The organism is Streptomyces sp. NBC_00878, from assembly GCF_026341515.1.
Classification (GTDB): domain Bacteria; phylum Actinomycetota; class Actinomycetes; order Streptomycetales; family Streptomycetaceae; genus Streptomyces.
On sequence record NZ_JAPEOK010000001.1, the window covers coordinates 6,583,585 to 6,641,255 of the forward strand.

Annotated in this window: 36 protein-coding genes, 3 rRNA genes and 2 pseudogenes (1 of these 41 running past the window's edge); 29 read left to right on the forward strand and 12 right to left on the reverse strand. The window is 69.4% G+C overall.

Translation table 11 applies throughout. The features are described from left to right. The first annotated feature begins 609 nt into the window (after positions 1–609). From OHA11_RS28640 to OHA11_RS28650, 3 genes are all read left to right on the forward strand, one after another. On the forward strand, positions 610–873 hold the full coding sequence (locus OHA11_RS28640) for a WhiB family transcriptional regulator (protein WP_053723761.1): 264 nt from the start codon (positions 610–612) through the stop codon (positions 871–873). Between the two features lie 226 nt (positions 874–1,099). Further along, a complete protein-coding gene (locus tag OHA11_RS28645; protein ID WP_266501232.1) occupies positions 1,100–4,789 on the forward strand; it encodes a glycosyltransferase family 2 protein in 3,690 nt (1,229 codons plus the stop codon). Then, positions 4,786–6,315, forward strand: a complete 1,530-nt coding sequence (locus OHA11_RS28650; protein WP_266501234.1) for a DUF5719 family protein — start codon at positions 4,786–4,788, stop codon at positions 6,313–6,315. Before OHA11_RS28645 ends, OHA11_RS28650 begins: the two co-directional genes overlap by 4 nt. Before the next feature lie 133 nt (positions 6,316–6,448). Here OHA11_RS28650 and OHA11_RS28655 read toward each other — a convergent pair whose 3' ends face one another. Further along, the gene (locus OHA11_RS28655; protein WP_266507525.1) at positions 6,449–6,901 is read right to left on the reverse strand and encodes a metallopeptidase family protein; all 453 of its coding nucleotides are present in this window, start codon (positions 6,899–6,901) and stop codon (positions 6,449–6,451) included. Positions 6,902–7,311: 410 nt separating this feature from the next. Here OHA11_RS28655 and OHA11_RS28660 point away from each other — a divergent pair, with 410 nt between their 5' ends. The 8 genes and pseudogenes from OHA11_RS28660 (at position 7,312) to OHA11_RS28695 (ending at position 14,576) form a co-directional block, all read left to right on the forward strand. Next, positions 7,312–7,689 carry a DUF3499 domain-containing protein gene (locus OHA11_RS28660; RefSeq protein ID WP_266501235.1) on the forward strand — a complete coding sequence of 126 codons (378 nt, stop codon included), beginning with the start codon at positions 7,312–7,314 and terminating at the stop codon, positions 7,687–7,689. 130 nt (positions 7,690–7,819) lie between these two features. Further along, positions 7,820–8,345, forward strand: a pseudogene (locus OHA11_RS28665) (L-lactate permease); the annotation flags it as partial. A gap of 376 nt (positions 8,346–8,721) precedes the next feature. Next, positions 8,722–9,081, forward strand: a pseudogene (locus tag OHA11_RS28670) (L-lactate permease); the annotation flags it as partial. Positions 9,082–9,187: 106 nt separating this feature from the next. After that, positions 9,188–10,552 (forward strand): phosphomannomutase/phosphoglucomutase, encoded by a 1,365-nt coding sequence (locus tag OHA11_RS28675; protein WP_266501238.1) that lies wholly within the window; start codon positions 9,188–9,190, stop codon positions 10,550–10,552. 205 nt (positions 10,553–10,757) lie between these two features. After that, on the forward strand, positions 10,758–10,928 hold the full coding sequence (locus OHA11_RS28680) for a Trm112 family protein (protein ID WP_266501241.1): 171 nt from the start codon (positions 10,758–10,760) through the stop codon (positions 10,926–10,928). 79 nt (positions 10,929–11,007) lie between these two features. Then, positions 11,008–12,135: an SIS domain-containing protein gene (locus OHA11_RS28685; RefSeq protein WP_266501243.1), complete on the forward strand. Its 1,128-nt coding sequence runs from the start codon at positions 11,008–11,010 to the stop codon at positions 12,133–12,135. Between the two features lie 64 nt (positions 12,136–12,199). Further along, a complete protein-coding gene (manA, locus tag OHA11_RS28690) occupies positions 12,200–13,351 on the forward strand; it encodes a mannose-6-phosphate isomerase, class I (RefSeq protein ID WP_266501246.1) in 1,152 nt (383 codons plus the stop codon). 244 nt (positions 13,352–13,595) lie between these two features. Beyond that, positions 13,596–14,576 (forward strand): cation diffusion facilitator family transporter, encoded by a 981-nt coding sequence (locus OHA11_RS28695; protein ID WP_266501249.1) that lies wholly within the window; start codon positions 13,596–13,598, stop codon positions 14,574–14,576. A gap of 150 nt (positions 14,577–14,726) precedes the next feature. On the opposite strand, the gene lepB is transcribed toward OHA11_RS28695, so the two are convergent. Next, on the reverse strand, positions 14,727–15,395 hold the full coding sequence (gene lepB / locus OHA11_RS28700; protein ID WP_266501251.1) for a signal peptidase I: 669 nt from the start codon (positions 15,393–15,395) through the stop codon (positions 14,727–14,729). 156 nt (positions 15,396–15,551) lie between these two features. Next, positions 15,552–17,858, reverse strand: a complete 2,307-nt coding sequence (locus OHA11_RS28705) for a fructose-specific PTS transporter subunit EIIC (RefSeq protein WP_266501254.1) — start codon at positions 17,856–17,858, stop codon at positions 15,552–15,554. Between the two features lie 415 nt (positions 17,859–18,273). Between OHA11_RS28705 and ahcY the strand changes: the two genes are divergently transcribed. Both ahcY and OHA11_RS28715 read left to right on the forward strand, forming a co-directional pair. Then, complete coding sequence (ahcY, locus tag OHA11_RS28710; protein WP_266501257.1) at positions 18,274–19,731, forward strand: adenosylhomocysteinase; 1,458 nt, start codon at positions 18,274–18,276, stop codon at positions 19,729–19,731. Between the two features lie 81 nt (positions 19,732–19,812). Further along, positions 19,813–20,427, forward strand: a complete 615-nt coding sequence (locus OHA11_RS28715) for a hypothetical protein (RefSeq protein WP_266501259.1) — start codon at positions 19,813–19,815, stop codon at positions 20,425–20,427. Between the two features lie 8 nt (positions 20,428–20,435). Here OHA11_RS28715 and OHA11_RS28720 read toward each other — a convergent pair whose 3' ends face one another. Beyond that, positions 20,436–21,491 (reverse strand): RDD family protein, encoded by a 1,056-nt coding sequence (locus OHA11_RS28720; protein WP_266501261.1) that lies wholly within the window; start codon positions 21,489–21,491, stop codon positions 20,436–20,438. Between the two features lie 117 nt (positions 21,492–21,608). Between OHA11_RS28720 and OHA11_RS28725 the strand changes: the two genes are divergently transcribed. The 4 genes from OHA11_RS28725 to rrf all read left to right on the forward strand — a co-directional run bounded on the left by OHA11_RS28725 (position 21,609) and on the right by rrf (position 28,402). After that, entirely contained in the window at positions 21,609–22,616 is a 1,008-nt protein-coding gene (locus OHA11_RS28725; RefSeq protein ID WP_266501263.1) for a stage II sporulation protein M, read from the forward strand. A gap of 615 nt (positions 22,617–23,231) precedes the next feature. Next, positions 23,232–24,759, forward strand: a 16S ribosomal RNA gene (locus OHA11_RS28730). Between the two features lie 315 nt (positions 24,760–25,074). Next, positions 25,075–28,197, forward strand: a 23S ribosomal RNA gene (locus OHA11_RS28735). 88 nt (positions 28,198–28,285) lie between these two features. After that, positions 28,286–28,402 (forward strand): 5S ribosomal RNA (gene rrf, locus OHA11_RS28740). The 16S, 23S and 5S rRNA genes sit together here, the layout of an rRNA operon. Before the next feature lie 107 nt (positions 28,403–28,509). On the opposite strand, the gene OHA11_RS28745 is transcribed toward rrf, so the two are convergent. The 5 genes from OHA11_RS28745 to OHA11_RS28765 are packed head-to-tail and all read right to left on the reverse strand — an operon-like array spanning position 28,510 to position 34,210. Further along, positions 28,510–29,820, reverse strand: coding sequence for a DUF58 domain-containing protein (locus OHA11_RS28745; RefSeq protein WP_266501267.1), 1,311 nt, complete (start codon positions 29,818–29,820; stop codon positions 28,510–28,512). Continuing rightward, on the reverse strand, positions 29,820–30,809 hold the full coding sequence (locus tag OHA11_RS28750) for a MoxR family ATPase (RefSeq protein WP_266507526.1): 990 nt from the start codon (positions 30,807–30,809) through the stop codon (positions 29,820–29,822). The genes OHA11_RS28745 and OHA11_RS28750 overlap by 1 nt, the downstream gene beginning before the upstream one ends. Then, positions 30,809–32,041, reverse strand: coding sequence for a DUF4350 domain-containing protein (locus OHA11_RS28755; RefSeq protein ID WP_266501269.1), 1,233 nt, complete (start codon positions 32,039–32,041; stop codon positions 30,809–30,811). The genes OHA11_RS28750 and OHA11_RS28755 overlap by 1 nt, the downstream gene beginning before the upstream one ends. Beyond that, entirely contained in the window at positions 32,038–32,787 is a 750-nt protein-coding gene (locus OHA11_RS28760; RefSeq protein ID WP_266501271.1) for a DUF4129 domain-containing protein, read from the reverse strand. The genes OHA11_RS28755 and OHA11_RS28760 overlap by 4 nt, the downstream gene beginning before the upstream one ends. 4 nt (positions 32,788–32,791) lie before the next feature. Continuing rightward, the gene (locus tag OHA11_RS28765; protein WP_266501272.1) at positions 32,792–34,210 is read right to left on the reverse strand and encodes a hypothetical protein; all 1,419 of its coding nucleotides are present in this window, start codon (positions 34,208–34,210) and stop codon (positions 32,792–32,794) included. A 140-nt stretch (positions 34,211–34,350) separates the two neighbouring features. Here OHA11_RS28765 and mtnA point away from each other — a divergent pair, with 140 nt between their 5' ends. The 7 genes from mtnA to OHA11_RS28800 all read left to right on the forward strand — a co-directional run bounded on the left by mtnA (position 34,351) and on the right by OHA11_RS28800 (position 43,327). Next, the gene (gene mtnA / locus OHA11_RS28770) at positions 34,351–35,496 is read left to right on the forward strand and encodes an S-methyl-5-thioribose-1-phosphate isomerase (protein WP_266501274.1); all 1,146 of its coding nucleotides are present in this window, start codon (positions 34,351–34,353) and stop codon (positions 35,494–35,496) included. An 8-nt stretch (positions 35,497–35,504) separates the two neighbouring features. After that, a complete protein-coding gene (mtrA, locus tag OHA11_RS28775) occupies positions 35,505–36,194 on the forward strand; it encodes a two-component system response regulator MtrA (RefSeq protein WP_323186684.1) in 690 nt (229 codons plus the stop codon). Between the two features lies 1 nt (position 36,195). Continuing rightward, positions 36,196–38,271: an MtrAB system histidine kinase MtrB gene (gene mtrB, locus OHA11_RS28780; RefSeq protein ID WP_266501277.1), complete on the forward strand. Its 2,076-nt coding sequence runs from the start codon at positions 36,196–36,198 to the stop codon at positions 38,269–38,271. Further along, the gene (locus OHA11_RS28785; RefSeq protein ID WP_266501282.1) at positions 38,261–40,108 is read left to right on the forward strand and encodes an LpqB family beta-propeller domain-containing protein; all 1,848 of its coding nucleotides are present in this window, start codon (positions 38,261–38,263) and stop codon (positions 40,106–40,108) included. The genes mtrB and OHA11_RS28785 overlap by 11 nt, the downstream gene beginning before the upstream one ends. 319 nt (positions 40,109–40,427) lie before the next feature. Then, positions 40,428–41,363: a ComF family protein gene (locus OHA11_RS28790; RefSeq protein WP_266501284.1), complete on the forward strand. Its 936-nt coding sequence runs from the start codon at positions 40,428–40,430 to the stop codon at positions 41,361–41,363. Positions 41,364–41,648: 285 nt separating this feature from the next. Continuing rightward, positions 41,649–42,374 (forward strand): ribosome-associated translation inhibitor RaiA, encoded by a 726-nt coding sequence (gene raiA / locus OHA11_RS28795; protein WP_266501286.1) that lies wholly within the window; start codon positions 41,649–41,651, stop codon positions 42,372–42,374. Between the two features lie 206 nt (positions 42,375–42,580). Continuing rightward, on the forward strand, positions 42,581–43,327 hold the full coding sequence (locus OHA11_RS28800; RefSeq protein ID WP_055617175.1) for a response regulator transcription factor: 747 nt from the start codon (positions 42,581–42,583) through the stop codon (positions 43,325–43,327). Positions 43,328–43,359: 32 nt separating this feature from the next. On the opposite strand, the gene OHA11_RS28805 is transcribed toward OHA11_RS28800, so the two are convergent. Continuing rightward, positions 43,360–44,562, reverse strand: coding sequence for a winged helix-turn-helix domain-containing protein (locus tag OHA11_RS28805; RefSeq protein ID WP_266501289.1), 1,203 nt, complete (start codon positions 44,560–44,562; stop codon positions 43,360–43,362). A 136-nt stretch (positions 44,563–44,698) separates the two neighbouring features. Beyond that, the gene (locus OHA11_RS28810; protein ID WP_266501291.1) at positions 44,699–45,277 is read right to left on the reverse strand and encodes a GNAT family N-acetyltransferase; all 579 of its coding nucleotides are present in this window, start codon (positions 45,275–45,277) and stop codon (positions 44,699–44,701) included. Between the two features lie 245 nt (positions 45,278–45,522). Between OHA11_RS28810 and secA the strand changes: the two genes are divergently transcribed. Continuing rightward, positions 45,523–48,336, forward strand: a complete 2,814-nt coding sequence (gene secA / locus OHA11_RS28815; protein ID WP_266501293.1) for a preprotein translocase subunit SecA — start codon at positions 45,523–45,525, stop codon at positions 48,334–48,336. Between the two features lie 231 nt (positions 48,337–48,567). Here secA and OHA11_RS28820 read toward each other — a convergent pair whose 3' ends face one another. After that, on the reverse strand, positions 48,568–49,371 hold the full coding sequence (locus tag OHA11_RS28820) for an Rv3235 family protein (protein ID WP_266501295.1): 804 nt from the start codon (positions 49,369–49,371) through the stop codon (positions 48,568–48,570). Between the two features lie 323 nt (positions 49,372–49,694). On the opposite strand from OHA11_RS28820, the gene OHA11_RS28825 reads away from it, so the two are divergent. The 4 genes from OHA11_RS28825 to OHA11_RS28840 form a co-directional block, all read left to right on the forward strand. Further along, a complete protein-coding gene (locus OHA11_RS28825; protein ID WP_266501298.1) occupies positions 49,695–50,210 on the forward strand; it encodes a hypothetical protein in 516 nt (171 codons plus the stop codon). A 385-nt stretch (positions 50,211–50,595) separates the two neighbouring features. Then, positions 50,596–51,261, forward strand: coding sequence for an HAD family hydrolase (locus OHA11_RS28830; RefSeq protein ID WP_266501300.1), 666 nt, complete (start codon positions 50,596–50,598; stop codon positions 51,259–51,261). Positions 51,262–51,862: 601 nt separating this feature from the next. After that, positions 51,863–56,800, forward strand: coding sequence for an NAD-glutamate dehydrogenase (locus tag OHA11_RS28835; protein WP_266501301.1), 4,938 nt, complete (start codon positions 51,863–51,865; stop codon positions 56,798–56,800). A 296-nt stretch (positions 56,801–57,096) separates the two neighbouring features. Next, positions 57,097–57,671, forward strand: partial view of a bifunctional glycosyltransferase family 2 protein/CDP-glycerol:glycerophosphate glycerophosphotransferase gene (locus OHA11_RS28840; protein WP_266501303.1) — the start only. The gene runs 2,359 nt beyond the window's last position; 575 of the gene's 2,934 nt are visible here — the first part of the coding sequence; it begins with the start codon at positions 57,097–57,099; its stop codon lies beyond the right edge, outside the window.

Here is a 57,671-nt window from a genome sequence, read left to right on the forward strand (position 1 = left end):
GTCTGGCGGCAGCCGGAGCGCGGTGGGCTCAACAGCTGCGACAGCAACAGCTACAGCGAGCGTGGGCAGCACCGAGGGACCCGGTGGTGCGGGTCGAGGTGAGTGCCGAGTTCGCGAGCATGCCCACTAGGACAGCGGTTCACACTCACACTGTCAACTTGGTGTCCGGTATGTGGGCGATGTTTCACCTCATCCGGTTCATCTCTGTGGCGAAAGGTTTGTGCGGGAGCTCGGGAGGACACATGGCGCACAACCGGGCGCACGAACCTCGTCGCGATCCCGTGATCCATAGGGCATCCGTGTGATCCACATGTGATCCGGTTCGCTTCGTCGTTTACGCAGGAACGAGATCGAACCTCCGTGCGTCCTTCTTCGTACAGGTCCTGTGCGGAGGCGGTGCCCCCGGTTGGGTTCCCTATTCGGCTGTCAGGGTTTATGCCGATTTGAACACTTTCCGCATAGCCTTGGTTCCGCAGAGTGAATAAGGAGCCCAATAGCAGATCTCGGCTTGACTGGCCCGGATCGGCACACTTGTAATTTCACTCGTGTCGTTCAGCCGAAATCGGTAGCGGCAGCATCACGGGGACGCGAGACGGACGAGGGGCGCACATGACCGAGCTGTTTCAGGAACTGCTGGTCGACGAGGCCGAAGAGGAGCTCGGCTGGCAGGAGCGGGCGCTCTGCGCGCAGACCGACCCCGAGTCCTTTTTCCCCGAGAAGGGCGGATCGACCCGTGAGGCCAAGAAAGTGTGCCTCGCCTGCGAGGTCCGCTCCGAGTGCCTCGAATACGCCCTCGCCAACGACGAGCGCTTCGGTATCTGGGGCGGTCTGTCCGAGCGTGAGCGACGCCGCCTGAAGAAGGCCGCCGTCTGATCGTGGCTTGATCGCGACCCGATCACCATCCGAGCGCCGTCCGACCGAACGGCGCACACCCCTACGTTCCGATACGTAACGAACGGCCCGTCGCAGGTGGGTTATCCACAGGCGGCGGGCCGCTCTCCTGCCCAGCCGTTAGTGTGGGCCTCCGTCCGAGACGCCCCGTTGTCCTCTGGGGACACAGGCGTCCACCGCAGTCCATCGAACCGGGGCCCGTACCTCGATGTCCGCGCACAGCCATTCGGCAGGTCAGTACGACACTGCCACTGCAGCGTTTGACCCAGCCCGCCCGCCCGAGTTTCCACGGCACGTGGTCACCGCCGTGCTCGTCTCGCACGACGGCGCCCGCTGGCTGCCCGACGCCCTCGCCGGGCTGCTCGGCCAGGAACGCCCCGTGCAGAACGCCGTGGCGGCCGACACCGGCAGCGCGGACGACTCCGCCCGGCTGGTCACCGACTCCCTCGGCGCCGACCGGGTGCTGCACCTCGCCCGGCGCACCGGCTTCGGCCAGGCCGTCGAGGAGGCCGTTCGTACGGCCGACGTGCTGACCCCGGACGACCTGCCGTACCTCAAGCGCCCCAGCGGCTGGGACCCGGTCACCCGCACCTGGCGCGACGACGCGTACGACATGCCGGAGCTGCCCCACGGCGAGCCCGTGCAGTGGCTGTGGCTCCTGCACGACGACTGCGCCCCGGAGCCGGACGCCCTGGCCCAGCTGCTGCGCGTCGTGGAGAACGAGGGGGAGCTCGGCAAGGACGTGGCGATCGTCGGCCCCAAGCTCCGCGGCTGGTACGACCGCAGACAGCTCCTGGAAGTCGGCGTCACCATCGCGCACAGCGGCCGCCGCTGGACCGGCCTCGACCGGCGCGAACAGGACCAGGGCCAGCACGACCACGTCAGGCCCGTGCTCGCCGTGTCCACCGCCGGCATGCTGATCCGCCGCGACGTCTTCGAGGAGCTCGGCGGCTTCGACCGGCGGCTGCCCCTGATGCGCGACGACATCGACCTGTGCTGGCGCGCCCAGACCGCGGGCCACCGTGTCCTCGTCGCCCCGGAAGCGGTCGTGCGGCACGCCGAGGCGTCCTCCCGCGAGCGGCGCACCGTCGACTGCGTGGGCCGTACCTCCGCCTCCCCGCACAAGGTCGACAAGGCCGGCGCCGTCTACACCCTGCTCGTCAACACCCGTGGAGCGGTGCTCCCCTGGGTCCTCGTACGGCTCGTCCTGGGCACCCTGCTGCGTACGGTCGCGTACCTCGTCGGCAAGGTCCCCGGACAGGCGGTCGACGAGATCCGCGGCCTCCTGGGGACCCTGCTGCGCCCCGAGCGCATCCTCGCGGGCCGGCGCAGGCGCGGCCGCTCCCAGGTCGACAAGGGCGAGCTGCGCCCGCTGTTCCCGCCGCCCGGCGCGACCGTACGGGCCACGATCGAACAGGCCGCGGGCAACCTCACGGGCCGCTCCGACCCCGAGCTGAACGCGGCGGGGCGGCACGGCAGTGCCGTGGAGTCCGGGCCCGGCGGTGACGACGCCGACTTCCTGGAGGTCGAGCAGTTCGCCCGCCTCAAGCGCGTCGCCCGCAAGCCGGGACCTATGCTCTTCGTGGCGCTCCTCCTCATCTCGCTCGTCGCCTGCCGTGAGCTCTTCGGCGGCGGCGCGCTCTCGGGCGGCGCCCTGCTGCCCGCCCCGGCCGACTCCTCCGAGCTGTGGTCGCGTTACCTGGACGCCTGGCATCCGATCGGCGCCGGCGGTACGCAGTCCGCGCCGCCGTATCTCGCGCTCGTCGCGATGCTCGCGAGCGTGCTGCTGGGCTCCACCGGGCTCGCCGTCACCGTGCTGCTGGTCGGCTCGGTGCCGCTGGCCGGCTTCACCGCCTACTTCGCCTCCCGGCCGCTCGTCCAGTCGCGCCTGCTGCGCGCCTGGGCGTCCGTGGCGTACGCCTTCCTGCCCGCCACCACCGGCGCGCTCGCGGGCGGCCGCATCGGCACGGCCGTACTCGCCGTGCTGCTGCCCCTCATCGCGCGCGCGGGCGTCGCGGCCAGCGGCCTCGGCTCGGAAACGGCCCGCGGCAGCTGGCGCGCCACCTGGACGTACGCACTGCTGCTGACCCTCGCCACCGCGTTCACGCCGATCGTGTGGCCCATCGCGCTCGTGCTGGGCCTCGCCCTGCTGGTCGTGCGCCGCGGCGAGATCACCGCCTATGGCCTGCGCTTCGTGGCACAGCTCGGCACCCCGCTGCTCGTCCTCGCCCCCTGGTCGCTCACGCTGCTGCCGTTCGGCTTCTTCCAGGAGGCCGGGATGGAGTACGGATCGGGGGCGGCCTCCGCGCTCGACCTGCTGGGCGGCAGCCCGGGCGGCCCCGGGACCGTCAGCGGCCTGATGCTCATCGGCATCGTGTGCGCGGCGGTGGCCGCGCTGGTGCGTACAGAGCGTCAGTTGGGAATCTGGACCGCCTGGGCGGCCGGACTTGCGGCGCTCGTTTTCGCCGTCCTGTCCAACGGCTCCGCCTGGGCCGGACCGGCCACCCTCGTCTACGGCCTCGCCTTCCTCGCCGCCGCCGCGCTCGGTGCCGACGGCGCGCGCTCGCGCGTGGCCGAGCAGAGCTTCGGCTGGCGCCAGCCGCTCGCCGTGCTCATCGCGTTCGCCGCGGCCGCCGGGCCCCTGCTCGTCGCCGCCGGGTGGATGATCCGCGGCGCGGACGGACCCCTGGAGCGGCGCGATCCCGTCCAGGTGCCCGCCTTCGTCGCCGAGGAGAGCGGTACCCGTGACCAGGCGCGCACCCTCGTCCTGAACAGCTCCTCGGCGGCCGAGGTCGGCTACATGCTCGTCCGGGGCTCCGGCGCCCGTCTCGGCGACGCCGAACTGGCGGCGGCGGACGGCGAGAACAGGACGCTCGACAAGGTCGTCGCGAACCTCGTGGCCGGCTCCGGCGCCGACCAGGCCGACCAGCTCGGCGGCTTCGCCGTGCGGTACGTCCTCGTGCGCGGCGGCGCGCCCCGCGAGGTCAGCCGCGTCCTGGACGCCACGCCCGGCCTGAGCCGGCTGAGCCAGCAGGACGGCAGCGCCCTGTGGCGCGTCGACCGGCAGGTCGCGCGCGCGGCCATCGTCCCCGGGTCCGGCGACCCGCAGCCCATCGCCGCCGGTCCCGTCGAACTGCACACCAAGATCCCCGCCGGTGCCGACGGCCGCGTCCTGCGCCTCGCCGACACCGCCGACGCGGGCTGGACGGCCACCCTCGACGGGAAGCCGCTCACCAGGACCACGGTCGACGGCTGGGCCCAGGGCTTCGAACTGCCCGCCACCGCGGGCCGGCTGGACGTCACGTTCGAGGCCCCGATCAGCCACACGGGGTGGCTGTGGGCCCAGGGCGCGCTCGCCCTCGTCCTCGTGGTGCTCGCCCTGCCCGGCCGCCGCCGTGACGTCGACGACGACCTCCCCGAGCAGCCCGTCGTCCCCGCCCAGGACGTCTCCGGCGAGGGCCGCAGGGCCCGCAGGCTGCGCGCCCAGGCGGAGGCCGAACAGACGGACCAGCCCGACCAGTTCACCCCCGACGCCCCGCCGTCCGTGCCTCCTCCTTCGGAGGAGGCTCCTGTTCCCGCCCAGGTCCCGCAGCAGCAGGCCTACGGCGACTGGGACACGACGACGTACGCGGGCGCCGAGTACGGCACCTACGGCGGCGAGCAGCAGTACCAGGGCGCCCCGCAGTACCCGGCGGGCACCTACGACCAGCAGCAGTACCCGGCGGACCCGTACCAGACGGGCCAGTACGACCCGTACGCGTCGTACGGCACGGGGAACGCGGCGTACGACCCGACGCAGACGTACGCCCAGGGCTACGACCCGGCGTACGACCCGGACTCGCACCAGCAGCCGCCCCACGGCACCGACAGTGAGCGCCCCGACGGGAGCCAGCAGTGAACCGCACCACCGTGTCCCTGATCGCGGGCGTGGCCGCGCTCGCCGCCGTCACCGGATTCGCCTCGATGTCCGAGCCGGACACCTCCGGCACGGCCACGGCGAAGGCGGCCGCCCTGCTGCCCGTGGAGCGCACCAGCCTGCTGTGCCCGGCTCCCAGCACCTCGGACCTCGCGGAGACCGCGTACACGTCCTTCACGCCCGTCGCCAAGGGCACCGGTGACGGCGGCACGGCCGAACTCCTGGCGGCGGGCAAGGAGTCGGCCGACGGCAAGACCGACGACAAGAAGGACGACGACAAGGGCAGCAGCAAGGGCGACGAGAAGGACGGCAAGGAGAAGCCCGTGCTGACGCCGAAGGAGCCGGGCAAGCCGGTCACCGGCGAGGCCTCCGGCGCCGAGTCGCCCGCGCTCGTCGGTACCGCCGAGGGCAGGTTCGCGCCCGGCTGGACCGTCCAGCAGACCACGCAGATCCCGGCGGGCACCGGCCGCGGCCTGCTCGGCACCAACTGCACGGCCCCGGACACGGAGTTCTGGTTCCCCGGCGCCAGCACCGCCAAGGAGCGCACGGACTACGCACACCTGACCAACCCGGACGCCGCCGCCGCGGTCGCCGACATCGAGCTGTACGGCAAGGACGGCGCCCTCAAGTCGACGGTGGGGGAGGGCATCCAGATCCCGCCGCACTCCAGCGAGGCGGTGCTGCTGTCCACGCTCATAGACCAGCCGCAGACCGACCTCACCGTGCATGTGACGGTCCGCAGTGGCCGGGTCGCCGCCGCCGTCCAGGCCGTCGACGACAAACTCGGCGGCGACTGGCTGGCCTCCTCCACCGACCCCGCGGGCAGCCTCGTCCTGCCGGGCATCCCGAAGGACGCGACGTCCGTGCGCCTGGTCGCCTTCGCGCCCGGTGACGCCGACGCCGACCTGAAGGTGCGGCTCGCCTCTCCGAACGGGACGATCACCCCCGCCGGAAGCGAGACGCTGCACATCAAGGCCGGCATGACCGCCGCCATCGACCTCGGTGACGTCACGCGCGGCGAGGCGGGATCACTGATCCTGACCCCGACCGGGCGGCCCACCCCGGTCGTCGCGGCCCTCCGGGTCGTACGCGGCAAGGGCGACAAGCAAGAGACGGCGTTCATCCCGGCGACCGGCCCGGTGAACACGCGCGCGACGGCCGCCGACAACCGCTCCAAGGGCTCCACGCTCTCCCTGGTGGCCCCCGACAGCGCCGCGAAGGTCAAGGTCACGGCGTCCGCGGGCAGCGGCGGCGGCACGGCCGCGGAGAAGACGTACACCATCAAGGGCGGCACCACGCAGAACGTCGAGCTGCCCGTCCCCAGCGGCCTCAAGGGCACGTACGCCCTCACGGTGGAGCCGCTGTCCGGCGGCCCCGTCCACGCGGCGCGCATGCTCGAAGAGGCGAGCGGCGGCGTACCGATGTTCACGGTGCAGACGCTGCCGGACGACCGGGGAACGGTGGAGGTACCGGACGCGGAACAGGACCTCTCGGTGCTGCAGAAGTAGGCACCGCGGAGGGCCGGGCACCGCCGAGGGCGGGCTGGGCATCGCGGGACCAGGTACTGCGGGAGCGGGACGCCACGCGCGCGTGTGGGTTTTCCGGCCGCAACGCGCGCGTGCGGGCCGGTGCCGGAGGGGGTCAGTCCTCCCCGTAGCGGGGATCCACCGTCTCCGGAGTCAGGCCCAGGAGCTCGGCGACCTGTTCCACCACGACCTCGTGCACGAGCGCGGCCCGCTCGTCGCGCCCCTTGGTGCGGATCTCGACCGGGCGCCGGTAGACGACGACACGGGCGGGCCGGCCCTCACGCGCCGCGATCGTGCCCCCCAGGGGCACCGTCTCGTCGGCCCAGCCCTCGTCGCGCGCCGGGTCGAGCCGGGGCACCTCCAGCACCAGGAACTCGATGTCGGAGAGCTGCGGCCACCGCCGCTCCAGCCGCTCCACGGAGTCCTGCACCAGGTCCGCGAACACCTCGGCCCGGCTCGTCGAGAGCGGCACCTGCGGCGGCGCCACGGGGCCGCGCATCCCCCGCCCGTGTCGATCACGACGACGGGGCCTGGGCTCGGCGGCACGGGGCGGTACGGGGTTGTCCATCACTGACGAAGAGTAGTCCCCAGACCCTCTCCTCGCCTGCACGTCTCCACTGACGGTCACCCCCTCGGAGGCGCGCAGTGAGGACGTCCCGCGGCTCCCGTCGCGTGGCGCGACCAGCGCCCGCGACCCGCGGCGACTCACGCACCGGGCATGCCAGTTGATGACTATTCCAGCCAAGGTTGGGCTCGTTTTCATATACCTCTAGGACCACATAAATAACGGCAATTGACAGCTTTCGCACCAACTGCGGACCACCCCCGGGCCTGCCCGAAATCTCGCCAACACCCTTACCCGCAGGTCAACAAGGCGCGCCCGGAACCACCTGTGTCAGGGGTCACAGCACGACACGGTGGAGTGACCCGGGAGGGAGTCATCGCGGCCCGCTCAAGAGTGCGGTACCGTCCAACATCGTGAGCCCTGTACGTCGCTGTTCGCGCACCGCCTGCGGCCGTCCCGCTGTCGCGACGCTGACGTACGTCTACGCCGACTCGACCGCGGTCCTCGGCCCGCTCGCCACCTACGCCGAACCCCACTGTTACGACCTGTGCGCCGAGCACTCCGAGCGCCTCACCGCCCCGCGTGGCTGGGAGGTCGTCCGGCTCGCCGACGCCTCCGCTCCCTCCCGCCCCAGCGGTGACGACCTGGAGGCGCTGGCCAACGCGGTGCGCGAGGCGGCCCGTCCGCAGGAGCGCGCCGCACAGGCGGGTGGCGGCAACGCCCGCGGCGCGGACCCGATGGAGGTCGCACGCCGCGGCCACCTGCGGGTCCTGCGCTCGCCGGATTCCTGAACCGGCTCGCCAACCGGCTCCCTGGGCGAGGCTCCCCAACTTCCTTCCCCCGAGGGCGACTTCACCCCGTGCGCATTTCGGTGCACGTTCCACTCGGTGCATGTTCCACTCAATGGCGTGTACGACCATTGACGACCCGCGCATCCAGGCACTCGTCGTCGCGTTCTGCTTCGGCGCGCTCCTGGAGGCGCTCGCGGGCTTCGGCGCTCCCGTGGCGATCTGCTCGGTCATGCTGGTCGCGCTCGGCTTCGACCCCGTGCGCGCCGCGATGGTCGCGCTGGTCGCCAACACCGCGCCGGTCGCCTTCGGGGCGATGGGCACACCTGTCGTGACACTGGCTCAAGTCACGGGCCTGCCACTGGATTCCGTCGCCTCCGTAGTGGGCCGTCAGACCCCGCTGCTCGCCCTGGTGGTGCCCCTCCTGCTCGTTTTCCTGGTGGATGGCCGACGCGGTCTGCGCGAGACCTGGATCCCGGCCCTGGCGTGCGGATTCGCCTTCGCCGTCGCCCAGTTCGCCGCCTCCAACTACGTCTCCGCCCAACTCGCCGACATCGGCGCCGCCCTGGCCGGTGCGGGCGCCCTGGTGGCGGTGCCGCACGCCCGCAGGCCCGCCGCCGAGCCCGTACGGGCCGCGGGTCCTCACGGGCATACGCAGTGTAGGAGACCGGAATGTCGAGGGCCCGCGTCCCGAGGTCACCCGAACAATGGTGGCCACGGCTTGCCGACGCGGGCCACCGGTACCTCGACTGGCCCTTCGTCAACTGCCCTTTCTGTGGCGAACGGGCTTGCCGCTCGGGTCATCGGTGGCTCCGATGGGTCCCGGCTGCGTCCAACTGCCATGGACAGTAGGGGTGATTGACTGCACCCCGCGCCTAACGTGGTCAACGCCCCGTATAACCGGGTCCACCGGACGATGCCGGAGTTGTGCCTTCAGGTGACTCGCACGCTGGGAGTGAGAACGTACCTCGTCGCTCAACGGCGGTGTGCTGGTTGAGCCGCCGTTAGCCCTATCGGGCGACCGGCGTGGCTGGCGGGCTTGCCTCCCTGCCGCCGGTGCTCGGCTGGTTCGGCGTGGCGGTCTCCGGATCGGACACCTCGGCCAACGCGCTCTTCGGCGCCCTTCAGGTGACCGCGGCCCGCGAGTCGGGCCTCTCCCCGGAACTCCTCGCTGCCGCCAACACCTCGGGAGGCGTCCTGGGCAAGATGATCTCGCCGCAGAACCTCACCATCGCCTGCGCGGCGGTCGGCCTCGCGGGCCGCGAGGGTGACCTGCCGCGCAAGGTGCTCCCATGGAGCCTCGGACTCCTGCTGGTCATGTGCCTGATCGTCGTCGGACAGAGCTCACCCGTCCTGGAATGGATGCTTCCGAAGGACCTTGTGAAGTCCGTGTGAGGTCCGTGCGCGATGTCCGTATGTGCCCGTCCAGGTCCCGCACAGCCGAGTGTCACTCCGTACGGGTACTTTGGGGGCACCGTTGAGGACTCCAGGAGGGTTGGCCGTGACCGCTGATCTGTCACAGCTCGTTAAGGCGTACGACGTACGCGGGGTGGTCCCGGACCAGTGGGACGAGACGCTGGCCGAGCTGTTCGGCGCGGCCTTCGCACAGGTGACGGGCGCGGACGCGATCGTGACCGGGCACGACATGCGCCCCTCGTCACCGGGCCTGTCGCGGGCCTTCGCGCGCGGGGCGGCGGCGCGCGGCGTCGACGTGACCGAGATCGGGCTGTGCTCGACGGACCAGCTGTACTACGCGTCGGGGGCGTTCGGCCTCGCGGGCGCGATGTTCACGGCCTCGCACAACCCGGCGCAGTACAACGGCATCAAGATGTGCCGCGCGGGCGCCGCCCCGGTCGGCCAGGACACCGGCCTCGCGGAGATCCGCGAACTGGTCGAGTCCTGGATGGACTCCGGAGCCCCGACCTCGGACGCGACACCGGGCACGATCACGCAGCGGGACACGCTGGAGGACTACGCGGCGCACCTGCGCGGCCTCGTGGACCTGACCGCCATCCGCCCCCTGAAGGTCGTGGTCGACGCGGGCAACGGCATGGGCGGGCACACCGTCCCGACCGTCTTCGCCGGCCTGCCCCTGACGCTCGTCCCCATGTACTTCGAGCTGGACGGCACCTTCCCGAATCACGAGGCGAACCCACTGGACCCGGCGAACATCGTCGACCTCCAGAAGCGCGTCCGCGAGGAGGCCGCCGACCTCGGCATCGCCTTCGACGGCGACGCCGACCGCTGCTTCGTCGTGGACGAGCGCGGCGAGCCGGTCTCCCCGTCCGCGATCACGGCCCTGGTCGCCGCCCGCGAACTGGCCAGGCACGGCGGCAAGGGCACCGTCATCCACAACCTGATCACGTCCTGGTCGGTCCCGGAGGTCGTCCGGGAGAACGGCGGCACGCCGGTACGCACGCGCGTGGGCCACTCCTTCATCAAGGCCGAGATGGCCACGTCCGGCGCGATCTTCGGCGGCGAGCACTCCGCGCACTACTACTTCAAGGACTTCTGGAACGCGGACACGGGCATGCTCGCCGCCCTCCACGTCCTCGCCGCCCTCGGGGGCCAGGAGGGCACGCTCTCCGCCCTCGTCGCCCAGTACGACCGCTACGCCGGCTCCGGCGAGATCAACTCCACGGTCGACGACCAGGCGGGCCGCCTGGCCGCGATCAAGACGGCGTACGAGGGCCGCGAGGGCATCACCCTCGACGAACTCGACGGCCTCACCGTCACCGCCACCGACTGGTGGTTCAACGTCCGCCCGTCCAACACGGAGCCGCTCCTCCGCCTGAACGCGGAAGCACGGGACGAGACGACGGTGGCGAAGGTACGGGACGAGGTACTGGCGATCATCAGGGGCTGACCATCAGCCTGTCCGGCGTTTGAGGACGAGGCCGTTCAGGCCGACAGCGGGGGTCTGGGGGGCGGCAGCCACCAGGGACGGGAAGGGGAGGGGCGGCGGTGGGGTGAACTCTTCCCCACACCCACCCCTCCCCACAGCGGTACCCTGACCAGGCCACATCACCCGCACAACCCCGCCCCCGAACCCGCCCCCGAAGGGACCCGACATGCCGCTCGAAGCCGGCCTCCTGGAGATCCTCGCCTGCCCGGCCTGCCACGCCCCCCTCAAGGAGCAGGACACCGAACTGACCTGCACCGGCCAGGACTGCGGCCTCGCCTACCCCGTCCGGGACGACATCCCGGTCCTCCTCGTGGACGAGGCCCGCCGCCCGGCATAAGGCCCACCGAACGGCCCGCCGCCAAGGCGACCGCAAGGACGAGCCCCAAGGACGAACCGGCGACCGGAGGCTGCCGCCCATGCTCGACGAATCGCTGCTCGACGCCCCCGAGGCCCTGTCGGCGGCCGACCGCCGCGGCCTGCTCCGCGGCGCGGCCGAAGCGGGCGCCCGAGTCCGCACGGCGGCCCGGCACGCAGCCGAGGCGGGCATCCCCGAGCTCAAACCGGACGGCCGCCCGCGAGCCGTCCTGATCGCGGGCCCCGGCGCCGCCGCGATCAGCGCCGCGGACCTGCTCGGCACCCTGGCCGGGGCGGGCTGCCCCGTCATCCGACTGGCCCCCACCGGCGTGGCCCCGGCCGCGGGCGCACTCCGCTGGGAGCTGCCCGGCTGGGCGGGCCCCGTCGACCTGCTCCTGATCGCCACCCCGGACGGCAGCGAGCCCGGCCTCTCGCTCCTGGTCGAGCAGGCCTACCGCCGCGGCTGCACGGTCGCCGCCGTGGCCCCGGCCCGCTCCCCGCTGACGGAGTCGGTGGACGGCGCCCACGGCCTCTTCGTACAGATGGCGACCGCCCCGTACGAGCCGGGGGCGCCCTCCGCCGCGTCAGCCCCCGGCGTGCTGTGGGCGCTGCTCACGCCGCTGCTCGCGCTCCTCGACCGCACCGGTCTGGTCACCGCGCCGCCCGAGGCCCTCCAGAAGGTCGCCGACCGGCTCGACCAGATCGCGGAGCGCTGCGGCCCGGCCGTCGCGACGTACAACAACCCCGCCAAGACCCTCGCGGCCGAGCTGGCCGAGGCGCTGCCGGTGATCTGGACCGAGGGCACGTCCGCGGGCCCGGCCGGCCGCCGTTTCGTCGGTGCGCTGGCCGAGCTGGCGGGCCGCCCCGCGCTCGCCGCCGAACTGCCCGAGGCGCTCGACGCGCACAGCGTCCTGCTCTCGGGCGCGCTGGCCGCCGGCGCGGACCCGGACGACTTCTTCCGTGACCGCGTCGAGGAGGCACAGGTCATGCACGCGCGCGTGGTCCTCCTCCGCGACCGCCCGACCAGCGGCCTCAGCGCCGCCCCCGCCGCCCGTGAACTGGCCCTCAGCCACGACACACCGATCAGCGAACTCGAACCGGAGGACGGCGGCGACCTGGAGACCCTCGCCGAGCTGATCGCCATCACGGATTTCGCCGCCGTTTACCTGGCGCTCGCCTCCGGGGCCTGACCTTTAGCCACGCCTGGTGACCAGCGCTCGCTGAGCAGCGTACGTACGGAGAAGAAGACAGAGCATGGACCGCCTCGACAACACGATCCGCCCCTACGCCTGGGGTTCCACCACGGCCATCCCGCGCCTCCTCGGCGTCGAGCCGACCGGCGAGCCGCAGGCCGAGATGTGGATGGGCGCCCACCCGGGCGCGCCGTCGCGCACGCCTCGCGGCCCGCTCACCGAGGTGATCGACGAGGCGCCCGAGCAGGAACTCGGCCGGGCGGCCGTCGCCAAGTTCGGCCCACGCCTCCCGTTCCTCCTCAAGCTCCTCGCCGCGGGCGCCCCCCTCTCCCTCCAGGTGCACCCCGACCTCGCCCAGGCCAAGGAGGGGTACGAGGACGAGGAGCGCCGAGGCGTCCCGATCGACGCCCCGTACCGCAACTACAAGGACGCCAACCACAAGCCCGAACTGATCTGCGCGCTCACGGAGTTCGACGGCCTGTGCGGATTCCGGGCCCCGACGGAGGCCGCCGACCTGCTCGCGGCCCTTGAGGTCGACTCCCTCAAGCCGTACGTCGACCTGCTGCACGCGCACCCCGAAGAGGCCGCGCTGCGCGAGGTGTTGACGGCCGTGCTGTCCGCGGACCGCGAACAGATGGCCGCCACGGTCACCGAGGCCGCCGCGGCCTGCGTCCGGCTCGGCGGTGCCCACGCCCCGTACGCCGATCTCGCCCACCACTACCCGGGCGACCCGGGCGTCATCGCCGCCATCCTGCTCAACCACGTCCGACTGCAGCCCGGCGAGGCCCTGTTCCTCGGCGCCGGCGTGCCGCACGCGTATCTGAACGGCCTCGGCGTCGAGATCATGGCCAACTCCGACAACGTCCTGCGCTGCGGCCTCACCCCCAAGCACGTCGACGTCCCCGAACTCCTGCGGATCGTCCGCTTCGAGGCGAGCGACCCGGGCGTACTGCGCCCCGAGGCGTCCCCCGACGGCGAGGAGGTCTACGAGACCCCCATCGACGAGTTCCGCCTCTCCCGTTACGTCCTCGTGGCAGGTGCCCCGGCCCACGACCTCACCCTCGGCACCCCGCAGATCCTGCTGTGCACCGCGGGTTCCGTACAGGTGGGCGACCACCCGCTCGCCCCCGGCGGGTCCGTCTTCGTACCGGCGGGCGAAAAGGCGGAACTGTCCGGGGAAGGAATGGTTTTCCGGGCCACTGTCGTCGCCTGAGCCCCGGTCCGGCACGGGAGCGACGGCGAGGTTGGAGGCGGGCGCGGCAGCTCTCCCCGTGGCTCGAAACGGTCACTGTGGAGACTGGGCGTACCGATGTCGGCGGGGGCTGCAACAATGGCCCACCGCAAAGGGCAGGCAAAGCCCGGGCGGCAGCCGGGACGGCAGAAGGCCGGTCGAGACGACTGGCCGAGACGGCCGGTCGACAGGTCGACAGTGGCAGACGAAGGGACATCGGGAACACATGAGCGCGTCAGGCGGCACCAAGGCGATCGTGGCGGCACTCGCCGCCAACCTCGCGATCGCGGTAGCGAAGTTCGTGGCGTTCCTCTTCAGCGGTTCGTCGTCGATGCTCGCCGAGTCCGTGCACTCGCTCGCCGACTCCGGTAACCAGGGCCTGCTGCTCCTCGGCGGCAAGAAGGCCCAGCGTGAGGCGACCCCGCAGCATCCCTTCGGCTATGGCCGCGAGCGGTACATCTACGCCTTCCTCGTCTCGATCGTCCTCTTCTCGGTCGGCGGCATGTTCGCGATCTACGAGGGCTACGAGAAGATCAAGCACCCGCACGAGATCACCCACTGGTACTGGCCGGTGGGCGTCCTCGTCTTCGCGATCATCGCCGAGACCTTCTCCTTCCGGACGGCCATCAAGGAGTCCAACACGCTGCGCGGCAAGCAGTCCTGGACGGAGTTCGTACGCCACGCCAAGGCCCCCGAGCTGCCGGTCGTGCTCCTTGAGGACCTCGGCGCGCTCGTCGGTCTGGTCCTTGCGCTCATCGGTGTGGGCCTGGCCCTGGGCACGGGCGACGGCGTCTGGGACGGCATCGGCACCCTCTGCATCGGCATCCTGCTCATCGTCATCGCGATCGTCCTGGCCGCCGAGACCAAGTCGCTGCTCCTGGGCGAGGCCGCCGGCGTCGAGGACGTCAAGAAGATCGAGGCCGCGCTCGTCGACGGCGACACCGTCCCCGGCATCATCCACATGCGCACGCTCCACCTCGGCCCCGAGGAACTGCTGGTCGCAGCCAAGATCGCCGTCAAGCACGACGAAACGGCCACCGAGGTCGCCGCCGCGATCAACGCCGCCGAGGCCCGCATCCGCGAGGCCGTCCCGATCGCCCGCGTCATCTACCTCGAACCCGACATCTACAGCGAGACCGAGGCCGCGAAGGGCCCGGACCGAGAGGCCACCCCGGGCGGCCCGGCCGCACCCACCGCCGACCACTGACTTCCCGTACGAGGAGCCGACCACTGACTTCCCGTACGAGGAAGGGGGCGCCCCCTTCCTCGTACGAGACCGGGGCCCGCCGAGCGATTCGGCGGGCCTTTCCGCGTACAGGCGCCTGTACGTCTGTGCCGCACGTCCGTGCCGCGCCGCCTATGTGTGCACGGGCCAGGGTGGCGGAGGAGGCACCGACCGCCGTCGTACGACCCGGGCCGCGATCCCGCAGCCGAGCCCGACCAGCGCGAGCACCAGCCCGAGCACCGCGCCCAGGAGCGCGAACAGCGCGCCGCCCAGGCCGTCCACCACCCGCCCCCGCACGGCCCCGGCCGACACCGCGCCCGCCGTGTCTCCGCTCCCGTAGAACCGGGAGTCGATCGAGTTCCCCCGGTGGTCGCCGAGCAGGAACAACTGCCCGTCGGGCACCTTCAGGTCGTACGGCCGCCCGATCCCGTCGGCGACACCGTCCCGTACGTACGACTCCTTGAGCGGCCGCCCGTTGAGCGTCACCCGCTCGTCCGTGCCACTGCCCTCGCAGCACGCCACCCGGTCACCGCCGACGCCCACGACCCGCTTGAGTACAGGCGCGTCGAGGTCGGGGAGGGGCGAGTCGACGAGGACGACATCGCCCCGGCGGACCTGGTCCCCGTCCATCAACTCCACGACCAGCCGGTCCCCGGTGGTGTACGTGGGAGACATACTCGTACTCGCCACGGTGACCCACGTATAGGCCGATCGCACATACAGCACCGAGCCGATCAGCAACACGAGCCCCAACGGTCCCAACACCCAGGCCGTGAGCGCCAGTCTGCGTCCCTCCCGCATCCCTGCCCCCTCCCTCCCCTTGCGGCACTTCCGCGAGTGCGGAGAGTAAGGCGTCCCGATGAACGGGAGGGGCTTCGGATCTGAGGGACCTCGAACGGGAGGGGCCTCGCGACCTCCGAGAGGTGCGAGGCCCCGGACGCATCCGCGCGGCTTCGGCTACCGGATCTCGCGCAGCACGTCGAGAACCGCCGCCTCGTCGGGAGCCGCCGTCAGCCGTTCCCGGAACCCGGCGTCCATCAACTTCCGGGACAGCAGCGCCAGGATCCGCAGATGCTCATCCCCTGCGGCGGCCTGCGGCACGGCGATCATGAACACGAGCCGGGCCTTCGTACCGTCGAGCGAACCCCACTCGACGCCCTCCGCGGACCGCGCGAACCCGACGACGGGCGCCGTCACCGCGTCGGTCTTGGCGTGCGGGATCGCGATCTCCTCACCCAGCCCCGTCGTGCCCTGCTCCTCGCGCCGCAGCGCCGCCGCCACCAACTCCTCGACGTCCGTGACCTTCCCGGTGCCGCCCAGCAGCCCGGCCATCTCCCGGATCGCGGCCTCCTTGTCACCGGAGCCGAGCCGAACCTTGACGGTCCGCGCGGTGAGATAGCCGGACAGGACTTCGCCGTCCGAGGTACCGGCGGCTGCGTCCGGGGACGTGTCGGCGGACACGTCGGCGGATGTGTCGGTTGATGCCTCGGGGGAGGCATCGGGGGAGGCATCGGCGGGGCTCTTCGAGCCCGGACCGTCGCCGTCTCCCGTTCCGCTGCCGTCGCCGCTGTTGCTGCCGGTGTCGACGGTGTCGACGGTTGTGGAACCTGTCGATCCGGGAGCCGATGCAGTCCGCTGGGCGGGAGCGTGCGCGGTGGCCGTCCCGCCGCCAACGCCGAGGCCGTCACTCCCGACACCCGCACCCACATCCGAACCCACACCCACACCCGCGAGGGCGAGTTCCGGCTGCGGCGACAACCCGTCGACCATCGACTGCCCCCTCCGCCTGCGCTCAGCCATATCGACGAGCGCGACCGTCGTCACGGCGGTCACCACGGTCCCGATCACCACGGCCACGAAGAACATCGGTACGCCGCTCACGGCACCCAGCACCGCCACGATCGGCCCGCCGTGCGGTACCGCGTCCTCGACCCCGGCCAGACCCGCGACCGCTCCGGCCACCGCGCCGCCCAGCATGTTGGCGGGGATGACCTGCGCCGGCCGTGCGGCGGCGAACGGAATGGCGCCCTCGGATATCCCGAACAACCCCATGAACAGCGAGGCAAGACCCGTCTCGCGCTCCTGTTCCGTGTAGAGCCGCTTCCGGATCAGAGTGGCGAGGCCCTGCCCGAGCGGCATCACCGGAATCGCGGCCGCGCACATGCCCATGACCTCCTGGTTGCCGGTCGCGATGAGCCCCGCACCGAACAGGAACGCCGTCTTGTTGACCGGCCCGCCCATGTCGAACGCGATCATCAGCCCCAGGATCGCGCCGAGCAGCACGGCACTGGTCCCGGTCATCCCGCTGAGCCAGTCCGTCAGATGCTCGAAGACCCAGGAGATGGGCCGGCCGATCACGTAGATGAAGAACAGCCCGAGCGCCGTCGTCGCCACGATCGGGATCACGATGATCGGCATGATCGGCCGGACGAACTTCGGAACCTCGACCTTCTTGATCCACAGCACCAGATAGCCGGCGAGGAACCCGGTCACGATCGCCCCGATGAAGCCGGCGCCCGCCTCGGAGTCGTACAGCGAACCGGTGTTGGCGATCCACCCGCCGACCATGCCGGGCACCAGCGCGGGCCGGTCCCCGATCGCGTACGCGATATAGCCGGACAGGATCGGCACCATCAGCTGGAAGCCGATGACGCCGATGTTGTTGACGTCCATCCAGAAGGAGTCCTTCGGGATGACCAGCCCGCCGGACGGATCGGTGTGCCCGCCGAGCGTCAGCGAGATCGCGATCAGCAGCCCGCCGACCACGACGAACGGAATCATGTAACTGACGCCGTTCATCAGCGCCTTGTACCCGACGCTCCGCTCCCGGCCGCCACCGCCACTGCCACCGCCGCTTCGGTTCGTGGATACGGATGCACTGGTTCCGCCCCCATCTCCTCCGTGCACGGGCGCGGTCCGTACCTGCTCGATCAGCCGCTCGGGGTGGTGGATTCCCGCGGCGACGCCGACCGTCAGGACTCGCTTTCCGGCGAACCGGCTCAGGTCCACGTCCTTGTCGGCGGCGATGATGATGCCGTCAGCGGACTTGACATCGTTGTCAGAGAGTATGTTTTCGGCCCCGATCGAGCCCTGGGTCTCCACCTTGATGTCGACACCGAGCCGCTCCGCCGCCTGCGAGAGCTTCTCCGCCGCCATGTACGTGTGGGCTATGCCGGTCGGGCAGGCGGTCACCGCGAGCAGCTTCAACTGCTGCCGCTCGCCACTGCCGCCGCCCGTGGGGGGAAGGCCGGCCGGACTGGTCACGTCGATCTCCTAACGCTTTGTTGTGAGGGATCGCGATCCGCGAGCTCGCGCACATGGTCCCGATCCCCGGCATCCTGCAACAGCCCCCTGCGCAGGGCCAAAAGTTCAAACGTCCCGTTCTGCCCAAGCTTGTTACCCCCTGCTCCCCACCCTGCGGACCCTCGGACTCCGCTTCTTTCTGTCCGGAGGCGGGCTGGGGCCCGCTGCGCCGATCGGTGTAGATTCGTAACCGAGCCAGACGTCGCTGCTGATGGCGGTCGGGCGGTCCCGTACGGGCCGGCCGAGGGAGAGAGGGCCTCCGACGGACTGCGCTGCGCAAGGCACCGGGCATTCGTGTGCCCCGTGGGCGCACATCGTGCCCGCCGCCGCGCAGAGCCAGCCCATCCACCTCGCCCCAACCCGAGGAGCAGCTCGAATGACCACTGTCGACAACCGACAGGACTTCAAGGTCGCCGATCTTTCCCTGGCCGAGTTCGGCCGCAAGGAGATCACTCTCGCCGAGCACGAGATGCCCGGCCTGATGTCGATCCGCAAGGAGTTCGCCGCCACCCAGCCGCTGGCCGGTGCCCGCATCATGGGCTCGCTGCACATGACCGTGCAGACCGCCGTCCTGATCGAGACCCTGGTCGCCCTGGGCGCCGAGGTCCGCTGGGTGTCCTGCAACATCTTCTCCACCCAGGACCACGCCGCCGCCGCCGTCGCGGTCGGCCCGAACGGCACGCCCGACAACCCCCAGGGCATCCCGGTCTTCGCCTGGAAGGGCGAGACGCTGGAGGAGTACTGGTGGTGCACGGAGCAGGCGCTGACCTGGCCGAACACCCCCACCGGCGGCCCGAACATGATCCTGGACGACGGCGGTGACGCCACCATGCTCGTCCACAAGGGCGTCGAGTACGAGAAGGCCGGCAAGGTCCCCTCCGCCGACACCGCGGAGTCCGACGAGCACCGCGTCGTCCTGGAGCTGCTGACCCGGACGATCTCGAACGGCTCGCAGAAGTGGACCCAGGTCGCCTCGGAGATCCGCGGCGTGACCGAGGAGACCACGACCGGCGTCCACCGCCTGTACGAGATGCACCGCGAGGGCTCGCTGCTGTTCCCGGCGATCAACGTGAACGACGCCGTCACCAAGTCGAAGTTCGACAACAAGTACGGCTGCCGCCACTCCCTGATCGACGGCATCAACCGCGCCACCGACGTCCTCATCGGCGGCAAGACCGCGGTCGTCTTCGGCTACGGCGACGTGGGCAAGGGCTGCGCGGAGTCCCTGCGCGGGCAGGGCGCCCGCGTCATCGTCACTGAGATCGACCCGATCTGCGCGCTGCAGGCGGCGATGGACGGCTACCAGGTCACGACGCTGGACGAGGTCGTCGACAAGGCCGACATCTTCATCACCACGACCGGCAACAAGGACATCATCATGGCCGCGGACATGGCCAAGATGAAGCACCAGGCGATCGTGGGCAACATTGGTCACTTCGACAACGAGATCGACATGGCCGGCCTCGCGCAGATCCCGGGCATCGTCAAGGACGAGGTCAAGCCGCAGGTCCACACCTGGAAGTTCCCCGACGGCAAGGTGCTGATCGTCCTGTCCGAGGGGCGTCTGCTGAACCTGGGCAACGCGACCGGCCACCCGTCGTTCGTGATGTCCAACTCCTTCGCGGACCAGACCCTGGCCCAGATCGAGCTGTTCACCAAGCCGTCCGAGTACCCGACCGACGTCTACGTGCTGCCCAAGCACCTCGACGAGAAGGTCGCCCGTCTCCACCTCGACGCGCTCGGCGTGAAGCTCACCACGCTCCGCCCCGAGCAGGCCAGCTACATCGGCGTCCAGGTCGAGGGCCCGTACAAGTCGGACCACTACCGCTACTGAGCCCAGTGCTCAGCCAACGGTTGTCAGCAGGCCCTCGCCGTCACCGGCGGGGGCCTGCCCCCTACGAGGACCCGAGCCACCATGCCCCGCGGCCGATATTCGCTCCATGATCCGCACGATCACACCCCCCTCGCCGAAGAGAACTTCCACTGCGCGCCCGGCCCCTCCGGCTGGCGCTACGTCTCCCAACTGACCACCCCCTCCGGCGACCCTGCCGGTTCAGTCGACCTCGCCCTCGACGACCTCGGCCGCCCCATCCGTCTCGAACTGCACGCCTCGGGCTGGCAGGTCCGCGGTGCCGCCCTCGACGGCGTCACCTGGGTCCGCACCGACCCCACGGGAACTCACGCCACCGAAGGCAATGTCCGCGCCCACGCCTTCACCGGCACATCCCCCGCGTTCCTCATCGCCACCGCACGTCTGCTGCGCCTCACCCCCGATGCCTCCGCCACGCGTGTCCGCCTCGTCGCCTTCACGGACCCGGTCCTCGCCCCGCGCACCCTCGACCAGTCCTGGGCCCTGATCACGAGAGAAACACACGCCACTGACAACGGCCCCCTGGCGGTGGAGGAATACCAGGTCACAGCCCTGGACACCGGCGAGCAGCACACCGTGCACCTCTCCGGCGACGTGGTCCTCTCTGCGCCCGGCATCGAGCTCGAGGACCTCGAATCACCGCCGTCGACGTTCGCCTGACAAAGGCGTCACGCGGGCGGTACGAACCCGGTGGTGGACCTCGCCGCGTCGGCACCCTGCGGGGCTGAATCCGGTGCCGGTGCCGGTGCCGGTGCCTGCGCCTGCGCCTTCGCGGGAGCCGCGGCCGCGCCTCCCGCACCGGGCGGCGGCGTCGGTCCCGTGGCCGAGGGGTGAGGAGCCGCCGGATGATCCGAACCCGGCGGGGAGGAGTAAGCCGACCCGGGCGACGGAACCATCCCGTACGGCATCACAGGCCCGCCCCCTCCCGGCACGCCGTCCCACTGGCTGCCGACGGCAGACCCACCACCTGCACCTCCGCTGCCGAACGCCCGCCGGGCCTCCCGCGCCTGCCGCTCATGCACCACGGCCGCCAGATACGCCGCCGGCGGCACGCCCTGCGGTGCCGGTGCCCCGGTGCGCTCCGCGACATCGGCCGCGAGCCGCTCCGCCATCGCCCAGCCGACCTGCGGGTCCAGCTGCTGCATCCGCGTCAGGTACTGCCGGACAGCCAGCCACAGCCCATCCGGAACGCCGGACAGATCAAGCCCGGAAAACCGCCCCGCCAGCCAAGGCGGAGGGGGAGGAACGAAGGACGTACGCCCGGCCGGAATCCGTTCCCGTACGACCAGAGTCCCCGCGAACACATCACCGAGCCGCCGCCCCCGCTCCGACACCAGCGACGCGATGCACGCCACGATCCCGAACGTCATCAGGATCTCGACGACGCCGACCGCCCCACGCACCAGCGCATGCCGGAACCGGATCGGCCCACCGTCGTCCCGCACCACTCGCAGCCCGAACGCCATCTTCCCCAGCGACCGCCCATGACTGAGCGTCTCCACGGCGATCGGCCCGCCCACCAGCAAGAGAATGAACGCGGCGATCGACACCGCCATCCGCGCCGCCTCGTCGAGAGCGGCTGTGGACGCCACCAGGGCAATGGTCACAGCGATATAGGCGGCCACCGCCACCGCCAGGTCGAGCACCACGGCCAGTACCCGGGTCGGCAGCTTCACGGGACGCAGCTCCAGCGCCACCGCCTCGCCCGTCACAAGCTCACTCACGCCCGCCGTCCTTCCCCGAACCGCCCCGAGAACAGCCAGTCTGCCAAGCTGAGGGCAGATCACGCCGCAGTGCGACAAGCTGACCACACGACGAGCAGCCGAGGAGCAGCGAACCCGATGGACCTCGACGTCTTCGTGTCCGCCCACCGAGCCGAATGGGATCGGCTCGACGTACTGCTCGGCCGCCAACGTCGTCTCACCGGCGCCGAGGCCGACGAACTGGTCGCCCTCTACCAGCGCACGGCGACCCATCTCTCCCTGATCCAGTCGAGCGCCCCGGACCCCCAGCTCACCGGCCGCCTCAGTCAACTGGTGGCACGCGCGCGTAGTGCGGTGACAGGCACCCGCCGCGCCTCCTGGCGCGATGTCACCCGCTTCCTCACACACGGTTTCCCCGCCGCGGTCTACCGCTCACGCCATTGGTGGGTCCCCACCGCGCTGCTCTCCACGGCGGTCGCCGTCCTCCTGGGGTGGTGGATCGGCACCCACCCGGAGATCCAGTCCTCGATCGCGGCCCCAAGCGAACTGCAGGAGCTCACGCGCCCCGGCGGCGAGTACGAGACCTACTACTCAAGCCATCCAGCGGCGTCCTTCGCGGCCCAGGTGTGGACGAACAACGCCCAGGCCGCCGCGATGTGCCTGGTACTCGGCGCCTTCCTCTGCCTGCCGGTCGTCTGGATCCTCTTCCAGAACATGCTCAACGTGGGCGTGGGCATCGGCCTGATGTCCTCGGCCGGCCGCCTCGACACCTTCCTCGGCCTGATCCTCCCGCACGGCCTCCTGGAACTGACCGCAGTCTTCGTAGCGGCCGGTACGGGACTACGCCTCGGCTGGACTGTCATCGACCCGGGCCCCCGCACCCGCCGTTCCGCTCTCGCCGAGGAGGGCCGAGCCGCCCTGGGCATGGCGATAGGCCTGGCCCTGGTCCTCTTCGTCTCAGGCGCCATCGAAGGCTTCGTCACCCCGTCCGGCCTCCCGACCTGGGCTCGCATCGGCATAGGCATAGCCGCCGAGCTGCTCTTCCTCGCGTACGTCTACATCCTGGGCGGTCGCGCGGCACGTGCAGGCGAGACGGGCGACGTCGAGGAAGCCGAACGCAGCGCTTCCGTACCGACCGCTGCCTGATGTGCAGGCACGCCGACCAAGCTGCTACTGTCCTCCTCGCCCCACAAAAACCGTTGACACGGGACGTGTGGGGAGGTAGATTTGAACAGTTGCCTAGAACTGGACAAGTTCGGTGGCGGCGGTTAGCGTCTGTCAGCTTCCTGGAATTGGATTCCGGAGAAGCCCTTCCCGATAAATCAGGAACGAGTGGCCGGTCAGGCCGGTCAAAAACTTCTGATAAAGTCGGACTCGCCGAAAGAAAGCCACGAGGCAATCGAATAGGCAAAGGCCTGCCAACTGGCCGCTGGAAATGAATTCCGACCGGAAACGGAACGGGAAACGGATCTGGTAAGGTTGGAAACACCGAAGGGAAGCGCCCGGAGGAAAGCCGCGAGAGATTATCTCGGGTGAGTACGAAGGAAGCGTCCGTTCCTTGAGAACTCAACAGCGTGCCAAAAATCAACGCCAGATATGTTGATACCCCGTCCACCGCATTATGTGGTGGGTGGAGGTTCCTTTGAAAAAGTCCTGCCGGGCATGGTCCTGGCAGGCGCACAGCGAGGACGTTGTGAACAGCCGGGCTTATTCCGCCTGACTGTTCCGCTCTCGTGGTGTTGTCCCGATTACGGGAATACATTCACGGAGAGTTTGATCCTGGCTCAGGACGAACGCTGGCGGCGTGCTTAACACATGCAAGTCGAACGATGAAGCCCTTCGGGGTGGATTAGTGGCGAACGGGTGAGTAACACGTGGGCAATCTGCCCTTCACTCTGGGACAAGCCCTGGAAACGGGGTCTAATACCGGATAACACTCCTGCCCGCATGGGTGGGGGTTGAAAGCTCCGGCGGTGAGGGATGAGCCCGCGGCCTATCAGCTTGTTGGTGAGGTAGAAGCTCACCAAGGCGACGACGGGTAGCCGGCCTGAGAGGGCGACCGGCCACACTGGGACTGAGACACGGCCCAGACTCCTACGGGAGGCAGCAGTGGGGAATATTGCACAATGGGCGGAAGCCTGATGCAGCGACGCCGCGTGAGGGATGACGGCCTTCGGGTTGTAAACCTCTTTCAGCAGGGAAGAAGCGCAAGTGACGGTACCTGCAGAAGAAGCGCCGGCTAACTACGTGCCAGCAGCCGCGGTAATACGTAGGGCGCAAGCGTTGTCCGGAATTATTGGGCGTAAAGAGCTCGTAGGCGGTCTGTCGCGTCGGATGTGAAAGCCCGGGGCTTAACCCCGGGTCTGCATTCGATACGGGCAGACTAGAGTGTGGTAGGGGAGATCGGAATTCCTGGTGTAGCGGTGAAATGCGCAGATATCAGGAGGAACACCGGTGGCGAAGGCGGATCTCTGGGCCATTACTGACGCTGAGGAGCGAAAGCGTGGGGAGCGAACAGGATTAGATACCCTGGTAGTCCACGCCGTAAACGGTGGGAACTAGGTGTTGGCGACATTCCACGTCGTCGGTGCCGCAGCTAACGCATTAAGTTCCCCGCCTGGGGAGTACGGCCGCAAGGCTAAAACTCAAAGGAATTGACGGGGGCCCGCACAAGCAGCGGAGCATGTGGCTTAATTCGACGCAACGCGAAGAACCTTACCAAGGCTTGACATCGCCCGGAAAGCATCAGAGATGGTGCCCCCCTTGTGGTCGGGTGACAGGTGGTGCATGGCTGTCGTCAGCTCGTGTCGTGAGATGTTGGGTTAAGTCCCGCAACGAGCGCAACCCTTGTTCTGTGTTGCCAGCAACTCCTTCGGGAGGTTGGGGACTCACAGGAGACTGCCGGGGTCAACTCGGAGGAAGGTGGGGACGACGTCAAGTCATCATGCCCCTTATGTCTTGGGCTGCACACGTGCTACAATGGCAGGTACAATGAGCTGCGATGTCGCAAGGCGGAGCGAATCTCAAAAAGCCTGTCTCAGTTCGGATTGGGGTCTGCAACTCGACCCCATGAAGTCGGAGTTGCTAGTAATCGCAGATCAGCATTGCTGCGGTGAATACGTTCCCGGGCCTTGTACACACCGCCCGTCACGTCACGAAAGTCGGTAACACCCGAAGCCGGTGGCCCAACCCCCTTGTGGGGAGGGAGCTGTCGAAGGTGGGACTGGCGATTGGGACGAAGTCGTAACAAGGTAGCCGTACCGGAAGGTGCGGCTGGATCACCTCCTTTCTAAGGAGCATCTAGGCCGCCGGGTTCACTTGGTGGTCCAGGGCCATTACGTCGGCACACGTCCGACGGTGGTTGCTCATGGGTGGAACGTTGATTATTCGGCACTCTCAGTCATCTCGGCTGCCAGTACTGTCCTTCGGGGCGTGGAAAGCTGATCACGAGTGGCGAGGGTGCCGGGCACGCTGTTGGGTGTCTGAGGGTACGGCCGGTTGATTGGCTGCCTTCAGTGCCGGCCCCAGTGAACTCGCCCGTGAGGGTGGGGTGGTGGGTGGTTGGTCGTTGTTTGAGAACTGCACAGTGGACGCGAGCATCTGTGGCCAAGTTTTTAAGGGCGCACGGTGGATGCCTTGGTACCAGGAACCGATGAAGGACGTGGGAGGCCACGATAGTCCCCGGGGAGTCGTCAACCAGGCTTTGATCCGGGGGTTTCCGAATGGGGAAACCCGGCAGTCGTCATGGGCTGTCACCCACATCTGAACACATAGGGTGTGTGGAGGGAACGCGGGGAAGTGAAACATCTCAGTACCCGCAGGAAGAGAAAACAACCGTGATTCCGGGAGTAGTGGCGAGCGAAACCGGATGAGGCCAAACCGTATACGTGTGAGACCCGGCAGGGGTTGCGTATGCGGGGTTGTGGGATCTCTCTTCTGTCGTCTGCCGGCGACAGGACGAGTCAGAAACCGTTGATGTAGGCGAAGGACATGCGAAAGGTCCGGCGTAGAGGGTAAGACCCCCGTAGTCGAAACATCAACGGCTCGTTTGAGAGACACCCAAGTAGCACGGGGCCCGAGAAATCCCGTGTGAATCTGGCGGGACCACCCGCTAAGCCTAAATATTCCCTGGTGACCGATAGCGGATAGTACCGTGAGGGAATGGTGAAAAGTACCGCGGGAGCGGAGTGAAATAGTACCTGAAACCGTGTGCCTACAAGCCGTGGGAGCGTCGCGCAAGGAACTTGTTCCTTGCGTCGTGACTGCGTGCCTTTTGAAGAATGAGCCTGCGAGTTTGCGGTGTGTTGCGAGGTTAACCCGTGTGGGGAAGCCGTAGCGAAAGCGAGTCCGAACAGGGCGGTTTAGTAGCGCGCTCAAGACCCGAAGCGGAGTGATCTAGCCATGGGCAGGTTGAAGCGGCTGTAAGAGGTCGTGGAGGACCGAACCCACCAGGGTTGAAAACCTGGGGGATGACCTGTGGTTAGGGGTGAAAGGCCAATCAAACTCCGTGATAGCTGGTTCTCCCCGAAATGCATTTAGGTGCAGCGTCGTGTGTTTCTTGCCGGAGGTAGAGCACTGGATAGGCGATGGGCCCTACCGGGTTACTGACCTTAGCCAAACTCCGAATGCCGGTAAGTGAGAGCGCGGCAGTGAGACTGTGGGGGATAAGCTCCATGGTCGAGAGGGAAACAGCCCAGAGCATCGACTAAGGCCCCTAAGCGTACGCTAAGTGGGAAAGGATGTGGAGTCGCAGAGACAACCAGGAGGTTGGCTTAGAAGCAGCCACCCTTGAAAGAGTGCGTAATAGCTCACTGGTCTAGTGATTCCGCGCCGACAATGTAGCGGGGCTCAAGCGTACCGCCGAAGTCGTGTCAATCCAGCATGAGGGCCAACGCCCGCTGGGTTGGGTAGGGGAGCGTCGTGTGCCGGGTGAAGCCGCAGCGGAAGCTAGTGGTGGACGGTTCACGAGTGAGAATGCAGGCATGAGTAGCGATACACACGTGAGAAACGTGTGCGCCGATTGACTAAGGGTTCCTGGGTCAAGCTGATCTGCCCAGGGTAAGTCGGGACCTAAGGCGAGGCCGACAGGCGTAGTCGATGGATAACCGGTTGATATTCCGGTACCCGCTGTGAAGCGTCAAACATCGAACCTTCTGATGCTAAGACCGTGAAGCCGTTCCGGACCCTTCGGGGAAAGGAAAGTGGTGGAGCCGTCGGCCCAAGGTGGTAGTAGGTGAGTGATGGGGTGACGCAGGAAGGTAGTCCAGCCCGGGCGGTGGTTGTCCCGGGGTAAGGGTGTAGGCCGTGTGGCAGGTAAATCCGTCACACATTGAGGCTGAGACCTGATGCCGAGCCGATTGTGGTGAAGTGGATGATCCTATGCTGTCGAGAAAAGCCTCTAGCGAGTTTCATGGCGGCCCGTACCCTAAACCGACTCAGGTGGTCAGGTAGAGAATACCGAGGCGTTCGGGTGAACTATGGTTAAGGAACTCGGCAAAATGCCCCCGTAACTTCGGGAGAAGGGGGGCCATCACTGGTGATAGCACTTGCTGCTTGAGCTGGGGGTGGCCGCAGAGACCAGCGAGAAGCGACTGTTTACTAAAAACACAGGTCCGTGCGAAGCCGTAAGGCGATGTATACGGACTGACGCCTGCCCGGTGCTGGAACGTTAAGGGGACCGGTTAGTCACATTTCGGTGTGGCGAAGCTGAGAACTTAAGCGCCAGTAAACGGCGGTGGTAACTATAACCATCCTAAGGTAGCGAAATTCCTTGTCGGGTAAGTTCCGACCTGCACGAATGGCGTAACGACTTCTCGACTGTCTCAACCATAGGCCCGGTGAAATTGCACTACGAGTAAAGATGCTCGTTTCGCGCAGCAGGACGGAAAGACCCCGGGACCTTTACTACAGTTTGATATTGGTGTTCGGTTCGGCTTGTGTAGGATAGCTGGGAGACTGTGAAGCGGGCACGCCAGTGTCTGTGGAGTCGTCGTTGAAATACCAGTCTGGTCGTGCTGGATGTCTAACCTGGGTCCGTGATCCGGATCAGGGACAGTGTCTGATGGGTAGTTTAACTGGGGCGGTTGCCTCCCAAAGGGTAACGGAGGCGCCCAAAGGTTCCCTCAGCCTGGTTGGTAATCAGGTGTTGAGTGTAAGTGCACAAGGGAGCTTGACTGTGAGACCGACGGGTCGAGCAGGGACGAAAGTCGGGACTAGTGATCCGGCGGTGGCTTGTGGAAGCGCCGTCGCTCAACGGATAAAAGGTACCCCGGGGATAACAGGCTGATCTTCCCCAAGAGTCCATATCGACGGGATGGTTTGGCACCTCGATGTCGGCTCGTCGCATCCTGGGGCTGGAGTCGGTCCCAAGGGTTGGGCTGTTCGCCCATTAAAGCGGTACGCGAGCTGGGTTTAGAACGTCGTGAGACAGTTCGGTCCCTATCCGCTGTGCGCGTAGGAGTCTTGAGAAGGGCTGTCCCTAGTACGAGAGGACCGGGACGGACGAACCTCTGGTGTGCCAGTTGTCCTGCCAAGGGCATGGCTGGTTGGCTACGTTCGGGAGGGATAACCGCTGAAAGCATCTAAGCGGGAAGCCTGCTTCGAGATGAGGGCTCCCACCCACTTGATGGGTTAAGGCTCCCAGTAGACGACTGGGTTGATAGGCCGGATGTGGAAGCCTCGTAAGGGGTGAAGCTGACCGGTACTAATAGGCCGAGGGCTTGTCCTCAGTTGCTCGCGTCCACTGTGTTGGTTCTGAAACCACGAACAACCGTTGTAGCCATGGTCACGGCTCCGGTTTGTCAGTTTCATAGTGTTTCGGTGGTCATAGCGTGAGGGAAACGCCCGGTTACATTCCGAACCCGGAAGCTAAGCCTTACAGCGCCGATGGTACTGCAGGGGGGACCCTGTGGGAGAGTAGGACGCCGCCGAACGAATTTTAAGAGAAAGCCCCCGCACTTCGGTGCGGGGGCTTTCTTGCGTTTCAGGGAGTTTTTATGGCGGGCGCGATTCCCTTTCCGCCCCTGCGCTTCCGCAGTGCTCAAAGGCGTCCCGCTGCCTTGAGTGCCAGATATGCGTCCGCCAAGGCCGGCGGCAGATCGTTCGGTGTCGCGTCGACGACAGTCACTCCGTGGCGGGTGAGTTGTTCCGCGGTGCGATGGCGTTCTGTCTGGGCCTGCGCCGCTGCGGCGGCCTCGTACACGGCGTCGGTGTTTCCGCGTGCCGCTGCCATGCGCTCTATGTGGGGGTCGGACACCGAAGCGACGAGGACTGTGTGGCGCTGAGTGAGGCGGGAGAGTACGGGAAGCAGTCCTTCCTCGATGGGGGCCGCGTCGAGAGTGGTGAGGAGCACGATCAGTGAGCGGCGCGGGGCCGTGCGGAGAGCCGTGGAGGTGAGGCCGCGGGCGTCCGTTTCGAGGAGTTCCGGTTCGAGGTGGGCCATGGCGTTGACCAGCGAGGGAAGGACATCGCCTGCGGCTCGGCCCTGTACGAGGGCACGTACGCGGCGGTCGTATGCGAGGAGGTCCACACGGTCGCCGGCCCGGGAAGCGAGGGCTGCCAGGAGGAGGGCCGCGTCCATGGAGGCGTCGAGGCGGGGGATGTCTCCGACGCGGCCCGCGGAAGTGCGGCCCGTGTCGAGGATCAGGAGGATGTGGCGGTCGCGTTCGGGGCGCCAGGTGCGTACGGCGACCGTGGAGTGGCGGGCGGTGGCGCGCCAGTCGATCGAGCGGGTGTCGTCGCCGGGGACGTACTCGCGGAGGCTGTCGAATTCCGTGCCCTCGCCGCGGGTCAGGACGCTGGTGCGGCCGTCGAGTTCGCGCAGGCGGGCCAGCTTCGAGGGGAGGTGCTTGCGGCTGGTGAACGGGGGCAGGACGCGTACCGTCCAGGGGACCTTGTGGCTGCCCTGGCGGGCGAAGAGGCCGAGAGGACCGTACGAGCGGATGGTGACGCGGTCCGTCTGGCGGTCGCCGCGGCGGGTGGGGCGAAGGCGGGTGGTGACGCGTCGGCGTTCGCCTGCGGGGACCGTGAGCTCGTGGCGGGACGCGGCGATCTCCGTGCCGGGCTGCCAGCTGCTCGGAGGCCAGGCGTCGCGGATGCGGGCGCGCAGGGGGCGGCGGGACGGGTTGGTGACGGTGAGGGTGACGTCGGCCGTTTCGCCGAGGCGTACGGAGGTGTCGCCGGAGCGGGTCAGGCCGAGGCTGCGTACCGGGGCTGCCAGGGCGAAGTCGCAGGCGCAGGCGAGGGCCAGGGGAGTGTTCACGGCGAGGATGCCTGTCCAGCTGGGTTCCCAGAGGCCGACGGGGAGGGAGCCGAGGGCCGCCAGGAGGGCGGTGCGTCCGGTGAGGGCCATCAGCGGGGTACGGGGACGTGGGCGAGGATCGCGTTGATGACCGAGTCGGCCGTCACGCCCTCCATCTCTGCCTCCGGGCGGAGTTGGACGCGGTGGCGGAGGGTCGGGAGCGCGAGGGCTTTCACGTCGTCGGGGATGACGTAGTCGCGGCCGGTCAGCCAGGCCCAGGCGCGGGCCGTGGCCAGGAGCGCCGTCGCGCCGCGTGGGGAGACGCCGAGGGTGAGGGACGGGGATTCGCGGGTGGCGCGGCAGATGTCCACTACGTAGCCGGTGATTTCGGGAGAGACCGAGGTCTTGGCCACAGCCGCGCGGGCGGCTTCGAGGTCTGCGGGGCCGGCGACGGGGCGCACGCCGGCGGCGCGCAGGTCGCGCGGGTTGAAGCCCTCCGCGTGCCGGGTGAGGACACCGATCTCGTCCTGGCGGGACGGGAGAGGGATCGTCAGCTTGAGGAGGAATCGGTCCAGTTGGGCTTCGGGGAGGGGGTACGTGCCCTCGTACTCGACCGGGTTCTGGGTCGCGGCGACCAGGAACGGCTCGGGGAGCGGGCGAGGGGTGCCGTCGACGGTGACCTGGCGCTCCTCCATGGCCTCCAGGAGGGACGACTGGGTCTTCGGCGGGGTGCGGTTGATCTCGTCGGCGAGGAGGAGGTTCGTGAAGACCGGGCCCGGCTGGAAGGAGAACTCGGCGGTGCGGGCGTCGTAGACGAGGGAGCCCGTGATGTCGCTCGGCATCAGGTCCGGGGTGAACTGGACGCGCTTGGTGTCGAGTTCGAGTGCGGACGCGAGGGCCCGGACGAGCAGCGTTTTCGCCACTCCGGGGACCCCTTCGAGCAGGACGTGTCCGCGGCAGAGGAGAGCTACGACGAGGCCGGTCACGGCGGGGTCCTGGCCGACCACGGCTTTGGCGATCTCGGTGCGCAGGGCTTCCAGGGAGGAGCGGGCGGTGCCCGGATCCCCGGTGTACCCGGCGTTGTCAGTGGTCGGGTCCATCATGGACGGCGTACCTCTCTTTCGAGGGCGTCGAGTTGGTCGGCGAGAGCGATGAGGGCGGCGTCGTCGCTGGGTGGCGGCCCGAAGAGGAGGGAGTGCAGGGCCTGTCCTTCCCGGCGGAGCTGGGTGGACAGGGCGGGGAGCAGGGTCTCGGGCGCGTGCGCCTGGGCGGGGGATACGCCGACGAGGGGGGCGAGGCGGGTGCGGGTGGTGGAGCGCAGAGCCGTGGCTGCGCGGTCGCGGGCGTTGGACTTGCGGTAGAGGCGGGCGCGGCCTTCGACGGTCTCGGAGGCGCGGATCGCGACGGGGAGTTTCTCCGGGACGAGAGGGCCCAGGCGGCGGGCGCGCCAGAGGGCGGCCAGGGCTGCCGCGATGAAGAGCTGCAGCGTGCCCCAGAGCCAGCCGGAGGGCATCAGGTCGAAGAAGCTGCGGTCACCGGAGTCGGTGGCCGAGTCGTCGGAGAGTGAGGGGAGGTACCAGACCACGTGGTGACGGGAACCGAGCAGTTGGAGGGCGAGCGAGGCGTTGCCCTGCTTGTCGAGGCGTTCGTTCCGGAGGATGTCGGGAGAACCGAGCACGACGGTGTCGCCGGTCCCCTCGGCCGCCGGGATGCGCAACAGGGTGGGCAGGCCGTCGCTGGGGTAGCAGGAGTCGGCGTCGGACGCGTCGTCCGTGGTGGTGTAGCGGATGCCGCCGGTGTCGGCCGTGCCCGCTCGCCGGGCGGCGGGCAGGGCGCAGCCGGGCGGGAGTGCGGAGTCGAAGCTGAGCGCGGGGTCGGCGGCGACTCCCGGGGCGAGGGTGCCGACGGACGGGGTGTCGGGGGCGACGAGGACGGTACGGCCGCCGGAGCTCGTGAACGCCGAGTGGAGGCGGCTCTGCTGGCGGCCGGTCAGCAGGTCGGGGCGGGCGACCAGCAGGGTCGTGTCCGAGCCGATGGCGGTTTGGGCCTCTTCCAGGGTGGTGACCACGCGGGTGGACACGCCTTGGTCGGCGAGGAGTTCGGCGACGGCGCGGCTGCCGGAGGGGTCGGCGGAGCGCGGGTCGAGGCTGCCGCGCCGGTCGTCCGAGCGGACCGCGGCGATGGCGACGGCGGCGGCCAGGAGGACCACGAGTGCGAGCACGACACCGCGCGTGCGGGTCCACACCTGGCGGGCGGTGAGAGAGGCCGAGGTGGACGGGAGGGTGGCCGCGGGCGCCTCGGGTGCGGGTGCCTCGCGCGCCTCGGGGGTCATTCGGCGGCCCCCTGGCGGGCGCTGTGGGGTGTGCTCTGCGTGCTGCTCGCCAGGACCGGCTTGGTGCGTTCCAGGTCGCGGTCGAGCTGTGAGAGACGGTCGTACGTCTCCGAGGTGGCCGTTCGCCCGCCGTATGTCACGTCGTCGAAGTCCCGGGCCGCGGCGCGCAGTCGGTCCGCGTGGGCGGGAAGCGTGTGGCCCGCTTCGGCGGCGGCCTCGTCGGCGGTGCGGCCGGGGCGGGGGTCGAGCAGGGCGCGTTGCTCCAGGGAGCGCACGACGGCGCGCATGCGCTCCTGGACGGCTTGGTTCCAGTGGCCCTGGGCCGCGTGTGCCTCGGCGGCCGCGCGGTGCTCGGCGGCGCTGCGCGGCCGGTCGTCGAAGAGCGGGGCAGCCGATGTCGGGCCGCGGCGTGGGCTGCCGAGGCGCCACCAGAGGGCGCCGATGAGGGCCACGGCCGCGAGGATGACGACAAGGAGGCCTAGTGCGCCGCCCGGTGTAGCGGAGGAGGCGGCGTTGAACAGCTTGTCCACCCACTCCCAGAAGGCGTTCAGGGCGCGTTCGAGCAGGCTGGGGTCGTTCTCGTGGTACATCCGCTTGGACAGTTCGCGCCGGGCCGCCTCCCGCGCGGGGTCGCGCGGGATCGTCACCGGCGGTTCGCCCTCGCCACGCGACAGTGTGCGTACGGCTGTGCCGCTGGTGTGTGGCAGCGTCAGTACGGCTGTGAGAACTCCCCCCGCCAGGCTCACTCCGTCAGCTCCCCCGAGTGGAGCCGGGGGTGCCGGAGCCGTAGTCCTGGAGGCCGGCCGCGCGGGCCAGGTCGAGGTCGAGGGCCTCGCGGCGGATGCGCTGGTCGATGTAGAGGAGCACGGAGACGCCGGCGGTGATCGGGAACGTGAGCATGGCGCCGATCACCGAGCCGATCCCGCTGATGATCAGGAACGTCCAGCCGAGGTCGCCGGTGGCGGTGTCGAGGAAGCCGGTGACACCCTCGCCGCTGAGCGCGGAGGCGACGAAGGCGAAAGGGATCACGATGATCGACGCCACGATGTTCGCGATGATCGTGGCGAGCAGCTGGATGCCGAAGACCCGCCACCAGGAGCCGCGGACGAGCTTCGCGGAGCGGCTCATCGACTTCAGGACGCTCTGCTTCTCCAGCATCAGTGCGGGCGAGGCCAGCGAGAAGCGGACCATCAGCCAGAGCGCGACGACGGCCGCGGCCAGGCCGCCGAAGACGGCGAGCGCGACGGCGCCGTCACCGCCGCCGGCGAGGCCGACGAGGATGCCGGGCAGCGTGCCCGCGGCGGCGGTCGCGATGGCGATGAGGGGGAGCAGGAAGGTCAGGCCGAAGAGTTTGGGCAGCTGCGGCCGGGCGTCACGCCAGGCCTCCGAGGTGGTCACCGACTTGCCGAGCACGGCGCGGCTGGTCACGGTCGTGAGCAGGGCGGTCGCGAAGATCGTGCCGAGCAGGGTGACCAGCAGAACGACGCCGGTGTTCAGGAGGGTGTCGCCCAGGGCGCGGGACAGTTCGCCGGCGGTGGCGCTGGGGTCGTTCAGGGTCTCCGTGCTGGCGCTGTCGTCCAGGACGAAGCCCTGGAGCAGGATCACGGCGATCTGGGTGAAGACGGCGACAGTCAGCGAGATGCCGAGGACGGTGCGCCAGTGCGTACGCATGGTCGACACCGCGCCGTCGAGGATCTCGCCGACGCCGAGCGGGCGGAGCGGGATGACGCCGGGCTTGGCCGCGGGCGGGGGACCGCCCCAGCCGGGGCCCCAGCCGGGGTGGCCACCGGGACCGTAACCGCCGGGGCCGCCGTAGCCACCAGGACCGCCGGGGCCCCCGTAACCGCCGTACCCGCCGGGGTCGGCCGGTGGCTGACCGCCCCAGCCGGGGCCTGGCGGGGGTGGTGGCGGGGCCTGGGGCGGGGTGCCCTGGGGGCCGCCGGGGGCGGGCCACTGGGCGGGTGGGGGCTGCTCCTTGGACCACTTCGGGCCCGGACCGGACGGGTCGGGGCCAGGCTGGCCCGGCCTGTCCGCAGCCGGCTCGTCCGCGGGCTCCGTAGGACCGGGCTGGTCCGCGGGCGGGGTCGGACCGGAAACCGTCGGCTCCTGTCCGTTCTGCCCGTCGGAAGGGGCAGATCCGGGCGATGCCCAGCCCGGAGTGTCTTTCATCGTCGCTCCTTCACGGTGCCCGCCCGCGGTCGCGGCGGCAGGTTGGCTGCCATCGTGCCACGGTGTGGCCGGGAAGTGACCGGCCGCCGTATGGGCTGCACACCTTCAATTGTCCGGCCGGTACGGGGCAGACTGGGCGGATGGCTGATCAGTACGCGCAATCCCGCGAGAACAACGGGACCACCGAGGTACCGGCGATCCGGTGGGACGAGCCGCCGGAAGGTCCTGTGGTGGTCCTCCTCGACCAGACGAGGCTGCCCGCCGAGGAGGTCGAGCTGGTGTGCACGGACGCGCCTGCCCTGGTGGAGGCGATCCGTACGCTCGCCGTTCGCGGGGCGCCGCTGCTCGGCATCGCCGGGGCGTACGGGGTCGCGCTCGCCGCCGCGCGAGGGTTCGACGTGGACGAGGCCGCGGCCGCGCTCGCGGGTGCACGGCCCACCGCGGTGAACCTCTCGTACGGGGCACGCAGGGCCCAGGCGGCCCACCGCGCGGTGCTGCGGGGCGGTGGTGACCGGGAGCAGGCCGCCGAGGCCGCGCTCGCCGCCGCTCGGGCACTCCACGAGGAGGACGCCGAGGCCAGCGCTCGGATGGCCGTGCACGGGCTGGCGCTCCTGGACGAGCTGCTGCCCGGGGGCAACCACCGGATCCTGACGCACTGCAACACCGGGGCGCTGGTGTCCGGGGGTGAGGGCACGGCGTTCGCGGTGGCGCTCGCGGCGCACCGGGCGGGGCGGCTGCGCAGGCTCTGGGTGGACGAGACGCGGCCGTTGCTGCAGGGTGCTCGCCTGACGGCCTATGAGGCGGCGCGCAGCGGAATGGCGTACACCTTGCTCACGGACAACGCGGCGGGATCGCTGTTCTCGGCGGGAGAGGTGGACGCGGTGCTGATCGGGGCCGACCGGATCGCCGCCGACGGTTCGGTGGCGAACAAGGTGGGGAGCTATCCGCTCGCGGTGCTGGCCAGGTACCACCATGTGCCGTTCATCGTGGTGGCGCCGGCGACGACGGTGGATCCGGACACTCCGAACGGAGCAGCGATCGAGGTCGAGCAGCGCGCCAGTCATGAAGTGACGGAGATCACGGCACCCCAGGTGCCGGTGGCGGGAGCGGAAGCGGGAGGCGGGATACCGGTGGCACCCCTGGGGACCCAGGCGTACAACCCGGCGTTCGATGTGACGCCGCCCGAGCTGGTGACGGCGATCGTCACCGAGGAAGGCGCTGTGTCTCCCGTGACGGCTGAGGCGCTTGCAGAGCTGTGTGACAGGTCACGCCAGGTAACGATTTAGTTAATGGGATGATGACGTTTATGAAGGGACGAGTCCTTGTCGTCGATGACGACACCGCACTGGCCGAGATGCTCGGCATTGTGTTGCGTGGTGAAGGTTTTGAGCCGTCTTTCGTAGCCGACGGCGACAAGGCGCTGGCCGCTTTCCGTGAGAGCAAGCCCGACCTGGTGCTCCTGGACCTGATGCTTCCCGGCCGGGACGGTATCGAGGTGTGCCGCCTGATCAGGGCGGAGTCCGGGGTGCCGATCGTGATGCTCACCGCGAAGAGCGACACCGTCGATGTCGTGGTCGGCCTGGAGTCGGGTGCCGACGACTACATCGTGAAGCCGTTCAAGCCAAAGGAGCTGGTGGCCCGGATCCGGGCCAGGCTGCGCAGGTCGGAGGAGCCGGCGCCCGAGCAGCTCGCGATCGGCGATCTGGTCATCGACGTGGCCGGTCACTCTGTGAAGCGGGAGGGGGCGTCGATCGCGCTGACTCCGCTGGAGTTCGACCTGCTGGTGGCGCTGGCCCGCAAGCCGTGGCAGGTGTTCACGCGAGAGGTGCTCCTGGAGCAGGTGTGGGGCTACCGCCACGCGGCGGACACCCGCCTGGTGAACGTCCATGTGCAGCGGCTGCGCTCCAAGGTCGAGAAGGACCCGGAGCGACCGGAGATCGTGGTGACCGTCCGCGGCGTCGGTTACAAGGCAGGACCGAGCTGACATGTCCCGGGACAGTGCCGCTTCGGCGCCCGGCCGGCCCGGGACCCGCGCGGGGCGGCCTGTCGGTCGGAAGACGACGGGCCCGCGCTGGGCACGGTTCACCGAGGGCGGGCTGTTGCGGGGCGGAGTCCAGGGCAGCCCGGTCCTTCGGCTGTTCATGCGCTGGGTGCGGCGTCCGCTGCTGCCCGTCATGCGGCTGTGGCGGCGCAACATCCAGCTCAAGGTCGTCGTCACGACCCTGCTGATGTCGCTGGGCGTCGTGCTGCTGCTGGGCTTCGTCGTGATCGGGCAGGTGCGCAACGGCCTGCTGGACGCCAAGGTGAAGGCTTCGCAGAGCCAGGCCACGGGCGGCTTCACGGTCGCCAAGCAGGAGGCCGACAGCGCGGCGGGCGCGGGCGGGGACGACGGCCCGGGCTCGGACGAGAACCCCGTCCAGAACGTCAGCGGGTGGATGAGCGACCTCGTGCAGTCGCTGTCCAGCGGCGGCCAGGGCGCGTTCAGTGTCGTGACCCTCAGCACCACCTCCGCGGACAACGACAGCAGGGGCCTCGGGCCGCGTGCGTCGGGTTATGTCGACCCGAGCCTCAGCGTGCCCCAGGACCTGCGTAAGCGGGTCGACGACGGCACGGGGGCGGCGCAGAGCTACACGCGCATCGTGTACACCAACGACCAGGACTCCCAGCCCGCGCTGATCATCGGCACGCAGGTCAACGACCCCAAGGGCGATCCGTACCAGCTGTACTACCTTTTCCCGCTCACGCAGGAGGAGAAGTCGCTCAGCCTGGTCAAGGGGACGCTCGCGACGGCGGGGCTGTTCGTCGTGGTACTGCTCGGGGCGATCGCCTGGCTCGTGGTGCGCCAGGTCGTCACGCCCGTACGGATGGCCGCCGGGATCGCCGAGCGGCTGTCCGCCGGGCGCCTTCAGGAACGTATGAAGGTCACCGGCGAGGACGACATCGCGCGGCTCGGTGAGGCCTTCAACAAGATGGCGCAGAACCTTCAGCTCAAGATCCAGCAGCTGGAGGACCTGTCGCGGATGCAGCGGCGGTTCGTCTCCGACGTGTCGCACGAGCTGCGTACGCCGCTGACGACCGTCCGGATGGCGGCCGACGTCATCCACGACGCGCGCGTGGACTTCGATCCGATGACCGCGCGGTCGGCCGAACTGCTCGCCGACCAGCTCGACCGGTTCGAGACCTTGCTCGCGGACCTGCTGGAGATCAGCCGCTTCGACGCGGGCGCGGCGGCCCTGGAGGCCGAGCCGATAGACCTGCGGGTAGTTGTCCGCAGGGTCGTCAGCGGGGCCGAGCCGCTCGCGGAGCGCAAGGGCACGCACATACAGGTCGTCGGGGACCAGCAGCCGGTGGTCGCCGAGGCGGACGCCCGGCGGGTCGAGCGGGTGCTGCGCAACCTCGTGGTCAACGCCGTGGAGCACGGCGAGGGCAAGGACGTCGTGGTCAAACTCGCGGCGGCGGGCGGAGCGGTCGCGGTCGCGGTGCGTGACTTCGGAGTGGGGCTCAAGCCCGGCGAGGCGACCCGCGTGTTCAGCCGCTTCTGGCGGGCCGACCCGGCACGCGCGCGTACGACCGGCGGTACGGGCCTCGGCCTGTCCATCGCCCTGGAGGACGCGCGGCTGCACGGCGGCTGGCTGCAGGCCTGGGGCGAGCCGGGCGGCGGCTCGCAGTTCCGGCTGACGCTGCCGCGGACCGCGGACGAGCCGCTGCGGGGCTCGCCGATACCCCTGGAGCCCAAGGACTCGCGGCGCAACCGCGGACTGAACGACGCCGGGCTGCCCCTCGGCGGTACGCAGAAACTGGCCACCGTGCCCGTCCAGCCCGACAGCGAGCGTGCCGTGCCGCCGCCCATGCAGGCGCGGTCGCAGCTCGCGCCCCGGGTGACGGGCGCCGTGGACCCGGCGGCGCTGCCCGGCAACGGCGCGCGCGTGGTGCCGCGGCCCACCGCGGAAGCGCGCGGCCAGAGCGCTCTGGCCGCGGAGGAGGCCCCGTCCGAGGACGGCCGGGGAGCCGGCGGGGAGCCGGATCGGTTGAAGCAGGGGGAGGAATCACGTGGGCGCTGACCGCGATCGGGGCGGCCGTCGGCGTCCGGCGCGCGTGGTGGTGTACGGCGCCTGTGGAGCCGTACTGCTGACCGGATGCGCCTCGATGCCGGACGGCGGGGATCTGCGCGGGGTCGAGGCATCGCAGCGGCCGGACGCGCAGGTGAGGGTGTTCGCCATGCCGCCGCGGGAGAACGCCCGGCCCGAGGAGATCGTGCAGGGCTTCCTGGAGGCGCTGACCAGCGACGATCCAGGGTTCGAGACGGCGCGTAAATACCTGACCAGTGAGGCGTCCGAGGAGTGGCGGCCGAACGAGTCGACGACGGTGCTCGCGGACGGGCCGAACACGGTGGCGGAGCACAGCGGCAGCCGCGAGGCGACCGGCGACTACGCCTACTCGCTGACCGGCACCAAGGTCGCCGCGGTGGACTCGCAGTTCGCCTACGAGCCCACCAACGGGACGTACCGAGAGCTCGTGCACCTCACGAAGCAGCAGGAGAAGGACGGCACCAGGCAGTGGCGCATCGACGAGCCGCCACAGGGTCTGGTGATGGGGAAGTCCGACTTCCAGCGCAACTACGTGTCCGTCAACAAGTACTACTTCGCGTCGAACACGGCGGGCGGGACGGACGAGCAGCTCGGGGCGGTCGCCGACCCCGTCTACGTACGCGAGCAGGTGGACCCGGTGACCCAGATGGTCCGCTCGCTCCTGAAGGGGCCGACGAGCTGGCTCAAGCCGGTGGTCAGGTCCAGTTTCCCCACCGGTACGGCGCTGAAGAAGGGCGTCAAGTCGCTGACGCCCGACGACCAGAACCGACTGACGGTGCCGCTGAACGAAAAGGCCGACCGGATCGGCCAGTCCGTGTGCCAGGAGATGGCGGCCCAAATCCTGTTCACCCTCCAGAACCTGACGCCCACGGGCATCGACGAGGTGGAGCTGCAGCGTTCGGACGGAACGCAGTCGTGCGTGCTCCGCGCCAGCCGGGCCGAGAGCTACGTCGCGCACGGCCCGACGAAGCGTGACGAGTACGAGTACTTCATCGACGGTGAGAAGCGGCTCGTCCGGATAGCGAGCGCGGGCAGCGAGCAGGAGCCCGAGCCGGTACCGGGTGCGCTCGGCGACGGCGACAAGGCGCTGCGGGCGGCCGCGGTCTCGCGGGACGAGGACACCGCGGCCGGGGTGTCGGTCGACGGGCGCTCGCTGTACGTCGGGTCGCTCGCGTCAGGCGGTTCGCTCGGGGAACCCGTGCTGCGCAGCACGGCCACCTCTGCCAACGACGGGCTGACGACGCCCAGTTGGGACACGGGGGGTGACCTGTGGGTGGCCGACCGTGCTCCGAAGAACTCCAAACTGCTCCTGCTCAAGAAGGGCGCGGGTGAGCCGCTGGTGGTCACGACGCCCGGGCTCGACGGGCGGATCGAGGCGGTGCGGGTGGCCGCCGACGGTGTGCGGATCGCCCTGATCGTGCGGAAGGGCGACAGGACGACCCTGCTGCTGGGCCGGATCGAGCGGCAGGAGGGGCCGGACGGGAAGCCGACCGTCTCCATCCATGAGCTGCGGTCCGTTGCACCGCAGCTGGAGGAGGTCACCGCCATGTCCTGGGCCGGCGACAGCCGTCTGGTCGTGGTCGGGCGCGAGGCCCGGGTCGTGCAGCAGATCCAGTACGTCCAGGTCGACGGCTCCACGCCGGTCGGCCCGGCACCCGCCGCGCTCACCGGCGTGAAGGAGATCGCCGCCTCCGAGGACGAACGGCTGCCCCTGGTGGCCCACTCGGAGGACGGGATCGTGCGGCTCTCGTCCGGTTCGCAGTGGCAGACGGTGGTCAAGACGGGGATGGCGCCGGTCTATCCGGGCTGAACCCGGGGCTCGGTTTGCTCTCGCTGTCCGAGGGTTGTTGATCCGGGGGTCTGGCTGCCGCCTGCCGCCTGCCGCCTGTCGTTTGTCGTCTGCCGTTTGTCGATTGTCGTCCGCCCGGCTGTTGGTCAGCCTGCCGGCTGCCGGTCCGTTGGCCCATCCGCCCTGCGCGTCCGGCTGACCGTCTGGCTGCGGCGGAGCCGGTACGTCGGGTCGGGGTCCCTCGTGTGGGGGACAACGCCCCTGCGGTTGACCGGAGTTGTCCACAGGGCGTTTTCCACAGGGGTGGCAGGGTCGGACGGGCGTTGGCACAGTGGTCGGCATGCGGGGGTGGTGGCGGGACCTCACCGACCTGGTGCTCCCGGCCGAGTGCGGAGGCTGTGGGAGGCCTCGCACGGTGCTCTGCCCGGAGTGCCGTGCCGCCCTGACAGGGGCCGTACCGAGCCGGGTGCGACCGGAGCCGGAACCACCGGGGCTGCCGGTGGTGCACGCGGCGGCTCCGTACGAGGACGAGGTGCGCGCGGTGCTCCTCGCCCACAAGGAACGGGGTGCGCTGATGCTCGCGGGGCCGCTCGGAGCGGCGCTGGCGCGGGCCGTGCGGGCGGGGCTCGCGACCGGTGGCGGGAGCGGGGCCGGCGGCTGGAGTGGGGCGGGCGGCAGGCGTGGGGCCGCGGGGCTCGTGCCCTGTGCCGATGGATTCGGCGGAATGGGCGGAGTGGGCGTCTCCTGGACGCCTGTGTCGCTCGTTCCCGTTCCGTCCGCGCCATGGGCGGTCCGGGCGCGGGGACACGACCCGGCACGGCGGATCGCGCTCGCCGCGGCGGGTGAGCTACGGCGTACGGGGACGCCGGCCCGGGTACTCGCCGTACTGCGACAGCGGCGTGCCGTGGCCGACCAGTCGGGGCTCAACTCCCGGCAGCGGCTGGACAATCTGGCCGGCGCCCTGGAGGTGGCCGCCGGGGGCGCGCGGCTGCTGGCCGGCGGCGGGCGGGTCGTGCTCGTCGACGACCTGATGACGACGGGCGCGTCCTTGGCGGAGGCGGCACGGGCCTTGGAGGCCGCTTTCGCGACGGGAACGGGTCCTTACGGCCGAGTAACACCCAAAGTGACAAGGGAAGGTATGGCGCGAGCGACGGCGACAGGTGTAGGACGGCCAGAAGCGGTCAGGGAAATGAGGGGTGCGAACGGCGCCGAAGGCAGGCTCGGCGCGGCTGTGGTCGCGGCGACACCCGCATCCTTCGAAATAAACCGGAACTGACAGAGAAGTTGCGTCGTTGCAGGTAGTGAGAGGTCTTATTCACCTGAATGGAGGTACGTCGCGGTAGAGGGTGACGACATCCGTCCAGGCGAGATATGTTCGGTTGTGAGGGAATGGCGCACGCCGTACCTCGCATATCGGAGTGCCGTGCCGTGGGTTTTCTGCAATCACCCGCGACAGTGGGGTGGGGATCTTGCCCGCGGGGGAGGAGGAGGTGGAAGTCACCGAGTCCGAGGTTCCGGGACTTGCCGGAGCCTGGTGCAAAAGGGAGACGCTCCGCCGTCGATGCGGAGCGATCCGGGAACGGAGTTCTGCGTGGACATCGTCGTCAAGGGCCGCAAGACCGAGGTGCCCGAGCGGTTCCGCAAGCACGTGGCCGAGAAGCTGAAGCTGGAGAAGATCCAGAAGCTCGACGGCAAGGTGATCAGCCTCGACGTCGAGGTGTCCAAGGAGCTCAACCCTCGACAGGCCGACCGCTCGGACCGAGTGGAGATCACGCTCCACTCCCGCGGTCCGGTGATCCGGGCAGAGGCAGCGGCAAGCGATCCGTACGCGGCGCTGGACCTGGCGGCAGACAAGCTGGAAGCACGGCTGCGCAAGCAGCACGACAAGCGGTACACGCGCCGCGGCGCACGCAGGATCTCGGCGGCCGAGGTTGCCGACCACGTCCCGGGCGCGGCGACGCTGAACGGGAACGGCAGCGTCGTCCACCACGAGGAAGAGCCCGACGTCGTGCCGACCAAGAAGATCGGCTCACTTGAGGTGAAGGGTGACGGCCCCCTTGTCGTCCGCGAGAAGACCCACGTCGCGTCCCCGATGACGCTCGACCAAGCGCTCTATGAGATGGAGCTGGTCGGGCACGACTTCTATCTGTTCGTCGACTCCGAGACCAAGGAACCGAGTGTCGTCTACCGGCGGCACGCGTACGACTATGGCGTTATCCACCTCAGCACGGACCCGATGGTCGCCCGGGGGCAGAACGCCTCGGCAGGCGGGGCACTGGGCGGCTGACCTCGCCCGGCGAGCGCTGAGCCGGTGCCCCTGGAGTGCCCGTGTGCTCCCAGGGGCACCGGTGTGCGACCCCTTCGTGCCCCGCTCTGTCATCGCGTTGCCGCCCGGGCATGAAATCATGGCCGTACCGGCCCAACCGGTGGGCCGCTGCCTCGGGTTGGCGATGGCACAGGAAACACAGGCCACGGCCTTCAGGGGGAGGAACCATGGCGGACAGCTTCGGACCGATGCGTGACGAAGATGCCGACGACGGCGTCGTCGGCATGGGCCCGGACGCGGGCTCCCCACGCAAGGAGCCCATCAGGGTCCTTGTCGTGGATGACCATGCGCTCTTCCGCCGCGGCCTGGAGATCGTGCTCGCCGCCGAGGAGGACATCCAGGTCGTCGGGGAGGCCGGTGACGGTGCGGAGGCGGTCGACAAGGCCGCCGATCTGCTGCCGGACATCGTGCTGATGGACGTACGGATGCCGAAGCGCGGTGGGATCGAGGCGTGCACCTCCATCAAGGAGGTCGCGCCCAGCGCGAAGATCATCATGTTGACGATCAGCGATGAGGAGGCCGACCTCTACGACGCGATCAAGGCGGGGGCCACCGGGTATCTCCTGAAGGAGATCTCCACGGACGAAGTGGCCACGGCCATTCGCGCCGTTGCGGACGGGCAGTCTCAGATCAGCCCGTCCATGGCGTCGAAGCTGCTCACCGAGTTCAAGTCGATGATCCAGCGCACGGATGAGCGGCGGCTGGTGCCGGCGCCCCGGCTCACCGAACGTGAGCTGGAGGTTCTCAAGCTGGTCGCGACCGGGATGAACAACCGGGATATCGCCAAGGAGTTGTTCATCTCCGAGAACACCGTGAAGAACCATGTGCGGAACATCCTGGAGAAGCTGCAGTTGCACTCCAGGATGGAGGCCGTGGTGTATGCGATGCGGGAGAAGATTCTCGAGATTCGGTGAAGGGGCTCTGTCGGCGAGGGCGTCGGTCCGTCCTAGCCCAGCGTTCGGCTCAGTTCCGTTGTCAGGGCGTCTCGTAGGGCCGGGGTGTTCGCTCGCTCCACCCGTACGTTCGTGCAGTCGACCCAGGTGGCTGCCTCCAGGAGGGCCTGAGCCACCGCTGGTACGGCCTTGGGGCTGTCCAGGGTGACCTGTTTGGCGACGAGGGTGTTGCCCTCGCGGGCCGGGTCCACGCGGCCGACCAGACGGCCGCCGGCGAGGACCGGCATGGCGAAGTAGCCGTAGACCCGCTTCGGCTTGGGGACGTAGGCCTCCAGGCGGTGAGTGAAGCCGAAGACGCGCTCCGTGCGCGCCCGCTCCCAGACAAGGGAGTCGAACGGCGACAGGAGCGTGGTGCGGTGGCGGCCCCGCGGGGGCGTCGCCAGAGCCGTCGGGTCCGCCCAGGCGGGCTTGGACCACCCCTCCACCGTGACCGGGACCAGACCCGAGTCCGCGAGCACCGCGTCGACCTGCTCGCCCTTGAGACGGTGGTAGTCGGCGATGTCCGCGCGTGTGCCGACGCCCAGGGACTGCCCCGCGAGCCGGACCAGACGGCGCAGGCACTCCGTGTCGTCCAGCTCGTCATGGAGCAGGTCGGCCGGGATGGCGCGCTCGGCGAGGTCGTACACCCGCTTCCAGCCGCGGCGCTCCGTGCACACCACCTCGCCGTACATCAGCGCGCGCTCGACAGCGACCTTCGTGCCCGACCAGTCCCACCACTCGCTGGTCTTCTTCGCGCCGCCCAAGTCGGTGGCCGTGAGCGGGCCTTCGGCCCTCAGCTGCTTGATGACCTGGTCGTACGTGCCGTCCGGCAGCCCGTGGTTCCAGTGCGGGCGGGCCCGGTAGGCGCGGCGGCGGAAGGCGAAGTGCGGCCACTCCTCGACGGGCAGGATGCAGGCGGCGTGCGACCAGTACTCGAAGGCGTGCGGCCGTGGTGGCGCCGTACCGTCGGACGCGGGGGTCCAGTAGGCGCCGTCCACCGTCTTGCGGCCGACCGCGCCGAGACGGGCGTACGGAACGAGTTCGTGGGAGCGGGCCAGGACGGAGATCGTGTCGAGCTGGACCGCGCCCAGGTGCCGCAGCACGCCTCGGACGCCGCCCCGGCGGTCGGGGGCGCCCAGGAAACCCTGGGCGCGCAGGGCGATTCGGCGGGCCTCGTCGGCGGAGAGTTCGGCGGTGGGTCGCGGCAGACTCGTCATGGTCCGCACGATATGCCGTGCCACTGACAGTGGGCCCTGAGCTGCGGAAATCCCTCCGGAACGACAGCGAGCGGCGGTCAGCGGCGGGAGGGGCGAAGGTGAGCGGTGGACGTCGGGCCGGGCGGGCGGCGGGAGTTCAGTCCTGGTGTGGAGCGGGCAGGTAGGGCGCGGTCGACGGCAGTCCCAGGTCCGACGGGAGGAGCGAGCCGACCCAGCAGTCGCGGCGTACGCCCTTGTTGTTGATGCCGGAACGGAGGGTGCCCTCGATGGTGAAGCCGGCGCGTTCGGCGACCGCGCGGGAGCCCGTGTTGCCGACCTCGGCCCGCCACTCGACGCGGTCGATCGCCCGTTGGGTGAACGCCCAGCGGGAGGCGGTGAGGGCCGCCTCGGTGGTGTAGCCGTTGCCCCGGTGTTCCTTCGCCGTCCAGAAGCCGATCTCACCGACTCCCAGGGAATGCATTGTGATGGCGAGCATGCCGGCGAGTTCACCGCCGACCGGCAGGAAGACACCGAACGTGAACATGGAGCCGTCCGCCCAGCCGTCGGGCGCGAGCTGCTCGGTGAAGCCCACCGCGTGCTCGCGCAGATAGGGCGACGGGATCGTGGTCCAGCGCTGGATGTCGGGATCCTGGACGGCGTCGTACACGGCGTCGGTGTCGTGCGGGCCCACCGTGCGCAGCAGGAGCCGTTCGGAGGTCAGTGTGACGGGGTCCATCGGCCGATTCTGCTCGGGCTTCGGCAAGGAAGCCATCACTTTAGCCCTGTGTGAGGCGGTGGTTACCTTTCGTAGCGCGAGTGCGGCACCTTCCGCATCCTCCGCCCGTTGTCCTAATGGCTGTCACATGCAGACCTCCCGGCGCGGTGGGGTCCTCGCTTACGATGGCCGTTGCTCAAGCTGTGAATTGAAACCGCCATTGAAACCGACCGTCCCAGGCCCGACCGGCAAGGAGACAAACCCTCGTGTCCGTCCTCTCGAAGATCATGCGTGCAGGCGAAGGAAAGATCCTGCGCAAACTGCACCGCATCGCGGACCAGGTCAACTCCATCGAAGAGGACTTCGTTGACCTCTCCGACGCCGAGCTGCGAGCCCTGACCGACGAGTACAAGCAGCGGTACGCCGACGGCGAAAGCCTCGACGACCTGCTGCCCGAGGCGTTCGCGACCGTCCGAGAGGCCGCCAAGCGCGTCCTCGGCCAGCGTCACTACGACGTACAGATCATGGGCGGCGCCGCGCTCCACCTCGGCCACGTGGCCGAGATGAAGACCGGTGAGGGCAAGACCCTGGTCGGCACGCTGCCCACGTATCTGAACGCCCTCTCCGGAGACGGCGTCCACCTCATCACGGTCAACGACTACCTGGCCGAGCGCGACTCCGAGATGATGGGCCGCGTCCACAAGTTCCTGGGCCTCGAAGTCGGCTGCATCCTGGCCAACATGACGCCGGCCCAGCGCCGCGAGCAGTACGCGTGCGACATCACGTACGGCACGAACAACGAATTCGGCTTCGACTACCTGCGCGACAACATGGCGTGGTCGCAGGACGAACTGGTGCAGCGCGGCCACAACTTCGCGGTGGTCGACGAGGTCGACTCGATCCTCGTCGACGAGGCCCGTACGCCGCTGATCATCTCCGGCCCCGCCGACCAGGCCACCAAGTGGTACGGCGACTTCGCGAAGCTCGTCACGCGACTGAAGAAGGGCGAGGCGGGCAACACCCTCAAGGGCATCGAGGAGACCGGCGACTACGAGGTCGACGAGAAGAAGCGCACCGTCGCCATCCACGAGTCCGGCGTCGCCAAGGTCGAGGACTGGCTGGGCATCGACAACCTCTACGAGTCGGTGAACACACCTCTGGTGGGCTACCTGAACAACGCCATCAAGGCCAAGGAGCTCTTCAAGAAGGACAAGGACTACGTCGTCATCGACGGCGAAGTCATGATCGTCGACGAGCACACCGGCCGTATCCTTGCCGGCCGCCGCTACAACGAGGGCATGCACCAGGCGATCGAGGCGAAGGAAGGGGTGGACATCAAGGACGAGAACCAGACGCTCGCCACGATCACCCTGCAGAACTTCTTCCGCCTCTACAAGAAGCTCTCCGGCATGACCGGTACGGCGATGACCGAGGCCGCCGAGTTCCATCAGATCTACAAGCTCGGCGTCGTCCCGATCCCGACCAACAGGCCCATGGTCCGCCAGGACCAGTCGGACCTGATCTACCGCACCGAGGTCGCGAAGTTCGACGCGGTGGTCGACGACATCGCCGAGAAGCACGAGAAGGGCCAGCCGATCCTCGTCGGTACGACGTCGGTCGAGAAGTCCGAGTACCTCTCGCAGCAGCTCAGCAAGCGGGGCATCCAGCACGAAGTGCTGAACGCGAAGCAGCACGACCGTGAGGCGCCGATCATCGCCCAGGCCGGCCGCAAGGGTGCCGTGACGGTCGCTACGAACATGGCCGGCCGTGGTACGGACATCAAGCTCGGCGGCAACCCCGACGACCTCGCCGAGGCCGAGCTGCGCCAGCGCGGCCTCGACCCCGAGGAGCACATCGAGGAGTGGGCCGCGGCGCTGCCCGCCGCCCTGGAGCGGGCCGCGAAGGCCGTGCAGGCCGAGTTCGAGGAGGTCAAGGACCTCGGCGGGCTCTATGTGCTGGGCACCGAGCGGCACGAGTCGCGTCGTATCGACAACCAGCTGCGCGGTCGCTCCGGCCGTCAGGGCGACCCGGGCGAGTCCCGCTTCTACCTCTCCCTGGGCGACGACCTGATGCGCCTCTTCAAGGCCCAGATGGTCGAGCGCGTCATGTCGATGGCGAACGTCCCGGACGACGTCCCGATCGAGAACAAGATGGTCACCCGTGCCATCGCCTCCGCCCAGTCGCAGGTCGAGACGCAGAACTTCGAGACCCGCAAGAACGTCCTCAAGTACGACGAGGTCCTCAACCGGCAGCGCGAGGTCATCTACGGAGAGCGCCGCCGCGTCCTGGAGGGCGAGGACCTGCAGGAGCAGATCCAGCACTTCACGGACGACACGATCGACGCGTACATCGACGCGGAGACCGCCGAGGGCTTCGCCGAGGAATGGGACGTGGACCGGCTGTGGGGCGCCTTCAAGCAGCTCTACCCGGTGAAGGTCACCATCGAGGAGCTGGAGGAGGCCGCGGGCGACCGCGCGGGCCTCACGGCCGAGTTCATCTCCGAGTCCATCAAGGACGACATCCACGAGCAGTACGCGGCCCGCGAGGAGCAGCTCGGCTCCGAGATCATGCGTGAGCTGGAGCGCCGGGTCGTGCTGTCGGTCCTCGACCGCAAGTGGCGCGAGCACCTCTACGAGATGGACTACCTCCAGGAGGGCATCGGCCTGCGCGCGATGGCCCAGAAGGACCCGCTGGTCGAGTACCAGCGCGAGGGCTTCGACATGTTCACCGCCATGATGGACGGCATCAAGGAGGAGTCCGTCGGCTACCTGTTCAACCTGGAGGTCCAGGTCGAGCAGCAGGTCGAGGAGGTCCTGGTCGAGGACTCGAAGCCGTCGCTGGCCAAGGAGGACGCGGTGCCGGCGGGTGCGTCCCGTCCGGAGATCCGGGCCAAGGGCCTCGACGCTCCGCAGCGGCCGGACCGGCTGCACTTCTCCGCGCCCACGGTGGACGGGGAAGGTGGCGTTGTCGAGGGCGACTTCACCAACGACGACGATGAGCCGGTGCGGTCGGAGTCCGACGGGCTTACGCGCGCGGAGCGTCGTAAGCAGCAGAAGGGGAGCCGTCGCCGCAAGAAGTGACGGTTCGCTCCGCGGGTGAGCGAGTTGGTTGTGAAGGGCCGGGCGCCTCTTGGCGCCCGGCCCTTCGTGTTGCCGGGAGCCGGGAGCCGGGAGCCGGGCCCCGGCTCCCGGCCTCCGGCCTTGAGAGCCGGGGAGCGACCGGGGCCGGGTGTTGTTCGGCCGCGGCTCGGTGGGGGCTTGGCGCGCAGTTCGCCGCGCCCCTTGTAGGGCGCCCAGAGTGAGGCGTACGGGTCAGGCGTCGTTGGTGTGTGGCATGCGGGCGCCGCCCAGTTCCACCGCTGTGCAGCGCCAGCGGAGGTCGGGACCCTGTTCCAGGCGGAAGGCCATGGCGCGGAGCTGGTCGCCCGCCCCGATGCGGGCGAAGGCCTCGACGGCGCCCGGGCGGGGCACGTAGTAGCCGATGTCCCGGACGACGGGGCGGGTGCCGCGGGCACGGAGCGGGCCGCGTTCGGCGAGCCAGGCCAGTTCGTCGTACGCGCGGCCGACGGTGTGCCGGAGCATGCAGTGGACGGGGCGCTGACCGCTCAGAACGGCCAGCAGACGGTCGGCGAAGAGGTCGGTGGGGCAGGGCTGCCGGGGTGCGCCCGCAGGGCCCTCGGCGGGGGCTGTGCGGGTCGTCCGCGGCGGGGCTCCGGACGGTCCCGTCCGGGGTGCACCGCCGCCGGGTGCCGCCTGGGCGCCTTCGCTCGGTACGGCCCGAGAGCCTGACACCGTCCGCGAATCCGGCACCGTCCGCGAGTCCGACACGGTCCGCGAGTCCGGCACCGTCCGCGAATCCGGTACGGCTCGTGAGTCTGGTACGGCCGGAGCGGAGCCCCCGGCTGCTTCCCTCCGGGTGCGGCCCTCGCCAGGAGCCGGTGCGGTGCTGCCCGGTGTCGTGCTCGGGGCGGTTCCCGACCGTGCCGTACGCGGTCGGCCTCCACCTGGTGTCGTACGGGGTGTGCCCGCGCCCGGGCGGCGGGTGTCGTGGCGTACGGGCGGGCGGGTGCCCGGGGCGCCCGGAGTGCGCTTCGTCCTGGTCATCACCTTGTTCACGGCGGGATCCCCATTCCTTCGGACCGAGTCGATACCGGTCGGTAACTTTCCGTTGGGGATCTTGTACGAGGCCGGAGCGGGCGGCCGCAAGGACGCTGGGCGCGCGCCGGGGGTGCCGGAATGTTCACCTATCAGGGTGATGGGGGAGGGCGGGAGGCTTGGCGCGGCAAGGGTGGACCGGGTGACGTGCGAGGCCCGTGGTGGACGCCGTTGGAGGGGCGGCCGGGACTCGAAAGGGGACGCCCGCACGTATCCTGAAGGCCCTTCAGGGAGGCGCGGAACTGCCCTCCTGGAGCCCTCCGACTACGAAAGAGCGGCCAGCCATGCGCGTCTACGTCCCTCTGACCCTCTCCGGTCTCGCCGAGGCGTACAAGACGGGTGAGTTGGGGTCGGGGCCCTTCGTCGCGTACGCCGTCACGCCCGCGCTGCGGGAGTGGTACCTGTCCGACGACATCGAGGAACTGGAGTACGCGGCGCTGAACCGGGCCGCGCTCGCCTCTCTGCGGCTGGTCGCGCTCGACCCCGGGGCCCCGCGGCGGCGGGTCGTCGTCGCCGTCGACGTGCCGGACGGGGCCGCGGTCGCCGACCCCGACCGGGCGCTCGATCCCGTGTCGCTCGGCGAGGTCCGGGTCGGCGGGGCCATCGCGCTGGCCAAGGCGGCGGCCGTGCACGTGGACTCGGATGAGGCCGAGCCGGACGTGACGGCGGCCACGGAGGTGCTGGGCGCGGCCGACCGGGGTGACGACGACGCGCAGTTCGTCGTGGACGGGGCCGAGGACCACGAGCTGCTGTGGTTCGCCACGCAGGAGATCCCGAACCTGGTGGGGCTGGGCGACTGACGCCCCCACCCGCGGCGGGACTCACCCGGCGCTTGCCCGGCCCTCACCTGGAGCCCGGCGGCGCTCGACCGCCGGACACGACCTAGGCCAGACCTAGGTCCTGTCGTCAAATTCCCGTCGTTCGCCCGAAGGGCGGGCCGGGCGGCGTCTGGTGCGTGCTCTCGGCGTGCCGGGCGGAAGGCCTCGTACTGGACGTACTTGGGCTATCGCCCGGTGCGGCGAGTGGGGGCACCTCCCACGCCCTTAAGGCAGTGGGGGAGCGTGCCAGGCGCCGCCCGGCAGACGGGAATTTGACGACAGGGCCTAGGCCCCCACCCGCGGCTCCCGGGGGCGCGCGCTGAAGCACTCCGAGGGTGTTGTCAGTGCGGCCGGGTATTTTTTTGGTATGGGGATGCACGGAGCAGCACACATCGTCTGGGACTGGAACGGAACCCTGTTCCACGACAACGCGGCAATCATCGGAGCGACGAACGCGGCCTTCGCCGAGCTGGGGATGGAGCCGATCACACTGGAGAGGTACCGGGAGGTGTACTGCGTACCGGTGCCGAAGTTCTACGAGCGGCTGCTCGGGCGGCTGCCCACGGACGAGGAGTGGGAGGTCATGGACGAGACCTTCCAGCGGTACTACACGGAGCACCGGGTGGCCTGCGAGCTCACCGACGGGGTGCCCGGGCTGCTCGCCGAGTGGGTGTCGGCCGGCCGCAGCCAGTCCCTCCTGAGCATGTACGGGCATGAGGAGCTCGTCCCGTTGGTGCGGGGGTTCGGGATCGAGCCGCATTTCCTGCGCGTCGACGGGCGGACGGGGCCGTCCGGGGGAAGCAAGGCCGAGCACATGGTCCGGCACATAGGGGCGCTGGCGGGCGTGGAGCCCGCTCGTACGGTGGTGATCGGGGACGCGGCGGACGACGCGGTCGCCGCGCTGCATGTGGGCGCGCGGGCCGTGCTCTACACCGGGGGGTCGCACAGCCGGGCCAGCCTCGAAGGGGTCGGGGTGCCGGTGGTGGACAGCCTGGAGGAGGCGGTCGCGGAGGCCGAGCGGCTGGCTGCCTGAGCGGAAGCGTGCGGGTTTCTGGCGGGTCCCTTGGGGGCGGGCGGTTCCTTTTCCCCAGCCCCGCCCCTTCCCGAAACGGGGGCTCCGCCCCCAGGACCCCGGGGTTGTTCGTCGGCCGCAGGTTCGGTGGTGGCTTGGCGCGCAGTTCCCCGCGCCCCTTGGGTGCGCGTGTGCTCAGCCACGTATCCCGAGTGGAGCGAACTGTGCAGAGTGTCAAAATCGGGCCCCCTCTTTTGTACACATACGGCTCATGACGGGGGCCCGGTGGAGAGCGATAGCCTTGGTGCCGTGATCAGCGCGATACGTCGCGGGGGCCTCGTTGCCCCTGCCCTGCGCCCGGACCGCACGGACGACATCCGTGACCGGGCGATCGCTGGTCTTCGCCGGCGGGGAAGGGCGGAAAGCGCCGCCCACGCGGCAGGCGCAGGCGCACCGAGAGCAGTGTCACAGCCTCCGGAGCGGCCGAGATTGGCCGATTGCACCCCGCTCATCTCTCATCGCGGCATAGCGTCGAACCAGACCGGACACCCCGCGTCGCGGCGCTACGTCACTTCACGTTCTACGACGTCACGCAACGGCGCGCGACAGGAGCCAGAGGACAATGCAGACCAAGCTGGACGAAGCCAAGGCCGAGCTGCTCGCACGAGCCGCCCGGGTTGCTGAGAACAGCCCGGTCGGGGGGAATCTTCACCTGCCGACCGGGAAGACGGGCGCGAGCGCTCCCGACCAGGACACCCTGCTCGCGTTCCTCCAGCGCTACTACCTGCACACCGCCCCGGAGGACCTCGCCGACCGCGACCCGGTCGATGTTTTCGGAGCCGCGTTCTCGCACTACCGGCTGGCCGAGAACCGACCCCAGGGCACGGCCAACGTCAGAGTCCACACGCCGACCGTCGAGGAGAACGGCTGGACCTGCAGCCACTCCGTCGTCGAGGTCGTCACGGACGACATGCCCTTCCTCGTCGACTCCGTGACCAACGAGCTGTCCCGGCAGGGGCGCGGGATCCATGTCGTTATTCACCCGCAGGTCGTCGTGCGGCGTGACCTCACCGGCAGGCTCATCGAGGTCCTGAAGACCCGGCCCACCGGGGAGCTGCCCCACGACGGCTCCGTCGAGTCCTGGATCCACGTCGAGATCGACCGCGAGACCGACCGCGCCGATCTGAAGCAGATCACCGCCGACCTGGTGCGCGTCCTGTCCGACGCCCGTGAGGCCGTCGAGGACTGGGAGAAGATGCGCGACTCCGCGCTGCGCATCGCCGACGAGCTGCCCACCGAGCCGACCGCCGACGACCTGCGTGACCAGGAGGTCGAGGAGGCCCGTGAGCTGCTGCGCTGGCTCGCGGACGACCACTTCACCTTCCTCGGATACCGGGAGTACGAGCTGCGGGAGGACGATTCGCTCGCCGCCGTTCCCGGCACCGGGCTCGGCATCCTCCGCTCCGACCCGCACCACGCGACCGACGAGAGCCACCCGGTCAGCCCGTCCTTCGAGCGGCTGCCCGCCGACGTCCGCGCCAAGGCCCGCGAGCACAAGGTCCTGGTCCTCACCAAGGCCAACAGCCGCGCCACCGTGCACCGGCCCTCGTACCTCGACTACGTCGGCGTGAAGAAGTTCGACGAGAACGGCGACGTCGTCGGCGAGCGCCGTTTCCTCGGCCTCTTCTCCTCCGCCGCGTACACCGAGTCCGTACGCCGTGTCCCCGTCGTCCGGCGCAAGGTCGAGGAGGTGCTGAAGGGCGCGGGCTTCTCGCCCAACAGCCACGACGGGCGCGACCTCCTCCAGATCATGGAGACGTACCCGCGCGACGAGCTCTTCCAGACCCCGCCCGACGAGCTGCGGTCGATCGTCACCTCCGTCCTCTACCTCCAGGAGCGGCGGCGGCTGCGGCTCTACCTGCGGCAGGACGAGTACGGGCGTTACTACTCGGCGCTGGTCTACCTCCCGCGCGACCGCTACACCACCGGCGTACGCCTGCGGATCATCGACATCCTGAAGGAGGAGCTCGGCGGCATCAGCGTCGACTTCACCGCCTGGAACACCGAGTCGATCCTCTCCCGGCTGCACTTCGTGGTCCGGGTCCCGCAGGGCACCGAGCTGCCGCAGCTCAGTGACGCCGACAAGGAGCGCATCGAGGCGCGGCTCGTCGAGGCCGCCCGCTCCTGGACCGACGGTTTCGCCGAGGCGCTGAACGCGGAGTGCGGCGAGGAGCGCGCCGCCGAGCTGATGCGCCGGTACGGCAACGCCATCCCCGAGGGCTACAAGGCCGACCACAACCCGCGCACGGCGGTCGCCGACCTGGTCCACCTGGATCAGCTCGGCAACGGCAAGGACTTCGCACTCAGCCTGTACGAGCCGGTGGGCGCCGCCCCCGGCGAGCGCCGTTTCAAGATCTACCGCACCGGGGAGTCGGTCTCCCTCTCCGCCGTCCTGCCGGTCCTCACCCGGCTCGGCGTCGAGGTCACCGACGAGCGCCCGTACGAGCTGCGCTGCTCGGACCGGCCGTCCGCGTGGATCTACGACTTCGGCCTGCGCCTGGCCAAGCTGGGCAGCGGCAACGGCGACCACCTCGGTGAGGACGGCCGCGAGCGGTTCCAGGAGGCCTTCTCGGCGACCTGGACCGGACAGGCCGAGAACGACGGCTTCAACTCCCTCGTCCTGAGCGCCGGGCTGACCTGGCGGCAGGCGATGGTGCTGCGCGCGTACGCCAAGTACCTGCGGCAGGCCGGTTCGACCTTCAGCCAGGACTACATGGAGGACACCCTCCGCAACAACGTCCACACCACCCGGCTGCTCATCTCGCTCTTCGAGGCGCGGATGTCCCCGGACCGGCAGCGCGCCGGTCTCGAACTGACCGACGCCCTGCTGGAGGAGCTGGACGCCGCCCTCGACCAGGTGGCGAGCCTCGACGAGGACCGGATCCTGCGCTCGTTCCTCACGGTCATCAAGGCGACCCTGCGGACGAACTTCTTCCAGGAGGCGGGTGGCGGCGAGCCGCACACGTACGTCTCCATGAAGTTCGACCCGCAGGCCATCCCGGACCTCCCGGCGCCGCGTCCGGCGTACGAGATCTGGGTGTACTCGCCGCGGGTCGAGGGCGTCCACCTCAGGTTCGGCAAGGTCGCGCGCGGTGGTCTGCGCTGGTCCGACCGGCGTGAGGACTTCCGGACCGAGATCCTCGGGCTGGTCAAGGCGCAGATGGTCAAGAACACCGTCATCGTGCCCGTCGGCGCCAAGGGCGGCTTCGTCGCCAAGCAGCTGCCGGACCCGGCCGTGGACCGCGACGCCTGGCTGGCGGAGGGCATCCGCAGCTACAAGACCTTCATCTCGGCGCTGCTCGACATCACCGACAACATGGTGGCCGGCGAGGTCGTACCGCCCGCCGACGTCGTACGGCACGACGAGGACGACACGTACCTCGTCGTCGCCGCGGACAAGGGCACGGCGACGTTCTCCGACATCGCCAACGGTGTCGCGGAGAGCTACAACTTCTGGCTCGGGGACGCCTTCGCCTCCGGCGGCTCGGCCGGCTACGACCACAAGAAGATGGGCATCACCGCCCGCGGCGCCTGGGAGTCCGTCGAGCGGCACTTCCGGGAGCTGGGCGTCAACACGCAGACCGAGGACTTCACGGTCGTGGGTGTCGGCGACATGAGTGGTGACGTGTTCGGCAACGGCATGCTGCTGAGCGAGCACATCCGGCTGGTCGCCGCCTTCGACCACCGGCACATCTTCATCGACCCGAACCCGGTCGCGGAGACGTCGTACGCGGAGAGGCGCAGGCTGTTCGAGCTGCCGCGTTCCTCCTGGGCCGACTACGACAAGGAGCTGCTGTCGCAGGGCGGCGGCATCTTCCCCCGTATGGCCAAGGCCATCCAGCTCAACAACCACATCCGCGAGGCCCTCGGCATCGAGTCCCCCGTCGCCAAGATGACCCCCGCCGACCTGATGCGGGCGATCCTCAAGGCGCAGGTGGACCTGCTGTGGAACGGCGGCATCGGTACGTACGTGAAGGCGTCGACCGAGTCGCACGCGGACGTCGGCGACAAGGCCAACGACGCGATCCGCGTGGACGGCGCCGACCTCCGGGTCAAGGTCGTCGGCGAGGGCGGCAACCTCGGCCTCACCCAGCTGGGCCGCATCGAGTTCGCGCAGGCCGGCGGCAGGGTCAACACCGACGCCATCGACAACAGCGCGGGCGTGGACACCTCCGACCACGAGGTGAACATCAAGATCCTGCTCAACGCGGTCGTCGCGGACGGCGACATGACCGTCAAGCAGCGCAACAAGCTGCTCGCCCAGATGACCGACGAGGTCGGCGCCCTCGTCCTGCGCAACAACTACGCACAGAACGTGGCGCTCTCCAACGCGCTCGCCCAGTCCAAGGACATGCTCCACGCCCAGCAGCGCTTCATGCGCCACCTGGTCCGCGAGGGCCATCTGAACCGGGCGCTGGAGTTCCTGCCGACCGACCGGCAGATCCGGGAGCGGCTCGGCACCGGGCACGGCCTGACCCAGCCGGAGACGGCCGTCCTCCTCGCGTACACGAAGATCACGGTCGCCGACGAGCTGCTGCACACGTCGCTGCCCGACGATCCGTATCTGCGGAGCCTGCTGAGCGCGTACTTCCCGACCGCACTGCGCGAGGAGTTCACCGAGCAGATCGACAGCCATCCGCTGCGGCGCGAGATCGTCACGACCGTGCTGGTCAACGACACGGTCAACACCGGTGGTACGAGCTTCCTGCACCGGCTGCGCGAGGAGACCGGGGCCTCCCTGGAGGAGATCGTCCGGGCGCAGACCGCGGCCCGCGCGATCTTCAACTCCAGCGAGGTGTGGGACGCCGTCGAGGCGCTCGACAATGTCGTCGCCGCGGATGTCCAGACACGGATCCGGCTGCACTCGCGGCGGCTCGTCGAGCGTGGGACGCGGTGGCTGCTGAACAACCGGCCGCAGCCGCTTCAGCTCGCCGAGACGATCGACTTCTTCCGGGACGGGGTCACGCGGGTCTGGGCCGAGCTGCCCAAGATGCTGCGGGGCGCGGATCTGGAGTGGTACCAGCGGATCTACGACGAGCTGTCCGGCGGCCAGGTGCCCGACGAGCTCGCCCAGCGGGTGGCCGGGTTCTCGTCCGCCTTCCCGTCGCTCGACATCGTGGCGGTGGGCGACCGGGTGGGCAAGGATCCGATGGACGTCGCCGAGATCTACTACGACCTCGCCGACCGGCTGCGGATCACGCAGCTCATGGACCGGATCATCGAGCTGCCGCGGGCGGATCGCTGGCAGTCCATGGCGCGGGCGTCCATCCGCGAGGACCTGTACGCGGCGCATGCCGCGCTCACCGCGGATGTGCTCGCGGTGGGCAATGGGGAGGCGACGCCTGAGCAGCGGTACAAGGCGTGGGAGGAGAAGAACGCGGCGATTCTCGCGCGGGCGCGGACGACTCTGGAGGAGATCCAGGGGTCCGAGGACTTTGATCTGGCGAATCTGTCGGTGGCGATGCGGACGATGCGGACGATGCTGCGCACGCATTCGTAACCGTCGGCGGTAGCGGTCCGGGGCGCCCTGTTGGTTGGGGCGCCCCTTTTTCTTCGCCCCTGCTGCCCCTACCCTCCCCCTCCCCCACTCTCGGCTTCGCTCGAGCGGGGGGACCCCCATCGTCCCTGGGGGTTGCGCCCCCAGACCCCCGCTTTTCGGCCTGAACGGCCTCGTCCTCAAAACGCCGGACGGGCTGGGTGCGCAACCCGTGTACTTCGATCCACATCTACCTAAGTGGCCCCCATGCGGCCTACACCCCGTACAGGGTCCAGCGCTGGACACTTAGGATTAATGGGATGAACGAGGAATCGCCGAACGTACCGGACGTGTCCGTCGTCGTGATCGTCTACAACGACGAGGCCCGGCTGCCCACAGCCGTGCACTCCGTGCTGGCGCAGACCCTCCGGAACGTCGAGGTCGTGATCGTGGACGACCGGAGCACGGACGGCTCGTACGACGTGGCGCGGCGGCTGGTCGCCGGGCACCCAGGCCGCGTGCGGGCCTTCCAGCTCGACGAGAACAGCGGCGGGTGCGGGGCTCCCCGCAACCACGGGATCGCCCAGGCCCGCGGCACCTACGTCCTCTTCCTCGACAGCGACGACGTACTGGAGCGCAACGCCTGCCGGAACATGCTGGAGGCGGCCGAGACGACCGGCGCCGACCTGGTCTCCGGGATGTGCGTACGGGTGCACGTGGACTCGCGCAGCGGCAAGGAGGTCAAGTGGTACCCCTGGCTGTACGCCGGCACCCGCACCCTGGAGTCGATCTCCGAGCTGCCCGACCTGCTCGTCTTCGACACCCTGTCGACGAACAAGTGCTATCGGAGGGAGTTCCTGGTTGAGCAGGGGCTCGCGTTCCCCGTCGGCATTCA

Bases quoted from the DNA above. Each gene is read 5' to 3' on its own strand.
- mtrB (WP_266501277.1), top strand. From the start codon at position 36,196: ATGTCCCGGGACAGTGCCGCTTCGGCGCCCGGCCGGCCCGGGACCCGC.
- OHA11_RS28765 (WP_266501272.1), bottom strand. From the start codon at position 34,210: ATGAAAGACACTCCGGGCTGGGCATCGCCCGGATCTGCCCCTTCCGAC.
- OHA11_RS28825 (WP_266501298.1), top strand. From the start codon at position 49,695: ATGCGCGTCTACGTCCCTCTGACCCTCTCCGGTCTCGCCGAGGCGTAC.
- OHA11_RS28695 (WP_266501249.1), top strand. From the start codon at position 13,596: ATGAGCGCGTCAGGCGGCACCAAGGCGATCGTGGCGGCACTCGCCGCC.
- OHA11_RS28755 (WP_266501269.1), bottom strand. From the start codon at position 32,041: ATGACCCCCGAGGCGCGCGAGGCACCCGCACCCGAGGCGCCCGCGGCC.
- OHA11_RS28800 (WP_055617175.1), top strand. From the start codon at position 42,581: ATGGCGGACAGCTTCGGACCGATGCGTGACGAAGATGCCGACGACGGC.
- mtnA (WP_266501274.1), top strand. From the start codon at position 34,351: ATGGCTGATCAGTACGCGCAATCCCGCGAGAACAACGGGACCACCGAG.
- manA (WP_266501246.1), top strand. From the start codon at position 12,200: ATGGACCGCCTCGACAACACGATCCGCCCCTACGCCTGGGGTTCCACC.
- ahcY (WP_266501257.1), top strand. From the start codon at position 18,274: ATGACCACTGTCGACAACCGACAGGACTTCAAGGTCGCCGATCTTTCC.
- OHA11_RS28680 (WP_266501241.1), top strand. From the start codon at position 10,758: ATGCCGCTCGAAGCCGGCCTCCTGGAGATCCTCGCCTGCCCGGCCTGC.
- OHA11_RS28685 (WP_266501243.1), top strand. From the start codon at position 11,008: ATGCTCGACGAATCGCTGCTCGACGCCCCCGAGGCCCTGTCGGCGGCC.
- mtrA (WP_323186684.1), top strand. From the start codon at position 35,505: ATGATGACGTTTATGAAGGGACGAGTCCTTGTCGTCGATGACGACACC.
- raiA (WP_266501286.1), top strand. From the start codon at position 41,649: ATGCGGAGCGATCCGGGAACGGAGTTCTGCGTGGACATCGTCGTCAAG.
- OHA11_RS28715 (WP_266501259.1), top strand. From the start codon at position 19,813: ATGCCCCGCGGCCGATATTCGCTCCATGATCCGCACGATCACACCCCC.
- OHA11_RS28645 (WP_266501232.1), top strand. From the start codon at position 1,100: ATGTCCGCGCACAGCCATTCGGCAGGTCAGTACGACACTGCCACTGCA.
- OHA11_RS28830 (WP_266501300.1), top strand. From the start codon at position 50,596: ATGGGGATGCACGGAGCAGCACACATCGTCTGGGACTGGAACGGAACC.
- OHA11_RS28805 (WP_266501289.1), bottom strand. From the start codon at position 44,562: ATGACGAGTCTGCCGCGACCCACCGCCGAACTCTCCGCCGACGAGGCC.
- OHA11_RS28750 (WP_266507526.1), bottom strand. From the start codon at position 30,809: ATGGACCCGACCACTGACAACGCCGGGTACACCGGGGATCCGGGCACC.
- OHA11_RS28745 (WP_266501267.1), bottom strand. From the start codon at position 29,820: ATGGCCCTCACCGGACGCACCGCCCTCCTGGCGGCCCTCGGCTCCCTC.
- OHA11_RS28810 (WP_266501291.1), bottom strand. From the start codon at position 45,277: ATGGACCCCGTCACACTGACCTCCGAACGGCTCCTGCTGCGCACGGTG.
- OHA11_RS28655 (WP_266507525.1), bottom strand. From the start codon at position 6,901: ATGGACAACCCCGTACCGCCCCGTGCCGCCGAGCCCAGGCCCCGTCGT.
- OHA11_RS28640 (WP_053723761.1), top strand. From the start codon at position 610: ATGACCGAGCTGTTTCAGGAACTGCTGGTCGACGAGGCCGAAGAGGAG.
- lepB (WP_266501251.1), bottom strand. From the start codon at position 15,395: ATGCGGGAGGGACGCAGACTGGCGCTCACGGCCTGGGTGTTGGGACCG.
- OHA11_RS28725 (WP_266501263.1), top strand. From the start codon at position 21,609: ATGGACCTCGACGTCTTCGTGTCCGCCCACCGAGCCGAATGGGATCGG.
- OHA11_RS28790 (WP_266501284.1), top strand. From the start codon at position 40,428: ATGCGGGGGTGGTGGCGGGACCTCACCGACCTGGTGCTCCCGGCCGAG.
- OHA11_RS28835 (WP_266501301.1), top strand. From the start codon at position 51,863: ATGCAGACCAAGCTGGACGAAGCCAAGGCCGAGCTGCTCGCACGAGCC.